The following is a 54,333-nucleotide window of genomic DNA, read 5'->3' as shown; positions in this document are numbered from 1 at the left end:
GCTGAACCCGAGCCGGTGGCCGAGATCGAGGCTGAGACCGAGCCGGAGCCTGCAGCCAAGGCCGAGCCGGAGCCGGTGGCCGAGATCGAGGCTGAGCCCGAGCCGGTGGCCGAGATCGAGGCTGAGCCCGAGCCGGAGCCTGCAGCCAAGGCCGAGCCGGAGCCGGTGGCCGAGGTCGAGACAGCCCCCGAGCCTGAGCCCACCCCCGAGCCCGCGCCCGCCGCCGAGCAGGAACCTGCCGCAGAAGCAGAGGCAGAGGCCGAGCCCGCCGCCAAGGCGGAAGCGGAGCCGGTAGCCGAGGCGGAGCCCGCCCCCGAGCCCGAGCCGGTCACCGAGCCGGAGCCTGCGGCCAAGGCCGAGCCCGAGCCGGTAGCGGAGGTCGAGGCAGCCCCCGAGCCTGAGCCCACCCCCGAGCCCGCGCCCGCCGCAGAAGCAGCGCCCGAGGCGGAGCCGGAGCCGCAGGCCGAGGTGTCCTCGGAACCGGAGTCGGAGACGGACCCGGAGCCGGTCAGTGAACCGGCATCCGAGCCGGTGGCCGCCGAGGCGGACGAGCCCGCGGCCGCCGACGGCGAGGAAGCCCCACAGGGGCCACCCGCACCCGACGACGAAAGCCGCACGGGTGGTGCGGGTGGGAACGAAAAGGCCGAAGGCGAAGCCGAGGCCGCCAAGCCCGCAACCCCCCTCACCCGACTCAAGACCCGCGCCCCCGGCCTGGTCACCGCCTACAAGGCAGCCGCTACCACCCTCAAGAAAACCGACCTCACCGGCACCCGAGCGAAGCTCTACCTCGTCCTCGACCGCTCCGCGAGCATGCGCCCGTACTACAAGGACGGCTCCACCCAGGCCCTGGCCGAACAGACCCTCGCCCTCGCCGCCCACCTCGACCCCGAGGCCACGGTCCCCGTCGTCTTCTTCTCCACAGAAGTGGACGGCACCGGCGAACTCACCCTCCCCGACCACGAGAACAAGATCGACGACCTGCACGCAGGGCTCGGCCGCATGGGCCGCACCAGCTACCACGCAGCCGTCGAAGCCGTACTCGCCCTCCACGAGAAGTCCCCCGACCCCACCGCCCCCGCCCTGGTGGTCTTCCAGACGGACGGCGCCCCCGACGCCAAGACCCCCGCCACCCAGTCCCTCACCGCCGCCGCGAAGAAGCACCCCTCCGTCTTCTTCTCCTTCGTGGCCTTCGGCGAGCACGACAACAAGGCCTTCGACTACCTCCGCAAACTGAAGACCGACAACACGTCCTTCTTCCACGCGGGCCCGACCCCCCGCGAGCTCACCGACACCGAGCTCTACGAGGGCGTACTGGCCACCTGGCGCCCGTAAGCCCCGCCACTCTCCCCCCGGGGGGTGGACCAGCGGCCCCGCGCCGCCGGTCCACCCCCCGAAACGCATGTGAGTCGATCTTCGGCGGCCCAGTAGGATTTCGACTTATGGCGGCCACTGGATCCGAGAAGCAGGGTGGAAAGGCGTACTACGTCTCCACCCCCATCTATTACGTAAACGACGCTCCTCACCTGGGCCACGCCTATACGACCGTCGCAGGCGACGTGCTCACCCGCTGGCACCGTCAGCGCGGCGAGAAGGTGTGGTACCTCACCGGCACGGACGAGCACGGTCAGAAGATCATGCGCACGGCCGACGCGAACGGGGTCACCCCGCAGGCGTGGGCCGACAAGCTCGTCACCGAGGCCTGGAAGCCCCTGTGGGAGCACCTGGAGATCGCGAACGACGACTTCATCCGCACCACGCAGAAGCGGCACACCGACCGCGTCCAGGAGTTCGTACAGGACCTGTACGACAAGGGCGAGATCTACAAGGGCGGCTACGAGGGCCCGTACTGCGTCGGCTGCGAGGAATACAAGCTGCCGGGCGAGCTGCTCGACGGCGAAGGCGAATTCGCAGGTCAGAAGCTCTGCCCCATCCACAAGAAGCCGGTGGAGATCCTCAGCGAGGAGAACTACTTCTTCAAGCTGAGCGAGTACGGCGAGAAGCTCCTCGCCCACTACGAGGCGAACCCCGGCTTCATCCAGCCCGAGTCCGCGCGCAACGAGGTCGTGAACTTCGTCCGCCAGGGCCTTCAGGACCTCTCCATCTCCCGCTCGACCTTCGACTGGGGCATCCCGATCCCCTGGGACGCCAAGCACGTGATCTACGTGTGGGTCGACGCGCTGCTGAACTACGCCACGGCGGTCGGCTACAACGAGAACCAGGAGAAGTTCGAGGCCACCTTCCCGGCCGACGTCCACTTGGTCGGCAAGGACATCCTGCGCTTCCACGCGGTGATCTGGCCCGCCATGCTGATGGCGCAGGGCCTCCCGCTGCCCGGCAAGATCGCCGCCAACGGCTGGCTGATGGTCGGCGGCGAGAAGATGTCGAAGTCGAACCTGACCGGCATCAAGCCGCAGGACCTGACCACCCACTTCGGGGTGGACGCCTACCGCTGGTACTTCCTGCGCGCGATCGCCTTCGGCCAGGACGGCTCCTTCTCCTGGGAGGACTTCTCCGCCCGGTACACGAGCGAGCTGGCGAACGACTACGGCAACCTGGCCTCCCGGGTCGCCGCGATGGTCGGCAAGTACTTCGGCGGCGCTCTCCCCGAGGCCACGGCCGTCGGCGAGGCGGAGAAGGCGGTCCACGAGGGCCTCGCCAAGGCCGTCGCGGAGGCCGACCGGAAGATCGGCGACGAGCTGGACTTCCAGGGCGGCATCCTGGCCGTCTTCGACTTCGTCAAGCAGGTCAACGGCTACCTCACCGAGCAGGAGCCGTGGAAGGTCGCCAAGGACACCTCGGAAGAGGGCCAGGCCCGCCTCGCCACGATCCTCTACACGGCAGCGGAAGCCCTCCGCGCGGTAGCCGTCCTCCTCAACCCGGTCATGCCGGAGACCTCCCAAAAGCTCTGGGACTCCCTCGGCGCGGAAGCCTCCCTCGGCGCCCTGGCGAACCAGAAGGTCCAGAACGCCGGCGAATGGGGCCAGCTCCCGCCCACCTCCACGGTCACCAAGGGCGCGGTCCTCTTCCCCCGTCTGGAGGAGAAGCCGACCACGTAGGGCGTACCCCTTGTGCGCAGAGGCCCGGAAACACTCCGTTTCCGGGCCTCTGCGTGTTCGCAAGCGCCGATCGGGAGGCGTGAACGTTTCCCCCTTACCCGAACGAGTGAACCATTCCCTCCACAGAACACCCGGCGGGGCACTCCGGCCCGACAGACATGGAGAAAGCTGATGAGTTTCAACAACTTCTTCCCCGGCCGGGGCACTCTGCTGGAGGAGACCTACCTGGAAGACCAGGCTGAGGGGGCAGCCAGGGGCGAGGCCAAAGCCATCCTTCGCTTCCTCGAAGTACGCGGCATCTCCGTCCCCAAGGAGGCCCGGGACCGCATCGCCGACTGCACCGACCTCGACCTCCTCAACCGCTGGCTGGACCGGACGCCCCACGCGAAGAGCGTCGACGACCTCTTCGCCGAGGACGCGGGGCCCACCGCGGACCGGACCGAAGCCTGACCCCCGGGGCGATCATGATCGACGATCCGGACGCTTCGCCGGAACTACTCGACCTGCGACTTCCGTGCCGGACTGGAGGACCTGAGACAACAAGGCTCCCTCTCCCTCCGGGACATGGCCCGCATCCGGGCCGAGCAGCGGTGACCGGGCCCCGGGCGGATGCCACGGGGCCCGGATCCGCTAGTTCAGCACCCCGGCACCCGTCGTGGTAGCCAGCGACGTCGGCAGGTTCTTCGCGGACGTCTCCAGGCCGGCGGTGAGCGACGGTGTCCAGTTGACGGTGGTCTTCAGCTTCTTGGAGTTCGCGGCGTTGTAGGCGGCGACGAGGTCGGTGGACGTGCCGTTGACGAGGTTGCCGCCGCCGGTGACGGAGCCGGTGCCGTCGCCGCTGAGGAGCTTGGAGACCTTCTGGCCGGACGGGATCTTCCAGTAGTTGTCCTCGGCGACGACCTGGGCCTTGGCCCGGGAGTTGATGCTGTACTGCAGCACGTAGCCGTTGACGGTCGCGGTGTCGTAGAGGTTGTTGTAGATGTGCACCTGGCCGATCCGGGCCAGCGGCGCGCGCTGCACGATGCCCTTCCACACGTTGTGGTGGATGGAGACGTGCAGCTTGCCGGTGCTGTCGGTGTCGCTGCTGCCGATGAGCATGGTCTTGTCGTGGTTGGTGAACTGGTTGCGCTCGACGGTCACCAGGTCCGAGCCCTTGGTGATGTCGAGGGCGCCGTCGTGGATCTGGTACTCACGCCCGAAGTACTTGGCGTTGGCGGTGTCGAAGTGGGGCGCGTCGGTGAAGGTGTTGTGGTCCGCCCAGACGTGGGTCGCCCCGCGCAGGGTGACGGAGTCGTAGTTGGAGTTCCAGTTGCCGTCGTCGCCGTCGGTCGGGTCCCACTGCGGGAAGCAGTCCTCGGTGGCGGCGAAGGTGAGGTTGCGGACGATGACGTTGTCCACGCTCTGGATCTGGAGCATGCCGCCGGTGATCCCGGCCTTGGTGCCCGGCACGCCGACGAGGGTGGTGTTGGCCGGCACCTTGAAGGTGACGTTCTTGGCCTGCTTGGTCTGGGCGGCGGCCCGGGCCTTCTCCTGGGTGCCGGAGGGCAGCTTGGAGCGGCCGTAGGTGGCGGGGTCGAACGCCTTCAGATAGGCCGAGAGGGAGTAGCCGGTGCCCGACGCGTAGTCGGCGCAGGTCAGCTTCTTGCCGGAGTCGTCCGTGTTGGCGTCGATGGTGCCCTTGACCTTGATGATCCGGGGCGTGGTGTCGGAGGCGGAGCCCAGCGCCTTCACGAGCTGCGCGCGGGTGGAGACGGTGAAGGTGTGCGCCGAGTCGGCCTTCGCCCCACCGGTCGTGCCCGTGCCGGAGGACGCCCAGCCGTCCTTGGCGGCGAGCGTCTGGTGGTACAGGTCGGCCGTCCCGGCGTTCGCGTTCATCACGAGGACACCGGCGCCGACACCGGCGGCCACGACGGCGGCGGAGACGACGAGGGTGCGCCGCTTGCGGAGCGACCGGCGGTGGGAGGCAGAGGCCACGGTGGAATCCTTACGCGGTTGTGGGACACGTGCTGTTCGCGCAGCGCCGGTGAAGGCGCTTACGACTCGTCAGTGGCCGCCGCGCGGGGGAAGGTTGCCGTGGTTCACCGGAAACTTTCCTCGGCTACGGAGATCACGGCCCGCGGTTCGGGAATGTGTCCCCGGTGAACCTCCCGAACCTCACCGAACCCCACCTCCGCCTCCTCGCCGATGTCCTCGACGTGGACGTGCCCGCCCCGCTGGCCCTGGCCGGCGGGTACGCGCTCCAGGCCCACGGCCTGCTGGAGCGACCGCACGCGAACGTCGACCTGGCGACGGAGAGCACCGAGCCGATGGACCGGATCGCGGGCGCCCTCGGCGAGGCGCTGACCGCCCGGGGCCGCGAGGTGACCCTCCGGGACACGGATCCCCTCTCCGCCCACCTGTCCGTGACGGACCCGCAGACCGGCAGCCCGGCCCACGCCTTGGCTCTCGCCCTGCACAAGGAGACCTTCTGGAGTCCGCCCGTCCTGACGCCGTACGGCCCGACGCTCTGTCTGGAGGACGCGGTGGGCACCAAGATCCGCGCCCTGTACGACCGGGGCCTGGCCGTCGACCTGATCGACGCGAGGGCGGCGTCGGCCCGCTTCACCCACCCCGACCTGGAGGAACTGGCCCGACGCCACGCCAGGGACGAATTCGACCTGCTCACCCTTCAGGGCCGCCTGGAGGGCGGTGACTACTACCCGGACGCGGTGTTCACGGCGTACGGCCTGGCCGAGGAGGAGATCGCGGACCTGCGCGGCTGGGCGCTGGAGTGGTCGACGGACATCGCCGAGCGGCTGCTGGAGGAGGGGGCGTCGCCGGACGAGCCGGGGGACTGAGCGGGGTCCGCCGTGAGCCCCAGCGCCGTGCGGGCGGCACGCACATGCCGGAGCCCCTCGCGGGCCGTCCGCGTCGCCTCCTCGTACTCCGCCACCGTGCGCGCCGCGGCCAGCTGGATCCGGGCCGCGCGGTGGCACTCCACCGCCTCCGTCAGCGCGCGCCCCGCGCTCTCGTCCGCGCCCGCCCAGGTCCGCGCGTCCGGCGGGGCGAGGCTTCCGCCCAGCCGTACGAGCCAGTGGTTGGCCTCCGCCTCCGCGTCCAGGTCGGAGGGGGGACGGGTACGGCGCAGCAGTGCCGAGAGCGTGAGCATGAGTCCCATGGCGGTGCTTCCTCCCTTGTCATCTCTCATGACAAGGGAGGTCGCTGTGGGGCACCGTCGGGGTCGCTGTGCGTCTGCGGTGAACCTGCTCGGCGAGGCGGGACCGTCAGCTCGACGACGCCGACGGCGACGCGGATGCCGTGGGCCGTGGGCCGCCCTGGCCGTCGTTGGTCGCGGCCGGGTCGACGCCCAGGGTGAGGTGGGCGCGGACGCCGTGGGCGATGTTCTTCCGGTGGTACTTGAGGTAGAGCAGGCCGCCCGCGTGGCCGTTGTCCGGGTAGATGGTGTCCTCGTCGAGGGTGGTGCGGGTCGCCGTGTTGGTGGAGTACGGCTCCACCGTCTCGGTCAGCAGCACCGACTTCTCGTCGAAGAACAGCTGGCCCGTGTGGCAGGTGTGGCCGCCCTCGTAGCCGGCGTCCGTCCACTCTCCGTCCACGTGGACCTTGACGTGGATGTGGACGCAGCGGCCCTGGTACCAGCCCGGGAAGATGGTCTTGAAGGTGACGTGTCCGTGCCTGTCCGTCCGCCAGGTGCCGCGCAGGTAGCGGTCGTCGTCGGTGGGCTCCTGGTGTCCGCCGCCTCCGCCGGGACCGCCGGTCGGGGGCTCGCCGGTCGGGGTGCCGGAGGGCGGCTCGCCGGTGGGGCCGCCGCCGCCTGAGCCGCTGCCGCTCGACTCGTAGCCCGAGTAGACGCCGACCGCGCTGCAGTGCCAGATGTCGACGGCCGCGTTCCTGAGGGGCTTGCAGGTCTCGGAGTCGATGACCTTGAGGGTGAGGGTCAGGGGGATGCCCTCCTGGTCCTCGGTGACGTCCTGGCGGATCTTGTCGGCGTCGATGTAGTACGGGCCCTCGACCAGCTCCGAGGTGAGCGTGTAGCAGGCGTCCTCGGCCGTGGCGTCCGTGGTCGCCGCGGTCGCCTCGTCGGCCGAGGCGTTCACCGTCAGAGTGCCGGCGATGCCCACCGCGGTCACCGCCGCGCCACCGGCCACCAGGACGGTACGGCGGGCCAGGTTCCGCTTGTCTTCGGGTGCTTGGTTGTCCGTCATGGGCGGCGAAGCTAGGGACGGACCCTGTCAGCGGGCTGAGAAAACGGCACCGATTCGTCATGCGCATGGAGAAGGGCTCGAAACCGACGCCGGTTTCGAGCCCTTCCTGCCCGCCTGTGCCTTACCGCCTCGCGGTGTTACTTCGGCTGCGGCTTGCGCACCTGCAAGTGCAGCTCCTTCAGCCGCGCCTCCTCCAGCTCCGTCGGCGCGCCCATCATCAGGTCCTGGGCGTTGCCGTTGAGCGGGAAGGCGATGGTCTCGCGGATGTTCGGCTCGTCGGCGAGCAGCATCACGATGCGGTCGACGCCGGGGGCGATACCGCCGTGCGGCGGGGCGCCGAAGCGGAAGGCGCGCAGCATGCCGGCGAACTTCTCCTCCACGGTCTCGCGGTCGTAGCCCGCGATCTCGAAGGCCTTGAGCATGATCTCCGGCTCGTGGTTCCGGATCGCGCCGGAGGACAGCTCGACACCGTTGCAGACGATGTCGTACTGCCAGCCCAGGATGTCCAGCGGGTCCTGGGTCTCCAGGGCCTCCAGGCCGCCCTGCGGCATGGAGAAGGGGTTGTGCGAGAAGTCGATCGCGCCGGTCTCCTCGTCCTTCTCGTACATCGGGAAGTCGACGATCCAGCAGAACCGGAAGACGCCCTCCTCGAAGTGCCCGGCGCGCTTGGCGGCCTCGACCCGGACCGCGCCCATGATCTTGGAGACCTCGTCGAACTCGCCCGCGCCGAAGAAGACCGCGTGACCGGCGGCCAGCGACAGGCGCTTGGTCAGCTCGGCGACGTTCTCCTCGGTGAGGAACTTCGCGATCGGGCCGGTCAGCGAACCGTCCTCGGCCACGCGCACCCAGGCCAGGCCCTTGGCGCCCAGCGAGACGGCGAAGTCGCCGAGCTGGTCGAAGAACTTGCGGGGCTGGTCCTGGACGGCCGGGACCGGCAGCGCACGCACGTGCTTGCCCGCGAAGGCCTTGAACTCCGAGCCCTCGAAGACGTCGGTGATGTCGACGAGCTCCAGCTGGGCGCGCAGGTCCGGCTTGTCGGAGCCGTACTTCAGCATCGCCTCGCGGAACGGGATGCGCGGGAACGGGGACGTCACGTGACGGCCGTTGCCGAACTCCTCGAACAGCTCGGTCATCAGCTGCTCGATGGGCCGGAAGACGTCCTCCTGCTCCACGAAGCTCATCTCGACGTCGAGCTGGTAGAACTCGCCCGGCGAGCGGTCCGCGCGGGCGTCCTCGTCACGGAAGCAGGGCGCGATCTGGAAGTAGCGGTCGAAGCCGGAGATCATCAGCAGCTGCTTGAACTGCTGCGGCGCCTGCGGGAGCGCGTAGAACTTGCCCGGGTTCAGCCGGGAGGGGACCACGAAGTCGCGGGCGCCCTCGGGCGAGGTGGCGGACAGGATCGGCGTCGCCATCTCGTTGAAGCCCAGCGCCGTCATCTTGTGCCGGATCGCCGAGATGACCGCCGTACGCAGCATGATGTTGCGGTGCATGCGCTCGCGGCGCAGGTCCAGGAAGCGGTACTCCAGGCGCCGCTCCTCGTTGACCCCGTCCTCGGTGTTGATCGTGAAGGGGAGCGGGGCGGCGGCGCCCAGCAGCTCGACCTCGCCGACCTCGACCTCGATCTCGCCGGTGGGCAGGTCCGGGTTCACGTTGTCGGCGCCGCGGGAGACGACCTTGCCGTCGACGCGGACGGTCGACTCCTTGGAGACCTTGTCCAGGGCCTCGTACGCGGGCGTGCCCGGGCGGGCGACGAGCTGCGTGATGCCGTAGTGGTCGCGCAGATCGATGAAGAGGATGCCGCCCAGGTCGCGCCGATTGTGCAGCCAGCCACTCAGCCGGACGTCGGTGCCGACGTCAGAGGCGCGGAGCTCGCCGCAGGTGTGGGACCTGTACCGATGCATCGTCGTTCATCCAGCCTTCGCGGATCGGGGAGTCGTTTCACGTGAAACTCCCCCCAAGCGTACCGGGCACCCCAAGATCGGCTCTCCGTCATTACGGGGCCGTCGATCAGGGGCGCGCGTGCCGGTGTCTGAGCTCGTGTACGACCCCGGAGACTGCCGCGGTCAGCGGAACCGACAGCAGCATGCCGAGGATCCCGGCGACGGACGCCCCGGCGGTGATCGCCAGCAGCACGGCCGCCGGATGCATCTGGACGGTGCGGCTCTGGATCACCGGCTGGAGCACATGTCCCTCCAGCACCTGCACGGCGAGGACGACGCCCAGCGCCCACAGGGCGATGACGAACCCGCGGTCGGCGAGCGCGACCAGCACGGCCACCGCGCCTGAGATGAAGGCGCCGAGATAGGGGATGTAGGCGCCGACGAAGACGAGCGCGCCGAGGCCGACCGCGCCGGGCACGCTGAGGACGAGCAGTCCGACGGTGATGCAGGTGGCGTCGATGAGCGCGATCAGAGTGGTGCCGCGCATGAACCCCTCGACGGCCTCGTAGGCGCGCCGGGCCATGGCCTCCAGGGTGTCGGCGGTGCCGCCGGGGGCCACGGAGCGCAGGGTCTCGACGGCCCGGTTGGAGTCGCGCAGGGAGAAGAAGACGAGCAGCAGGGCCAGGACGGCCATGGCGAGGCTCTCGGCGACCACGCTGACCCCGCTGATGACGTTGGAGGCGGCCGTCCCGCCGAACTTGCGCAGCAGTTCGCCGGAGTGCGAGGCGAGGTCGTCCAGGGAGGTCCCGGCCGCTCCGAAGTGCCGGGCGACGCTCTTCGCGGCCTGTTTGAGGGAGGAGACGATCTGGCCGCCGTTGTCGATCAGCGCGGCGACGACGATGTACACGGCGCCGCCGACCACGGCCACCACCGCGACGCAGGTGAGCCCGGCCGCCAGCGACCGGTGCACCCCGACCCGGACGAGCCGCCGGTGCAGCGGCCCGAGCAGCGCGGTGCCCAGCAGCGCGAGCAGCACGGGGATCACGGCCGTACGCAGCTCCACGCACAGCCGGATGCCGATCCACACGGCCCCCGAGACCAGCAGGATCACCGCACACCAGGCGGCGAGCCGGCGGACCGGGTCGGGGAGCGGGACCGGCGGCGGAGGCATGCGCTCATGGCACCACGCTCCGGGGAAGGGCGCCCACCGGGGCGCGCCACGGGGGTGACACCCGGCTTCGGGTGTCACCCCCGGTCGCGATGGTCCGCCGGTCAGCCCTGCGGGCCGCTCTCCGTCATGCCGTGCACGGCCGGGATCGTGCCCAGTCGGCCCTTCTGGAAGTCCTCGAAGGCCTGCTGGAGTTCGTCACGGGTGTTCATGACGAACGGGCCGTAGTGCGCCATGGGCTCCCGGATGGGCTGCCCGCCGAGGAGGACGACCTCGAAGTCCGGCGTGTGGGAGTCCTGCTTCTCGTCCGCGCGGACGGTCAGCGAGGAGCCGCTGCCGAAGACCGCGGTCTGGCCCAGGTGGACCGGACGGCGCTCGGCGCCCACCGAGCCCCGGCCCGCGAGGACGTACGCCAGGCCGTTGAAGTCCTCCCGCCAGGGCAGGGTGATCTCCGCGCCCGGCGCCAGCGTCGCGTGGATCATGGTGATCGGCGTGTGCGTGATACCGGGACCGGCGTGGCCGTCCAGTTCACCGGCGATGACGCGGAGCAGGGCGCCGCCGTCGGGGGACGTCAGCAGCTGGACGTTGCCGCCCCGGATGTCCTGGTAGCGCGGGGCCATCATCTTGTCCTTGGCCGGGAGGTTCACCCACAGCTGCAGCCCGTGGAAGAGGCCGCCGGACATGACGAGGGACTCCGGCGGGGCCTCGATGTGCAGCAGGCCCGAGCCCGCGGTCATCCACTGGGTGTCGCCGTTGGTGATGGTGCCGCCGCCGCCGTGGCTGTCCTGGTGGTCGAAGGTCCCGTCGATGATGTAGGTGACGGTCTCGAAGCCGCGGTGCGGGTGCCAGGGGGTGCCCTTCGGCTCTCCCGGCGCGTAGTCCACCTCGCCCATCTGGTCCATCATGATGAACGGGTCGAGGTGGCGGTAGTTGATCCCGGCGAACGCCCGGCGCACCGGGAAGCCCTCACCCTCGAAACCGCTCGGCGCGGTCGTGACGGCCAGCACGGGACGTGCCACCGCCTCTGCGGGCGCGGTCACACGGGGCAGCGTCAGCGGGTTCTCGACGGTCACTGCAGGCATGTCGGTACCTCCTTGTGCGGCCAGTTTAGTTGAGCATTGAACTTTCTGCCACCAGTAACAGAGAAAGCCCGGAGGGAATTCCCCTCCGGGCCGTCCCAGGTGGCCGGTCACCGGAACAGGGCCGCCACCGCCACCCCCACGAACGCCAGGCCGGCCAGCAGCCCCGGGATCCCGAGCAGCAGGAAGAACAGCACGCCCCCGACCAGCTGTCCCCTCGTACCGCGGCCGATCTTGACCGTCCCCTCCGGGTCCTCGGGGTCGTACAGGATCTCGACCTGCCTCGCACCGCCCTCCGGCCCCGTGCGCTCGCGCGACTCACCGCGCGCGTCGACGTAGGAGTACACGTGGTACGTCACCGCGTCCTCGCCGCGGCCCCTTGTGTACGAGCGCCGCAGACGCCCCTGCACCACTGTCCCCCGGCGGCGCAGCACGAGCGCGTCACGCGCCCACCGCCGGCCGCCCAGCAGGCCCATCAGCCCGCAGCCGAGCGCCAGGGGACTCAGCAGCCAGAGATGGAAGGCCAGGTCGTCCGCGCCGCGAACCGCCAGCGCGAGGGCCATCAGCGCGTATACGGTCACCGCGGCCCACCACAGTCGGCGGTCCCGGTCCGGCCGGCGGGATTGCGCCGGCTCCACGGAGACCAGCGCCGCGCCGTCCGGGCGCGGCTCGTCCGCGTCGCGCACCGGCAGCGCCCGCCGCACCGCCTCGGCGAACTCGCGTACGGCCGGGGCACTTCGGGATCTGACGGCGTACGTCACGGGGCCCGGCTCGGCGCCGGTCAGGACGAGCGTCAGCTCGCGCCCCTTGCGGCCGCCCGCCTCCACCCGTTCGATCGCCGACACGGGTATCCGGCGGCGCACTCCCGCCGTGTCCAGCAGCACCGCGCCGGACTGCAGACGGGCACTCGCCCGGCCCCGCCCGCGCAGGACCGGCGGCGAACCGTCACCCATACATGCGGCGCATCGCGAACTCCACCATCTGCTCGACCGCCTTCGCGTCGAAGACCATGCGGTGCTCGCCCTCCATGTCGAGGACGAAGCCGTAGCCGGTCGGCAGCAGGTCGATCACCTCGGAGCCGGTGATGACGAAGTACTTGGACTCCTTGCCCGCGTACCGGCGCAGCTCCTTGAGGGAGGTGAACATCGGGATCACCGGCTGCTGGGTGTTGTGCAGGGCGAGGAAGCCCGGGTTGTCGCCGCGCGGGCAGTACACCTTGGAGGTGGCGAAGACCTGCTGGAAGTCCTCGGCGGCCAGCTGCCCGGTGGTGAAGGCGCGCACCGCGTCCGCGAGCGAGGGCGGGGACGGCTCCGGGTAGAGCGGCGGCTGCTGGCCGTATCCGCCGACACCGCCGGGCTGCTGCGGCGGGGCGTACTGCTGCTGAGCGGCGCCACCGTCCATGGGCTGGCCGTATCCATACATGAGCGCAAGCGTACCGAGACACCCCGCCCGGCATCAGGGCCGTCAAGGGTTCTCGAGCTGTTTCCGAGCGCGGGTACGTAGACCCTTCTCACACTTGACCGGCAGGGGTTGCTTGTTATTACCGACGGGTAGCATCATCGTAGCTACTTGTTGGTACGTGAACCAGATGCGAGGAGACAGTGCCTCGCCGAGTCCTATACGGAGTACGGAGCCGTCACCATGGGGCACTACAAGTCGAACCTCCGCGACATCGAGTTCAACCTCTTCGAAGTACTCGGCCGGGACAAGCTCTACGGCACCGGGCCGTTCGAGGAGATGGACACGGACACCGCCAAGAGCGTTCTCGAGGAGCTGACCCGCCTCGCGGAGAACGAGCTGGCCGAGTCCTTCGCGGACGCCGACCGCAACCCGCCGGTCTTCGACCCGGAGACCAACACCGCGCCGGTCCCGGCCTCCTTCAAGAAGAGCTACAAAGCCTTCATGGACTCGGAGTACTGGCGCCTGGGCCTGCCCGAGGGGATCGGCGGCACGACGGCTCCCCCGTCCCTGATCTGGTCGTACGCGGAGCTGATCCTCGGCTCGAACCCGGCCGTGTGGATGTACTCCTCCGGCCCGGCGTTCGCCGGGATCCTCTACGACGAGGGCAACGACGTCCAGAAGAAGATCGCGCAGATCGCCGTGGAGCGGACCTGGGGCTCCACCATGGTGCTCACCGAGCCCGACGCGGGCTCCGACGTGGGCGCCGGCCGCACCAAGGCGATCCAGCAGGAGGACGGCTCCTGGCACATCGAGGGCGTCAAGCGCTTCATCACCTCCGGTGAGCACGACATGGAGGAGAACATCCTCCACTACGTGCTGGCGCGCCCCGAGGGTGCCGGCCCCGGCACCAAGGGCCTGTCCCTCTTCCTCGTCCCGAAGTACCTGTTCGACTTCGAGACCGGCGAGCTGGGCGAGCGCAACGGCGTCTACGCCACCAACGTCGAGCACAAGATGGGCCTGAAGGCCTCCAACACCTGCGAGATGACCTTCGGCGACCGCCACCCGGCCAAGGGCTGGCTGATCGGCGACAAGCACGACGGCATCCGCCAGATGTTCCGCATCATCGAGTTCGCGCGGATGATGGTCGGCACGAAGGCGATCTCGACGCTGTCGACGGGCTACCTCAACGCGCTGGAGTACGCCAAGGAGCGCGTCCAGGGTCCCGACCTGGCGAACTTCATGGACAAGACCGCGCCCAAGGTCACCATCACCCACCACCCGGACGTGCGCCGCTCCCTGATCACCCAGAAGGCGTACGCCGAGGGCATGCGCGCCCTCGTCCTCTACACCGCCTCGGTCCAGGACGCGATAGCCGTCAAGGAGGCGGCCGGCGAGGACGCCTCCACCGAGCACGCCCTCAACGACCTGCTCCTGCCGATCGTCAAGGGCTACGGCTCCGAGAAGGGCTACGAGCAGCTCGCCCAGTCGCTGCAGACCTTCGGCGGCTCCGGCTTCCTGCAGGAGTACCCGATCGAGCAGTACATCCGCGACGCCAAGATCGACACCCTGTACGAGGGCACCACCGCGATCCAGGGCCAGGACTTCTTCTTCCGGAAGATCGTCCGCAACCAGGGCGCGGCGCTCAACTCCCTCGCCGAGGACATCAAGAAGTTCCTGGCGCTCGGCACCGGCGGCGAGGGGCTGGCGGGCGCCCGCGAGCACCTCGCCAAGGCCGCCGTCGAGCTGGAGGCCATCGTCGGCCTCATGCTCACCGACCTCGCGGCCACCGAGCAGGACGTCAAGAACATCTACAAGGTGGGCCTGAACACCACCCGCCTGCTGCTGGCCTCCGGTGACGTCATCGTCGGCTACCTGCTGCTCAAGGGTGCCGCGATCGCCGCCGAGAAGCTGGAGACGGCGTCGGCCAAGGACCAGGCCTTCTACACCGGCAAGATCGCGGCGGCGAAGTTCTTCGCGGCCAACGTCCTGCCGGGCGTCACCCTGGCCCGCAAGGTGGCCGAGGGCGTCGACCTGGACCTGATGGAGCTGGACGAGGCCGCGTTCTGATCCGGTCGCACCACCTCTGACGAGTCGCACGAGGGCCCGCTCCCGGTAAGGGGGAGCGGGCCCTCGTACGTCGTTAAAGTGAAGACATGAGCGCAGCAGCCCGCTTCGACCGCGGCCACACCGACGACCTGATGTCCTTCCTCGCGGCGAGCCCGTCGCCGTACCACGCCGTGGCGAACGCCGCCGAGCGGCTGGAGAAGGCCGGTTTCAGGCAGGTCTCGGAGACGGAGGCCTGGGACGCGGAGTCGTCAGCGGCTTCCGCCACGGGGAGCGGCGGCAAGTACGTGCTGCGCGGCGGCGCGATCGTGGCCTGGTACGTCCCTGAGGGCGCCGCCACCCACACGCCGTTCCGGATCATCGGCGCGCACACCGACTCGCCCAACCTGCGCGTCAAGCCGCAGCCGGACAGCGGGGCGCACGGCTGGCGCCAGGTCGCCGTGGAGATCTACGGCGGGCCGCTGCTGAACTCCTGGCTCGACCGCGACCTGGGGCTGGCCGGACGGCTGACGCTGCGGGACGGCTCGTCCCGCCTGGTGAACATCGACCGGCCGCTGCTGCGGGTGCCCCAACTGGCCATCCACCTCGACCGGTCGGTGACCGCCGAGGGGCTCAAGCTGGACAAGCAGCGGCATCTGCAGCCGGTCTGGGGCCTGGGCAACGACGTGCGCGACGGCGACCTGATCGCCTTCCTGGAGGAGGAGTGCGGGCTGCCGGCGGGCGAGGTGGCCGGCTGGGACCTGATGACGCACTCGGTGGAGCGGCCCGCCTACCTCGGCCGCGACCGGGAGCTGATGGCGGGGCCGCGCATGGACAACCTGCTGTCCGTGCACGCGGGCGTGGCGGCCCTGGCCGCCGTCGCCGCCTCCGGAGAGCCGCTGCCGAGCATCCCGGTGCTGGCCGCCTTCGACCACGAGGAGAACGGCTCCCAGTCGGACACCGGCGCGGACGGCCCGCTGCTCGGCACCGTGCTGGAGCGCTCGGTGTTCGCGCGCGGCGGCTCCTACGAGGACCGGGCACGCGCCTTCGCCGGCACCGTCTGTCTCTCCTCCGACACCGGCCACGCCGTCCACCCCAACTACGCGGAGCGGCACGACCCGACGCACCACCCGCGCGTCAACGGCGGCCCCATCCTCAAGGTCAACGTCAACAACCGGTACGCGACGGACGGTTCGGGCCGCGCCGTGTGGGCCGCCGCCTGCGAGAAGGCGGGCGTGCCCTTCCAGTCCTTCGTCTCCAACAACTCCATGCCCTGCGGCACCACGATCGGCCCGATCACCGCGGCCCGCCACGGCATCCGCACCGTCGACATCGGCGTGGCGATCCTGTCGATGCACAGCGCACGGGAACTGTGCGGCGCGGACGACCCGCATCTGCTGGCGAACTCGCTGGTGGCGTTCCTGGAGGGGTAGTCCACGGCCGGCGCACCCCCGGCGGAACGTCCCTTCACCGCATAGGGGTTGACAGCGGGGGTACCCGCAGTCTCGGACCGGAACGGCCGGTCCGGACAGGAGGCGACACTCATGGGCCTCGGCGGGTGCATCATCCTCATCGCCGTGGGAGCCATCCTCACGTTCGCGACCGACTGGCAGATGGACGGGGTCAACGTCCACCTGGTCGGGTTCATCCTGATGATCGTCGGGCTGATCGGCGTCGCGACGTTCAGCAGCATCGCGCGGCGCAGGCGGGTCGTGGTGCCGCCCACGACGACCACGGTCGTCGAAGAGGAGCGGCACCACCATCACAACCCCGGCGGCTACAGCGACGGTTACGGCGTCTGACCCTCGGCCGGCTCGTCCATCCCTGCCAGCACCAGCGGCAGGCGGTCCGCCCCGCCCTCGGTGAGGCGGACCGGGACGCCCCAGTCCTGCTGGTGGACGTGGCAGGCGGGATATTCGTTGTCCGGCGCGTCATCGCACGACGCCGCCATCGCTGAGATGTGCAGGACGCCTTCCGGCACCGCGGGGTCGAGCTCCAGGGTGCGGGTCAGATCCGTGTCCGCGCCCTCTCCCTTCAGCAGCAGCCCGGGCGGGGTGGAGGAGACCAGCAGGCGGGTCGACGGGCCGTACCGCGTGTCGAGCTTCTGGCCCGTCGGCGCCTGGAAGATGACGTCGAGGCGGAGCTCGCCGGGGGCGACCTCCGTCGCGGCGCGCTGGGTGCGGTGGGCGACGGACTCCACCCGTACCGCCTCCTCGGGCAGCCGCAGCCGGGTCAGCCGGTGCCGGGCCGACTCCACGACCACGATGTCCTCGCCGACCAGCACGGCGTCACTGGGCTCGCGCAGATCGGTGGCGAGGGTGGTCACCTCGCCGGTCGCCGGGTCGTAGCGGCGCAGGGCGTGGTTGTAGGTGTCGCTGACCGCTACCGAGCCGTCGGGGAGGGCGGTCACGCCCAGCGGGTGCTGGAGCAGGGCCTGTCCGGCGGCGCCGTCGCGGTGCCCGAAGTCGAACAGACCGGTGCCGACGGCGGTGTGCACGGCGCCGTCGAGATCCACCCAGCGCAGCGCGGAGGTCTCTGAGTCGGCCAGCCACAGCCGCTCGGCGGTGGCCGCGAGACCGGACGGCTGCGCGAACCAGGCCTGGTCGCCCGGCCCGTCCACGAGGCCCTCGTTGGTCGTACCGGCCGCGACGGCGACGGTGCCCGCCTCCGGGTCGTACACCCACAGCTGGTGCACGCCCGCCATCGCGATCCACACCCGGCCGCCGAAGACCGCCACGTCCCAGGGGGAGGAGAGATCGACCTCGCGGGCCGGCCCCGAGGCCGGGGAGCCCTGCCACCACTGCTTTCCGGTACCGGCGAGGGTCGTGACCTCACCGGTGGCGAGGTCCAGGCGGCGCAGGGCGTGGTTCACGGTGTCCGCGACCACCACCGAACCGTCCGCCAGCAGCGCGAGCCCCTGCGGCTCGCTGAAGGACGCCTCCTCGGCGCTCCCGTCGGCGAACCCGCGCACACCGGAACCGATACGCCGTACGACGGTCTCGGCGTCCTCCGCCAGCTCCACCAGCTGGTGCCGGGTGGTGTCGCTCACCAGGAAGGTCCCGGCGGGCAGCAGCAGCGCCTTGCCCGGGAAGCGCAGGTCCGTCGGCTCCGGCTCCGGTGCCACGTACGGCCCGTCCCCGCGCCGCAGCGTGCCCTTCGCCTCGTGCTCCGCCTCCAGCTCCGCCACCAGCCGCTCGATGGCGTGCGCGTGCCCCTCACCGGCGTGCTGCGCGACGACGTACCCCTCCGGGTCGATCACCACGAGCGTCGGCCAGGCCCGCACCGCGTACTGCTTCCACGTCGCGAGCTCCGGGTCGTCCAGCACCGGATGCTCGACCCCGTACCGCTCCACGGCATCGACGACCGCCTGATGCTCGGCCTCGTGCACGAACTTCGGCGAGTGCACCCCGATGACGACGACGGTGTCCCGGTGCTTCTCCTCCAGCTCGCGGAGCTCGTCGAGGACGTGCAGACAGTTCACGCAACAAAATGTCCAGAAATCAACAATTACGATGCGTCCTCGCAGCTCAGCGAGGCCGAGTTCCTTGTCACCGGTGTTGATCCAGCCGCCCTTGCCGGTGAGCTCGGGGGCGCGGACGCGTGCACGCTTTGCCATGCTGCAAGCCAACCACAGCACCGGCCTCCGCTATTCCGCGCGCTCGAGCCAGGCCTTCGGCACGCTCTTCGGGATCCTGGCGGTCAGGCCGCCCTCCTTGGTGAAGGCGAGCCCCTGGCTGTAGGCGCCGCCGCCGCAGCCGTCGGACTGGAAGGTGAGCCGCACATCGGTGGCGGCGTCGATGACGGGGCGGGTGCCGCCCTCGCGGGTGACCCGGAAGCGGACCGGACCGGAGTCCGGGTCCACGTCGTCCGGCAGCGGGACTACCAGGTGGGTGATGCCTTCCTGCCGCAGTTCGCCCTTCGCGCACTCGCCCCGCGCGCACAGTTCGAAGGAGGCGCCCGCCAGGTCGCCGTACCCCTCGTGCACGAAGAACACCCCGACCTCGGAGACCACGCCGACCCCGGCGCACGGCTGGGCACCCGCGCACCCGGACACGGCCGCGAGCAGCACGGACACGCCGAGCAGCACACCTGGTCGCGCCGTGCGTCCCGCCATGTCCCGCCCCTTTCGCAAAGTAGCGGTGATCATCCCATCGGACGAGCGCCCGCGTCCCGTGCCGCTGCCCGGGGAAGCCGTAACGGCATGAGATTCCTCGTACGCGACCGGCTCCTCGGCATCGGTGACGACTACTGGATCGAGGACGAGCACGGCGCCAGGGCGTTCCTCGTCGACGGCAAGGCGATGCGGCTGCGGGACACCTTCGAACTGAAGGACACCCAGGGGCGGGTACTCATCGACATCCGCCAGAAGATGTTCGCCCTGCGGGACACGATGGCGATCGAGCGTGCCGGGGAGCCCCTGGCGACCATCCGGCGCAAGCGGCTGTCCCTGCTGCGCAACCACTACCGGGTGTCCCTGGTGGACGGCACGGAACTGGACGTCAGCGGCAAGATCCTCGACCGCGAGTTCGCCGTCGAGTACGACGGCGAACTGCTGGCGGTGATCTCGCGCCGCTGGCTGCACGTCCGGGAGACGTACGGTGTCGACGTCGTACGGGAGGACGCCGACCCGGCGCTGCTGATCGCGGTGGCGGTGTGCGTGATCCACCTGGCGGAGAAGGAGCGGGAGGGCGACTAGGGGCCGCCCAGGCTAGGGGCGGCGCGGCGGGGCCAGGCCCAGGGTGCGGTCCTTCAGCGCCGGGAACTGCTCCCTCGTCGCGGCCACCTTGGCGGGGTCGAACTCCACCGTGAGGACCTCCTCGCCGGCGCCCGCCTCGGCCAGTACCTCGCCCCACGGATCCACCACGATCGAGTGACCCGCCTGCGGAACTCCGGCGTGCGTCCCGGCCGTTCCACATGCGAGCACGAACGCCTGGTTCTCGACCGCCCGCGCCTGAGCCAGCAGCGTCCAGTGCGCGCGGCGGCGCTCGGGCCAGCCCGCCGGGATCACCAGGGTCTCGGCGCCGGCGTCGACGAGAGCGCGGAAGAGTTCGGGGAAACGGAGGTCGTAGCAGGTGGCCACGCCGAGGGTGGTGCCGGGCAGAGGGACCGTCACCAGGTCGCGCCCGGCGCCCATCAGCACGACCTCGCCCTTGTCGAAGCCGAAGCGATGGATCTTGCGGTAGACCGCGACCAGATCACCGGAGGGGGAGAAGATGAGAGAGGTGTTGTAAAGGGTCCCGTCCGGGGCCCGTTCGGGGATCGAGCCCGCGTGCAGCCATACGCCCGCGTCGCTCGCCGCCTTCGCCATCGCCTCGTACGTGGGGCCTTCGAGAGGTTCGGCCTCCCGTCCGAACTCCTCGAACGCGAAGGCGCCCGTCGTCCACAGTTCGGGCAGGACCACCAGGTCGGCCCCGGTCTGTTCGCGGACCAGCGCGGCCGTCCGCCGCCGCCGGTCTTCAACCGATTCGCCCTCGTTCACGGCGATCTGGATCAACGAGGCGCGCACACTACCACCGTCCTGGCATTCGAGCCGTCCATACCGGGCCTACGATCGTCACACGAAAGCACTGCCGGGGTGCCTCACAGCAGCGTAACTTAGCGTTCCAAGACACCCGCCGACAGCTACGTCCCGCTGGCAACGCCGCCACAACCTGCCCGTGTACCGACCGCCGAGGGGTCCCGTTCCGTGAGTCTGCATCCCACCCTCCAGCCCTACGCCGACGCTTGGACCCACTCCGTCGAATCGATATCCGAGCTGGTGCAGCCGCTTGTCGAGGGCGAGTGGAACCGGCGCACCCCCTGCCCGGGCTGGTCGGTCCGTGACGTGGTCTCCCACGTCATCGGCCTGGACTGCGAGATGCTCGGCGACCCGCGCCCCATCCACACGCTGCCCCGCGACCTGTTCCACGTCACGAACGAACACCAGCGCTACATGGAGATGCAGGTCGACGTCCGCCGGCACCACACGGCGCCGGAGATGACCTCCGAGCTGGAGTACACGATCATCCGCCGCAACCGCCAGCTGCGGAACGAGTCCCGCGACCCCGGACACAAGGTGCGCGGCCCGCTCGGCACCGAGATCACCCTCGAAGAGGCCATGCGCGCCCGCGCCTTCGACGTGTGGGTGCACGAGCAGGACCTGCGCGCGGCGCTGGGGCGGCCGGGCAACCTCGACTCGCCGGGCGCGTACGTCGCCCGGGACGTGCTGCTGGAGTCGCTGCCCCGGGTCGTGGCGAAGGACGCCGACGCTCCGCGCAGTTCGGCGGTCATCTTCGACGTGCACGGCCCCGTGGAGTTCCTGCGCACCATCCGCGTCGACATCCAGGGCCGCGGCACGCTGGAGGCCACCCCGGCCCTCGGCCCGGCCGCCATCCTCACCCTCGACTGGGAGACCTACGTCCGGCTGGCCTGCGGCCGCGTCTCGCCGGACGGCGTCGCCGACCGGGTGAAGGCGGAGGGGGACCCGGATCTGGCGGAGGCGATCCTGCGGAACTTCGCGGTGACGCGGTAACGCGGAAACGGCCCCCTGGGGGAGGCGCTCGGATATTCGGTGTCGGTGGGGTGCCGCCGGAAAATAACGTGTCGTCATGACCTTTGACACCGCGCCCGCCCCGACCACCGACGCCGTCCCCACCGACGCCGACGCTCCTCCGTCCCGTCTCACCCGGCTCACCTTCCACGGCCCCCTCTCCGAGGCCCGTGCGGCGGCGATGGTCCGGCGGCTCGCCGGCCCGCGGCCCGCGAGCGTGCTGGACATCGGCTGCGGCTGGGGCGAGTTGCTGCTCCGGGTCCTGGAGGCCGTACCGGAGGCCCGGGGGACCGGGGTGGACGTCAACGGCGAGGATCTGGCGCGGGGGCGGCGCAACGCCGAGGCGCGGGGGCTGGCCGGCCGGGTGGAGTTCGTCGAGGAGTCCGCCGCGGGGAGCGGGCGCGGGCCCGTCGACCTGGTGCTGTGCCTCGGTGCCAGCCACGCGCTGAGCGCGGCCGAGCCGCCCGGGTACACCGTCGAAGCGCTGCGCGAGCTGCGCCGGCTGGTCGCCGACGGCGGGCGGGTGGTGCTCGGGGAGGGGTTCTGGGAGCGCACCCCGACCGCGGAGGAGTTGTCCCGGATGTGGCCGGGCGCCTCCGGCGAGGAGCACTACGGCCTCGCGCACCTCGTCGAGCTGGCCGTGGAGGCCGGATTCCGGCCGGAGTGGATCGAGACGGCGAGCCTTGCGGAGTGGGAGGAGTTCGAGTCGGCGTACCAGGCGGAGACCGAGGTGTGGCTCGCGGGGCACCCGGAGCACCCGCTGGCGGCCGAGACCCGCGAGCGCCTCGACCGGCACCGGGCCCAGTGGCTGGCCTACCGGGGCGTCCTGGGCCTGGTGTACCTCACCCTCGTACCGGTGGTCCGTTGAGTCACGCGGGGACGTGCACCGTCTCCACGCGGCTGGCGACCAGCCGTTCCCGCTCCCGACGGGCCGCCCGTACACGCAGGCGCAGGATCTGGCTCACGCCCAGCGCCTGGAGCACGAACACCGCGGAGAAGGCGATCTTGTAGTTGTCGCCGGTGGCGTCCAGCAGGACACCGACCGCGAACAGGGTCGTCATGGAGGCGACGAAGCCGCCCATGTTGGTGATGCCGGAGGCGGTGCCCTGACGTTCCGGCGGGTTGGCGGGGCGGGCGAAGTCGAAGCCGAGCATCGACGCCGGGCCGCACGCGCCCAGGACCGAGCACAGCACCACCAGCAGCCACATGGGCGCGCGCTCGGCGGGGTAGAGCAGGGTCGCCGCCCACAGCGCCGCCGTCCCCGCGACCGTGCCCAGCGCCAGCGGCAGCCGGGCCGCGTGGTGCCGGGCGACGATCTGGCCGTAGACCAGGCCGATCACCATGTTCGACAGGACGACCAGGGTGAGCAGTTCACCGGCCGTGGCACGGCTGAGGCCCTGTGCCTGGACGAGGAACGGCAGGCCCCACAGGAGGAGGAAGACCATCGCGGGGAACTGGGTGGTGAAGTGCACCCAGAGGCCGAGCCGGGTCCCGGGTTCGCGCCAGGAGGCGGCGATCTGCCGCCGTACGTAGGCCGCGCCGCGGTGCGGGAAGGGCTCCGGCTCGTGGCCCTCGGGGTGGTCCTTCAGAAAGAGCAGGACGAGGACCAGGACGACCGCGCCGGCGAGCGCGCTGCCCGCGAACGCCGGGGTCCAGCCGACGCCGTGCAGCAGCCGGGCCAGCACCAGCGTGGAGACCAGGTTGCCGGCCATCCCGGCCAGACCCGCGAACTGCGCGACCAGCGGCCCGCGCCGGGCCGGGAACCAGCGGGTGCCCAGCCGCAGCACGCTGATGAAGGTCATCGCGTCACCGCAGCCGAGCAGCGCGCGGGAGGCGAGCGCCGTGCCGTACGACGGGGAGAACGCGAAGCCCAGCTGGCCCACCGTGAACAGCACGGCGCCGATGCTCAGCACCTTCTTCGTGCCGAGCCGGTCGACCAGCAGGCCCACGGGTATCTGCATGCCCGCGTACACCAGCAGCTGGAGGATCGAGAAGGTGGACAGCGCCGAGGCGCCCACCTGGAAGCGGTCGGCCGCGTCGAGGCCGGCCACGCCCAGGGACGTACGGAAGATGACGGCGACGAAGTAGACCGCGACGCCGATGGACCACACCGCGACGGCGCGCCGGCCGCCCGGCGGGTCCCCTGGGAGGGTGGTGTGGGCGCTCGTCGCGCTCATCGGACCTCACCCCGGGCGAGGTGCGAGAACCAGCTCACATGCCGGTGCACGACGCCCACCGCCGCCTCCGCGTCCCCCGAGCGCAGCGCGTCGAGGATCTCCTGGTGCTCGGCGAGGGTCTTGGCGATCCGGTCGGGGTGGGAGTGCATGACGGCGACGCCCATCCGCAGTTGGCGGTCGCGGAGCTGGTCGTAGAGGCGGGAGAGGATCTCGTTGCCGCCGCTGCGCACGATCTCGGCGTGGAAGCAGCGGTCGGTGACCGCCGCCGCGGCCAGGTCACCGGCGGCGGCCTGCGTCCTCTGCCTCTCCAGCAGTTCCCCGAGCCGTTCGAGCAGCCCGGGCGGGGCGGGTACGGCCTTGCGTGCCGCGTGCTCCTCCACCAGCAGCCGGGTCTCCACCACGTCGGCGATCTCCTGCGCGGAGACGGGCAGCACCAGGGCGCCCTTCTTCGGGTAGAGCTTGATCAGCCCCTCCGCCTCCAGGCGCAGCAGCGCCTCGCGCACCGGTGTGCGCGAGACCCCGACGGCCTCGGCCAGCTCGCCCTCGGTCAGCAGGGCCCCGCCCTCGTAACGGCGGTCCAGGACACCTTGCTTGACGTGGGTGTAGACGCGGTCGGCGGCGGGGGGCTGCTTGAGGGGCGCGGGAGGGGCGGCGGACGGCGCTGAAGGCATGCGCACATCATAGATACAAGGCGTACGCATGGTCCGGAGCCGTCCATCATGCGGACCCGGCGCGTTTCACCCGTAGCCGATCTCACAGCGGGAATCCGGAATTCCCCGGGGATGCCGCACAACCTTCTGTGCTACTCAGGTGTCACACACTTGCGGCCTTACTCGCTTGCCCTTCAACTCGGCCGCATATCACGGGCATTCGACACAATCGAGGTATTTACTTGATTACCGGCATTAAGGGCATCCGTATCCGCCGAGCCGCCGCCGTCGCCGTGACGAGCGGCGCGATGCTCGCGACCGGAGCCCTCACCGCGGCGCCCGCGCAGGCCGTGACGACGCCCTCGATCGTGGCCAAGGGCGGCTACGTCATGAACAACGCCAACGCCAAGACCTTGTACACCAAGGCCGCGGACACCAAGCGCTCCACCGGCTCGACCACGAAGATCATGACCGCGAAGGTCGTGCTCGCGCAGTCGAACCTGAACCTGGACGCCAAGGTCACGTTCCAGAAGGCGTACAGCGACTACATCGTCGACAACAACTACGCCTCCTCGGCCCACTTCATCGTCGGTGACAAGATCACCGTCCGTCAGCTTCTGTACGGGCTGATGCTGCCGTCGGGCTGCGACGCCGCCTACGCGCTCGCGGACAAGTTCGGCACGGGCTCGACGCGGGCCAAGCGCGTGGCGAACTTCATCGGCAAGATGAACACCACCGCCAAGAACCTCGGCCTGACGAACACGCACTTCGACTCGTTCGACGGCATCGGCCACGGCGCCAACTACTCCACGCCGCGCGACCTGACGAAGCTCGCCAGCAGCGCGATGAAGAGCTCCACGTTCCGCACGGTCGTCAAGACCAAGTCGTACACGGCCAAGACGATCACCAAGACCGGCGGCACCCGCACGATGAGCCCGTGGACCAACACCAACGGGCTCCTCAGCAGCTACAGCGGCACCATCGGTGTGAAGACCGGCTCCGGCCCCGAGGCCAAGTACTGCCTGGTCTTCGCCGCGACCCGGAACGGCAAGACGGTCATCGGCACCGTCCTGGCCTCCACCGGCATCCCCGAGCGGGAGTCGGACGCGAAGAAGCTCCTCAACTACGGCTTCGCCAAGCTCGGCTGACGCCCTCCGAGGTGCGAGGGCCCGTCGCGGTACGCGGCGGGCCCTTCGTGTGCGCGGGCGCGGCTCATCCCAGTCCGGGCAGCTTCCGCAGTTCGCCGATCTTCAGCAGCCGTCCGAGTACGACGTACACGACCGCCAGGACGAGCGTCCCCGCGACGGTGGCGAGCGCCGTCGGTACGGTGCCGTCGCCCAGGTGGGCGCCGCAGGCGCGGGCGGTCGCCCAGCCCGCCGCCGCCGCGCAGCCGGCCGCGGCCAGCAGTCTGGCGTAGATGGTCCGCAGGGTTCCGTCGTCGAGCCGGCCGCCGGTCTTCCGGGCCAGCAGGCGTGCGGTGAGGGCGAGTCCGGCCAGGTAGGAGAGGGTGTAGGCGCCGGCCATGCCGGTCACGGCCCAGCGGGCGGGCAGCAGCAGATGGCAGGCGGTGGCGAGGGCGATGTTCACCGCCCCGATCCACACCGCCATCAGGAACGGCGTACGGGTGTCCTCGAAGGCGTAGAAGCCGCGCAGCAGCAGGTACTGGGCGGAGAAGGGGATCAGCCCGAGCCCGAACGCCTGGAGCATGTGCCCGAGCGGCTCGGCGGAGGCGGCGTCGGCGGCGCCGTGGGCGAACAGCAGCGTGGCGATCCACGGGCCGAGGGCGAGGAAGAGGAACCCGGCGGGGACGATGACGACACCGCTGATCCGCAGGGCCCGGGACAGGTCCGCGCGCAGATCGGCGACGCGTCCCTCGGCGACGGCCCGGCTCATGCGCGGCAGCAGGGCGGTGACCAGGGAGACGGTGACGATGGACTGGGGCAGCAGCCAGATGGTCTGCGCGTAGCTGTACGCGGTGTAGCCCACGCCGGCCTTCGGCAGCTTCTGGTCGGCGGCGTTGGCGTAGTTGGTGACCACGGTGAGCGCGACCTGGTTGGCCAGCACGAACAGCAGCGTCCACTTGGCCGCGTGCACCCCGGAGCCCAGGCCGGTGCCGCGCCAGTCGAAGCGGGGCCGGAAGCGGAATCCGGCGGCGCGGGCGAAGGGGATCAGCGCGAGGGCCTGGAGGGCTATCCCGGCGGTGGTGCCGATGCCGAGCCAGCGCACCTGGGCGTCGGTGACGTCGGCGACCGTGCGGGGGACGGTCATCAGGCCCAGGTAGGCGCCGAACATGCCGACCAGGACGACGTTGTTGAGGACGGGCGTCCACATCATCGCGCCGAACTTCTCGCGGGCGTTGAGCACCTGGCCGAGGATGCCGAACACACCGTAGAAGAAGATCTGCGGCAGCAGGAACCGGGCGAAGACGACCGTGAGCCGGAACGCCTCGTGCCGGTCGGGGGTGTCCCGCATGTACAGGCCGACGATCTGCGGAGCCGCCCACACCGCCAGCGCGGTTCCGACGGCCAGCACGCAGACGACCAGGGTGACCAGCCGCTGCTCGTAGGCCCGCCCGCCGTCGGGCTGGGTGGCGCGGGCGCGCACCAGCTGCGGCACCAGTACGGCGTTGAGCGCGCCGCCGATCAGCAGGGTGTAGAGGCTGGTCGGCACGGTGTTCGCGGTGTTGTACGTGCTGGCCAGCAGCCCGGTGCCCAGCGCCGCCGCCTGCAGCACCTGCCGGATCAGGCCGGTCGCCCGGGACACGACGGTGCCCACCGCCATGAGCATGGAGGACCGGGCGAGCCCGCCCCGGTCGGCTGTCGTCTTCGTCCGGGCATGCCGGGCCCTGCTCTTCTCCCCCGTCACCATGGGCACAACTTACGCCAGTTGATGATCACATGTGATCAACGGCGGTCGCGGGGAGGAGAGTCGGGAAACGCCGTCGGCGGTCACCAGCGGGACGCGCACCCGCTGTGACCGCCGACGGCACCGGCTCTTACGCCCAGGTGATCAGCCGCTTCGGCTGCTCCAGGATCGCCGCCACGTCCGCGAGGACCTTGGAGCCCAGCTCCCCGTCGACCAGGCGGTGGTCGAAGCTCAGCGCCAGGGTGGTGACCTGGCGGGGCTTCACCTTGCCCTTGTGGACCCACGGCTGGAGCTTGATCGCGCCGACCGCGAGGATCGCGGACTCACCGGGGTTGAGGATCGGCGTGCCGGTGTCGACGCCGAAGACGCCGACGTTGGTGATGGTGACCGTGCCGCCCTGCATGGCCGCGGGGGAGGTCTTGCCCTCGCGGGCGGTGGAGACCAGCTCGCCGAGCGCCTCGGCCAGCTGCGGCAGGGTCTTGGCGTGCGCGTCCTTGACGTTCGGGACGATCAGGCCGCGCGGGGTGGCGGCCGCGATGCCCAGGTTGACGTAGTGCTTCACCACGATCTCCTGGTTGGCCTCGTCCCAGGACGCGTTGATCTCCGGATGGCGCTTGATGGCGACCAGCAGGGCCTTGGCGATCAGCAGCAGCGGGTTCACCCGCAGCCCCTGCATCTCCTTGTCCTGCTTGAGCTCCTCGACCAGCTTCAGGGTGCGGGTCACGTCGACCGTCACGAACTCGGTGACGTGCGGCGCCGTGAACGCCGAGCCGACCATGGCCTGGGCGGTGGCCTTGCGGACCCCCTTGACCGGGACACGGGTCTCGCGGGCGGCGTCGTAGGCCGCCACCGGCGCCGGGGGCGTCACGGCGGCGGGCGCCTGCGGCACCGGCGGGGCGGCGGGGGCCGGGGCAGGGGCGGCCTGCGTCTGGGCCACCGCCGCGTGCACGTCTTCGCGGGTGATGACGCCGTCCGGGCCGGACGGGATGACCGCGGCCAGGTCGACGCCCAGGTCCTTGGCCAGCTTGCGCACCGGGGGCTTCGCCAGCGGGCGGGCCTTCGCGGTCGCGTTCCCGTGGCCGTTCAGCTCCTGCTGGATGGCCGCCGAGGCCTGCCGGACCTGGACCTCCGGGCCCTTGCGGGGGCGCCGCTTGGTCGAGGACGCGGCGACGCCGTACCCGACCAGTACCGGCTGGCGCTTCGGCTCCTCCTTCGTCCCTTGCTCGGGCCGCTCCGCCTGCTGCGGCTGCTGCGGCTCAGCGGCGGGAGCGGGGGCCGGCGCCTCGGCGGGCGCCCCGCCCGCCACGTCCACCGCGATGATGGACGTGCCCACGTCCACCGTGGTGCCCTCGGGGAAGCGCAGCTCGCGGACCACGCCGTCGTACGGGATGGGCAGTTCGACGGCCGCCTTGGCGGTCTCGACCTCGCACACCACCTGGCCGTCGGTGACCGTGTCGCCCGGCTGGACGTACCACTTGAGGATCTCGGCCTCGGTGAGTCCCTCGCCCACGTCGGGCATCTTGAACTCGCGTACGGACGCTTCCGTCATCGTCGTCACGACCCTCTCCTCAGTACGCCAGGGCGCGGTCGACGGCGTCGAGCACCCGGTCCAGGCCCGGCAGGTACTCCTCCTCCAGACGCGCCGGCGGGTACGGGGCGTGGTAGCCGCCGACCCTCAGCACCGGGGCCTCCAGGTGGTAGAAGCAGCGCTCGGTGATCCGGGCGGCGATCTCCGCGCCCGAACCGAAGAACACCGGTGCCTCGTGGACCACGACCAGGCGGCGGGTCTTCTCCACCGAGGCCTGGATGGAGTCGAAGTCGAGCGGGGAGACCGAGCGCAGGTCCAGGACCTCCAGGTTCTTGCCCTCCTCGGCGGCCGCGTCGGCGACCTCCTGGCAGAGCTTGACCATCGGGCCGTAGGCGGCGAGGGTCAGGTCGGTGCCCTCGCGGACCACGCGCGCCTTGTGCAGCGGACCGGGGATCGCCTCGGTGCTGACCTCGGCCTTGTCCCAGTAGCGGCGCTTCGGCTCGAAGTAGATCACCGGGTCGTCGCTCTGGATGGCCTGCTGCATCATCCAGTAGGCGTCCGACGCGTTGGACGGGGAAACGATCTTCAGACCGGCGACGTGCGCGAACAGCGCCTCCGGGGACTCGGAGTGGTGCTCGACCGCGCCGATGCCGCCGCCGTAGGGGATGCGCACGACGACCGGGAGCTTGACCTTGCCCAGCGAGCGGGCGTGCATCTTCGCGAGCTGGGTGACGATCTGGTCGTACGCCGGGAAGACGAAGCCGTCGAACTGGATCTCCACCACCGGGCGGTAGCCGCGCAGGGCCAGGCCGATGGCTGTGCCGACGATGCCCGACTCTGCGAGCGGGGTGTCGATGACGCGGCTCTCGCCGAAGTCCTTCTGCAGCCCGTCCGTCACCCGGAAGACGCCGCCGAGCTTGCCGACGTCCTCACCCATGATGACGACCTTGGGGTCCGCCTCCAGGGCGCGGCGCAGCGACTCGTTGATCGCCTTGGCCAAGGGCAGGTTCTTCACCGTCTCCGCCATGATCAGACCCCCTCTACGTCCGAGAACGACGCCTGGTAGGCGGCGAACTGGGCGCGCTCCTCGTCGACGAGCGCGTGCCCGTCCGCGTACACGTTCTCGAAGATGGCGAAGTGGTCCGGGTCCGGCATGGCACGGACCGCTTCGCGTACTCGTCTGCCCAACGCCTCGCTCTCGGTCTCCAGTTCCGCGAAGAATCCCTCGTCCGCGTGGTTTGAGGCCTCCAGGTACCGGCGAAGGCGCAGGATCGGGTCCTTCGCCTCCCAGGCCTCGCGCTCCTCGTCGGCCCGGTACTTGGTCGGGTCGTCGGAGGTGGTGTGGGCGCCCATGCGGTACGTGTACGCCTCGACCAGGGTGGGGCCCTCGCCGCTGCGGGCGCGCTCCAGCGCCCACTTGGTGACCGCGAGGCAGGCCAGTACGTCGTTGCCGTCGACGCGGACGCCGGGGAAGCCGAACCCTTGCGCGCGCTGGTAGAGCGGGACGCGGGTCTGCTTCTCGGTCGGCTCGGAGATCGCCCACTGGTTGTTCTGGCAGAAGAACACGACCGGGGCGTTGTAGACCGCGGAGAAGGTGAACGATTCGGCGACGTCGCCCTGGCTGGAGGCGCCGTCTCCGAAGTAGGCGATGACCGCCGAGTCCGCGCCGTCCTTGGCGATGCCCATCGCGTAGCCGGTGGCGTGCAGCGTCTGGGAGCCGATGACGATCGTGTACAGGTGGAAGTTGTTGCCGGTGGGGTCCCAGCCGCCGTTGTTCACGCCCCGGAACATGCCGAGGAGGTTGGTCGGGTCGACGCCGCGGCACCAGGCGACGCCGTGCTCGCGGTAGGTCGGGAAGACGTAGTCGTCCTCGCGGGTGGCCCGGCCGGAGCCGATCTGGGCGGCCTCCTGGCCGAGCAGCGAGGCCCACAGGCCCAGCTCGCCCTGGCGCTGCAGGGCGGTGGCCTCGGCGTCGAAGCGGCGGGTGAGCACCATGTCGCGGTACAGGCCGCGCAGCTCGTCGGGGGTGATGCCGGCGACGTACTTGTCGTACTCGGCGTTCTTGACGCGCTTGCCCTCGGGGGTCAGCAGCTGCACGAGCGCCGGGTCGGCGCCCTTCTGGGCGGTGGTGCGGGTGGTGCGCTTGGTGCCGGTGGTGCCGGCCTTGTTTCCGGCGCTGCGTCGCGGCTTGGGCGCGGCAGTGCTGTCCACGGTCACGTGTGCTCCTCCGTCGGTCCGGCCCCCGGGGTTGCCGGTGGGCCAGTGCGGCTCACCTGTTTTCGACCACCGGGCACGGGGTGGGTGCCACTCGGCCGGGAACAGGCGTGACAGGTGCCCCGGCGAGCGCCCTGCAACGTTCACGTTACCCAGTACGCCACATTTCTGTGAAACCCCTCCTGACCTGCGATTTTGCTTGGATTTCCAAGTAAATCGACGCGGACCGGAAGGGCGCTGGTCACAGCCTTGCAGGAGGCCGGAGCAACGGCACGTTATCCCGCGCACCCAGTTGACGGGAAGAGTTCGAGTCGGGCATCGGAGTGGTCGACGTGACCGAAAGCGACCGCCCGCGACTGCCTGTGACAAGGCCCAGCTCACGGGGTCCGGGGTTGCCCTACCATCTGGCGCGTGCCGCGCTCATGTGTACCACCCCTTGTACCCCATGCGCCCCCTTTGGGCGCCTTGCTCCGCCTGTACGCCGCCGGTTCCGCCGTCGCCTGCGAGCCCGTGGACCAGGGCCTGCTCAACCGCGGCTACCGGCTGTGCACCACCCGCGGCCGCTACTTCCTCAAGCACCACTTCGATCCGGACACCGCCGACCCCGTCGCCATCGAACGCAGGCACCGGGCCACCCAGCGCCTGGCCGACCTCGGCGTCCCGGTCGCCCCGCCCCTCGCCCACCGGGACGGACGCACGGTGGCCGTCGTCGGCGGCAACGCCTACGCCCTGCACCCCTGGATCGACGGCAGGCACCGCCACGGCGGCCAGCTCACCCCCGGGCAGTGCGCCCGGCTCGGGGCGCTGCTGGGCGCCGTGCACGCCTGTCTGGAGCGCGTGATGCCGCCCAAGGGGCGCACCCGCCCCGCCACGAGTCCCCATCCGGTGGAGAGCGCCGACCCCGCCGACACCTTCGCGCTCATCGACGACCTGCTCGCCCACGTCCGCCGCCACCGCCCGCTGGGCGCCTTCGACGAACTGGCCCGCCACCGGCTGCTGGAACGCCGCGCGCTCCTGGAGCAGCACGCCGACCGGCGCCCCCCGCGCGGCGGGCCGGTGGGCTGGGTGCACGGCGACTTCCACCCCTTCAACCTGCTCTACAAGGGCGACGCCCCCGCCGCGATCGTCGACTGGGACCGGCTCGGGGTGCAGCCCCGCGCGGAGGAGGCCGTCCGCGCCGCCGCGATCTTCTTCGTACGGCCCGCGGGAGCCCTGGACCTGCCGAAAGTACGGGCGTTCGCGCGCGCGTACCGGCGCGCCGCCGGGGCCACGCCCTCGGAACTGGCGGCGGCCGTGCACCGCGTGTGGTGGGAGCGGCTCAACGACTTCTGGATGCTGCGCTGGCACTACGAACGCGGCGACACCCGCGCCGACCCCCAGTTCCCGGCGGCCTCGGCGCTCGCCGTGTGGTGGACGCGGGAGTACGACACGGTGTGCGACGCGTTCGTGGCGTGACCGCCTCGGCCGGTCTCAGTACACGGCCGAAGGCGCATCAGTCGGTGTGGGTGTCCTTCAAGGGCCTTCCCCGGCGCCCTCCGTGGCGCCCCCGTCCGTGCCGCCGCCCGTGGGCGTCGCCGGGTCCGAAGGCTGCGACTGGGACTCGGTGCCCGGATCCGTCGGCTCCTCCGAGGTCCCCGGGTCCGACGGCTCGTCGGTGGGATCGCTGGTGGCCGGGTCGGACTGGGTGTACGACGGGGTGGGCGACGACGGCGACCAGTTGTCGTCGTTGCCGGGGTAGGACCCGTCGTCCGTCTCGGTGTCCGTCGGCTGCTCGTTGGACTCGGTCGGGCTCGCGGAGGGCTGCTCGTCCTTGGTGGAGTGCGTGCTGGTCGGCTTCTTCGTGGTGCCCGGGTCACCGCTGCCGTCGCCCTTGTGCTGCAGCGCCAGCGCCACGCCCGCCGCGATGGCGATCACCGCGAGCACGGCGAGGACCCACAGCTTGCCGCGGCCACTGCCCTTGTTGCCGTGCCCCTCGAAGCCGCCGTCGTCACCGCTGCCGTACCCGGTGGGCAGGATCGGCTGCGGGATCTGCGTGGTGCCCGAGGCGTCCACGGGGTGCGGCATGACGGTCGTCCCGGCGAAGCCGCCCGCCGGGGTGTGCCGGCCGTCGTGCGCCGCCACGAAGCCGGTGTTCCAGGTGCCGGTGTGGCCGCCCTGCTCGTACAGCATCTGCAGGCCGTACTGGACCAGCCCGCGCATCTCCTCCGCCGTCTGGAAGCGGTCGTCCGGCTCCTTGGCGAGGGAGCGCATGACGAGGCCGTCGAGCTCCGGCGGGCAGGTCCCGTCCGAGGTCTGCGACGGCGGCACCGGCATGTCCTGGACGTGCTGGTAGACCACCGACAGCGGGGTCTCACCGGTGAAGGGGGGCCTGAGCGCGAGGAGTTCGTAGAGCAGGCAGCCCGTCGCGTACAGGTCGGAGCGGTGGTCGACGGCCTTGCCGAGCGCCTGCTCCGGGGAGAGGTACTGCGGGGTGCCCATGACCATGCCGGTCTGCGTCATCGTCGTGGACGCCCCGTGCAGGGCGCGGGCGATGCCGAAGTCCATCACCTTGACCGCGCCGTTGTCGGTGATGATGACGTTGGCGGGCTTGATGTCGCGGTGCACGATGCCGTGCTGGTGCGAGTAGGCGAGCGCCTCCAGGACACCGGAGACGATGATCAGGGCCTGCTCGGGGCCCGGCGCCTCCGCGTTCAGCAGCAGGTCGCGGATGGTGCGGCCCTCGACCAGCTCCATCACGATGTACGGCACGGACTGGCCGCCCACGAAGTCCTCGCCGGAGTCGTACACGGCGACGATGGCATGGTGGTTGAGCCCGGCCACCGACTGTGCCTCGCGGGTGAAGCGGGCCTTGGAGACCGGGTCCTCGGCCAGGTCCGCGCGCAGCAGCTTCACGGCGACCGTCCGGCCCAGGCGGACGTCCTCGGCCGCGAACACCTCGGCCATGCCGCCCCGTCCGAGCCGATGGGTCAGCCGGTACCGGCCGTCGCCGACGAGCCCGCCGTTGCCCCACATCTCCGGCGTGTCTGACATGCCGCCGCCAGTCGCCTCGGGGTCGGACGGGCCCTGGGCGCTGTGCGTCTGTGCCATCGGTCCTCGCCGTCGTTTCTGCCCGCGGTGCGCGCGGTGTTGTTACGGTCTCCGTCGGCCACGCTACAGCCTCCGCGCAACCCTCCGGTCCGGGATGGGAAGTGGGACCGACCCGAGACGGACCGGCCATGAAACCCCTAGCACGCGCTGTCGTGCAAATTCTGTGTACCGGGCGTACGCCCGCTGTAACGCTTGCGCGACGCTTCTTTCGCGTACGGTCACGGAACGGGCACCGCGCTTGACGTGTCAGTGCCCTGGGGCAGACTTGGCCGGGAATAGCACATTGGATCACCGGACATGAGGTCACCGGCTTCCGGTCACCGGCGCCGCGCCTATGGGGGACGCAGAACATGAGCCAGGACGGCGCACAGGGCCGGTACACGGGGCGGTCCCTCGCCGGTGGCCGCTACCAGCTGCGCGACTTGCTCGGCGAAGGCGGCATGGCCTCGGTGCACCTGGCCTACGACGCCGTGCTGGACCGTCAGGTCGCCATCAAGACGCTGCACACCGAGCTGGGCCGGGAACAAGCCTTCCGCGAGCGCTTCCGCCGCGAGGCCCAGGCAGTGGCCAAGCTCACGCACACCAACATCGTCTCGGTCTTCGACACCGGCGAGGACTCCCTGGACGGGATGACCACGCCGTACATCGTCATGGAGTACGTCGAGGGCCGCCCGCTGGGCTCGCTCCTCGACGAGGACATCCGGCAGTACGGCGCGGTGCCCGCCGACAAGGCGCTGAAGATCACCGCCGATGTGCTGGCCGCGCTGGAGATCAGCCACGAGATGGGCCTGGTCCACCGGGACATCAAGCCGGGCAACGTGATGATGACCAAGCGCGGTGTGGTCAAGGTCATGGACTTCGGCATCGCCCGCGCCATGCAGTCCGGCGTCACCTCGATGACCCAGACCGGCATGGTCGTCGGCACCCCGCAGTACCTGTCGCCGGAGCAGGCTCTCGGCCGGGGCGTCGACGCCCGCTCCGACCTGTACTCGGTCGGCATCATGCTGTTCCAGCTGGTCACCGGGCGGCTGCCGTTCGACGCGGACTCGCCTCTGGCGATCGCGTACGCGCATGTGCAGGAGGAGCCGGTGGCGCCCTCCTCGATCAACCGTTCGCTGCCGCCCGCGGTGGACGCGCTGGTCGCCCGCGCGCTGAAGAAGAACCCGAACGAGCGCTTCCCGACCGCCGAGTCCATGCGCGACGAGTGCCTGCGGGTCGCCGCCTCCCTCCAGGCGGCGGCGCCGAGCATCGTGCCGGGCGCCGGCCCGACGCAGAGCGGCTCGGGCGTCGGCTCCGCGGTGTTCCCGCCGGTCGACCAGGTGACGCCGGCGCCCGCCGGGCCCGTGCAGACGCCTTATCAGCCGACCGGGCCGACCACGCCGCAGCACCCGTACGGCACCCCGGTGCCCACCGGCCCCACCCCGGCGTACGGCTATCCGCAGCAGGCCGGGTACCAGACACCGCCCCCGCCCGGGTACGCGCAGCAGGCACCCGGCACCCCGCCGCCGTACAACCTCACGCCCCAGACCGCGGTCCAGCCCTCCGGCTCGCGCGGCGGCAAGGGCAACCGGCCGGTGATCATCGGCTCGATCGCGGTGTCCCTGGTCGCGGTGGTCGGGCTGATCGTCGCGCTGGTCGTCGTGAACGGCGGCAGCGACGACGACGTCAAGGGCGGAGGGTCGAGCACCTCGGCCTCACCGGCCCACGCCGACGGCTACCGCGCACCGGACACGACCAAGACGGTCGAGACCAGCGAGTGCACGGAGCCGCAGGAGTCGTACGACGACCCGGACAAGATCCAGATCCCGGACTTCCGCTTCAAGTACTACAAGTCGGTGCAGGCCTGCGCCCAGGCCGCCGGATGGCACCTGACCCGCAAGGACGTCGACGAGAACACCTACGGCGACGGCGCGGTCATCACCCAGTTCCCCGCCGCCGGCTCGGACGTCGACCCCAAGGACGTCGACATCCAGCTCAACGTGTCGACGGGGAACCCGCCGGGCAACTGATACCCGCCACAGGAAAAGGGCCCGGCGGGATGCCGGGCCCTTCGTGCTTGCTGCGGACGTCTACAGGTACGGTCCGCCCGAGCGGCCTCCGGTACGCGGGTCGTCACCGCCCTCGTGGCCACCCACGCCCGGCGGAAGCGCGCGGCGCATCTGCTCCAGCTGGGCCCGCGCGGCCATCTGCTGGGCGAACAGGGTCGTCTGGATCCCGTGGAAGAGACCCTCCAGCCAGCCGACCAACTGGGCCTGCGCGATCCGCAGTTCCGCGTCGGTCGGGGTCGCGTCGTCGGTGAACGGCAGCGACAGCCGCTCCAGCTCCTCCACGAGCTCCGGTGCCAGACCGTCCTCCAGTTCCTTCACGGAACTGGCGTGGATCTCCTTGAGCCGGACCCGGCTGGCCTCGTCGAGAGGGGCCACGCGGACCTCCTCCAGCAGCTGCTTGATCATGCTGCCGATCCGCATGACCTTGGCGGGCTGCTCCACCTGCTCCGTCACCGGGATCTCGCGGGAGTCGCCGTCCCCGACGCCACCACCGAGCGCCATACCGTCCTGGCCCACGACCAGGATCTGGGGGTTCTCCGACGACCTATCGTTCCTCGGCATCTCCATGCCGCCATTCTCTCGCACCCGTATACCTCACCACCGTGGTGCCCCCCATGGGGTGTGATCCACCGTTTAGACCCGTCGGCGGAATCCAGAATGCCGGGATGGCGGGCAAATGTGAGGCTTATTCGCGACGGTCTTGCCGACAGGGCTCCGGGAGGTCACCGACGTGACTCCATGGCTGCGCTTCACACTCCGCGTGGCACCACTGCCGCTGCTCCTCGCCGCGGTCGTACTGCCGTACGGCGCGGGCGCGTCCTACGGCGCCCAGCCCGCGCCCTCGGGCTCCCCCGTGCGCTCCTCCGGCTCCCCCGCTCCCTCGGCCTCCACCAGTCCGTCCCGGGCCGGGAGCCGGGCGGGCGAGGGGCGCCGGCGGCCGGGGCGGCCGGACGGGCTCGCCGCACAGGTCGAGGGCGAGGACGACCCCGCTTCCTCCACCGACGACACCACCCCCGCTCCGGAGGACATGGACCCGGCGGACACCGATCCACGGGAGGCGGTGGCGGGGGAGGCGCAGGAACCCGGTGAGGTACAGGAGCCGGGGGAAGCGCAGGAGCCGGGGGACGACGGCGGGGAGACCCCCGCCGCCTCCGACCCGCCCGGCCGGACCGGTCTGGTCCCCTCCGCGCCCCCGGCCCGCACCGTCGCCCACGGCGGCGAGGACGCCGCCGAACCCTTCGTACGGATCCTGCCGCTGGGCAGCGGCCTGGTCCTCATCGGGCTGGGGCTGGGCCTCGCGTTCGTGGGACTGCGGGTACGGCGCGGTTAGGGCCTGTCCTGGCCGCGTCCGGGCACCACGAGGAGCACCTTGCCGATGTGGCCGCTCGCCTCCACCAGCCGGTGGGCCTCGGGCGCCTCGGGCATCGGCAGTTCGCGGTCGACGACCGGGCGGACATGACCGGCGGCGAGCAGCGGCCAGACATGCTCGCGTACGGCCGCCACGATGGCCGCCTTCTCCCCGAGCGGGCGGGCGCGCAGCGAGGTCGCGCTGATCGCGGCCCGCTTGGTGAGCAGCGCGCCGAGGTTCAGCTCGCCCTTGGCACCGCCCTGGAGGCCGATGACGGCGAGCCGGCCGTTGACGGCGAGGGCCTTGACGTTGCGGTCCAGGTACTTGGCGCCCATGTTGTCGAGGATGACGTCGGCGCCCGCACCGCCCGTGGCCTGCTTGACCTCGGCGACGAAGTCCTGCTCCCGGTAGTTGACCAGGATGTCGGCGCCGAGCTCGGCGCAGAAGTCCAGCTTCTCCTTGGTGCCCGCCGTGACGGCGACCTTCGCGCCGACCGCCTTGGCGAGCTGGACCGCCATCGTGCCGATGCCGCTGGAACCGCCGTGGACGAGCAGTGTCTCGCCGGGGCGCAGGTGGGCGATCATGAAGACGTTCGACCAGACCGTGCAGGCCACCTCGGGCAGTGCCGCCGCCCGCTTCAGGTCGACGCCCTGGGGCACGGGCAGCAGTTGCCCGGCGGGGACGACGACCTTCTCGGCGTAACCGCCGCCCGCGAGCAGCGCGCACACCTCGTCGCCGACCGACCAGCCGGAGACGCCTGGCCCCAGCGCGGCGATCCGCCCGGAGCACTCCAGGCCCGGGTAGGGGGAGGCGCCGGGAGGCGGGTCGTAGTGGCCCTGTCGTTGCAGGATGTCGGCGCGGTTGACGGCGCTGGCCACCACGTCGACCAGGACCTCTCCCTCGCCGGGCACGGGATCGGGGACCTCGTCCCACACCAGCGCCTCGGGTCCACCGGGTTCGGGAATCGTGATCGCATGCATGACCGCGACGCTACTCCTCGCCCCGGGCGCCCGTTCCGGCACCCGCTCGTCTCGCTCGTCCCGCTCAGTCCGTCGGCAGTCGCCGGGTGTCGGGCGTGATCTGCGCGCCCGGGGTCGCCCGGACGATCACGATCAGACGGTCCGTCAACTGCAGTGCGCCGACGGCGGGGTCGTCGTAGCCGAGCACCCGGTGGCCGCGTACGACGCTCACCACGAGGTCGTCCGTCTCGCGCGGGTTCCTGCCCACCTCGGCCTTGACGACGGGGCGTTCGACGATGTCGAGGCCGCTGCCCTGCTGGATGAGGTCCTCCATGACCATGCCGGCGGCGGGGCTGAGCACGGACAGCCCGAGCAGCCGGCCGGCCGCACTGGCGCTGGTGATGACGGCGTCGGCACCGGACTGCTTCAGCAGCGGCGCGTTCTCCTCCTCGCGCACCGCGGCCACGATCTTGGCACCACGGTTGAGCTGCCGGGCCGTCAGCGTGACCAGCACCGCCGTGTCGTCGCGCTGCGTCGCGATGATGATCTGCCGTGCCCGGTGCAGCTCGGCGCGCTTCAGCACATCGCTGCGGGTCGCGTCCCCGACCACGCCGACGTAGCCCTCGGCGGTCGCCGCGTCGACCGCCTTGCTACTGGGGTCGACCACGACGACCTGTTCCTTGCGCAGCCCCGTGGCGCAGACGGTCTGGATCGCCGACCGCCCCTTGGTGCCGAAGCCGATGACGACGGTGTGGTCGCGCAAGGTGGACCTCCAGCGGTTCAGGCGCCATTCCTCCCGGGTGCGCTCGGTGAGGACCTCGAGGGTCGTGCCGACCAGGATGATCAGGAAGAGCACACGCAGGGGCGTGATGACGAAGATGTTGGTGAGCCGGGCGCCGTCGCCGACGGGGGTGATGTCGCCGTATCCGGTGGTGGAGAGGGTGACGGTGGCGTAGTAGAAGGAGTCGAGGAGACTGACCTTGTCGTCGGCGTTGTCGTGGTAGCCGTCGTGGTCGACGTAGACGATCAGCGCGGTCGCGACCAGCACCAGCAGGGCCAGGGACAGCCGTTGGGCGACCTGGCGGAGCGGGTGTTCCACCACTTTCCTCGGGAGTTTCACCCGATGGGTCACCAGGCGTTCGTCCGCCTGGCGGGCTATCGCGTCATGGCCCGAAAGTTTCACGTGAAACACACCCCGATTCCGGCGGCGGCCCACGGCAGGTCGAGAAGCTCCGTCTCCTGGCCCTGCCGGGCGCCGCCTGGCGGTACGACGGCGAGCGCGTCGGCGACGGCGACGCCCCTCAGCATCGCCGGGCCGTTGTAGTGCAGCGGCACGGCGTGGTCGCCGCGCAGCACGACGGGGATCAGCCGGGTGTCGTGCGGATGCCCGTGCACCGTCTCCCGCAGCGGCAGCGTGTACGGCTCGGGGGCCGGGCGGGCGGCCAGGGTGCGCAGCAGCGGCTCGGCGAGCGTGAGCAGGCCGGAGACGGCGGCGAGGGGGTTGCCGGGCAGGCCGACGAGGTGCTGGCCGTCCTTGGTGCGGGCCAGCAGCATCGGGTGGCCGGGGCGGACCTGGACGCCGTCGACGAGGAGTTCGGCGCCGATGCGGCGCAGGGTGGGGTGGACGTGGTCGACGGGGCCGGAGGCGGTGCCGCCGGTGGTGACGATGAGATCGGCGTCGGAGGAGGTGAGGGCCTTGCGCAGGGCCCTGGCGTCGTCGCCGAGCCGGCGCACCGCGATGACCTCGGCGCCCAGGGCCCGCAGCCAGGGCGGGAGCATGGGCCCGAGCGCGTCGCGGATCAGCCCGTCGCGCGGGAGGCCCTCGGTGAGCAACTCGTCGCCGAGGACCAGGACTTCGACGCGGGGGCGGGGGACGGCGGTGACCGTGTCGTATCCGGCGGCTGCCGCGAGGCCGAGGACGGCCGGGGTGACCAGGGTGCCGACGGGCAGCAGTTGGTCGCCGGTGCGGCACTCCTGGCCGCGGGGGCGGATGTCCTGGCCGTGGCCCATGTCGCGGGTGGGGTGCAGCCGGCCCTTGGTGTCGGTGCGGCCGTGCTCGCTGCGCAGGACGGCGGTGGTGTCCGGCGGGATGCGGGCGCCGGTGGCGATCCGTACCGCTTCTCCGTCCGTCAGCCGCTCGGGCAGTCCGTGCCCGGCCAGGACACCCTCCTCGCGGACGTCCCAGGGTCCGGGGCCGGCGACGGCCCAGCCGTCCATCGCGGAGGTGTCGAAGGAGGGGAGGTCGGTGAGGGCGGTGACGGGGGCGGCGAGGACCAGGCCGAGAGCCTCCGGGAGGGGGACGGAGACCGGGACGCGACGGGCGCCCGTGCGGGCGGCGCGGGCGGCGGTCTCGCGGGCCTCGGGCCAGGCGGTGGCCTTGTGGTGGCGGTCGCCGGAGGCGGGGCCGCCCGAGGTGTGGCCGCCCGTGGTGTCGCCGCCCGTGGTGTCGCCGCCCGTGGTGTCGCCGTTGTCTTCCCGGGGTTCCCTCACGAGGGCGAGCGCCTCCTCGACGTCGAGGTCGTCGGTGTCCTCGGCCCGCTCGCCGGTCCGGGCGGCGCGGGCGGTCATCCGGCGTCCGGGTCGGGGGCGGGTCGGGCGGGGGTGTTCTCCTGCTCCCAGCGCAGGGCCAGTGCCACGGCCTTGCGGGCGGCCTCGGCGACCGCCTCGGGGCCTCCCTCGCCCTGCGCCGCGGCATAGCCGACGAGGAAGGTGGTCAGTGGTGCGGCGGGCCGGGCCACGCCGTGGGCGGCGTCGCGGGCGAGGTCGAGCAGGACGCCGGTGTCGACGTCGAGGTCGATGCCCAGTTCGTCCTTGACTGCGGTGATCCATTCATCCAACACGTGCCCATGCTCCCTGATCCGTGCCCTGGCGGCGGCGATGTCGTCCCAGGTGTCGCAGTCGAAGGAGGCGACCGGGTCCGGGACGCGGGTGAGGTTCAGCGCGCCGGTCAGCCGGCGCAGGGGCAGCCCGGTGAGGCCGCCGTGCGCGTGGGTGAGCGCCGTCAGCTCGCGGCGCAGCGCCGCCGTGCGGTACGCGGCCACCAGCGGCTGGTCGCGTCCGTCCGCGTCGGTGAGCAGAGCGCCCTCGGCGGCGGTGCCGCACAGGGCGTCCAGCAGCCGCCGCACCGTGGCCGCTTCGAGGAACGGCAGGTCGGCGGAGAGCACCACGAGGTGCTCCGCCGTGGAGTGCCGCAGCCCGGCGTCGAGTGCGGCGACCGGCCCGGCGCCGGGTGGCTCCTCGCGTGCCCACCGCACCGGCCGGGTGGTGGGGCGGGGGTCGGCCACGACGACGGTCGTGCCCGCGCCGGCGCAGGCCGCGAGCACCCGGTCGAGCAGCGGGCGTCCGCCGACGCGCACCCCGGGCTTGTCCGCCCCGCCGAGACGCCGCGCGGCACCACCGGCGAGCACGACGGCGTCGTACGGCGTCCCCGGGGCGGGGGCGGCTTGCTGGTGGGCGGTCACCCTCCGAGTATGCGTGCCGCCCTGATCGCGGGGAACCGCGGCCCGGACAACCAGGGCCCGGGCAACCGTGTCACAGCGTCCGCAGCAGTACCGCCGGCTGTTCCACGCAGTCCGCCACGTACCGCAGGAAGCCGCCCGCCGTGCCGCCGTCGCACACCCGGTGGTCGAAGGTGAGCGAGAGCTGGACGACCTGCCGCACCGCCAGTTCGCCCTCGTGCACCCAGGGCTTGGGGACGATGCGGCCGACGCCGAGCATGGCCGCCTCGGGGTGGTTGATGATCGGCGTGGAGCCGTCGACGCCGAACACCCCGTAGTTGTTCAACGTGAAGGTGCCGCCGGTGAGTTCCCCGGGCGTCAGCGTCCCGGTCCGGGCCGCCTCGGTCAGCCGGGCGAACTCCGCGGTGAGCGACTCGGCGTTGCGCGCGTGCGCGTCCCGGACGACGGGCACCACCAGTCCGCGCTCGGTCTGCGCGGCGAAGCCCAGGTGGACGTGGTCCAGCCGGACGATCTCCCGGGCCTCGGTGTCCACGGTGGAGTTGAGCTCGGGGAACCGGGCGAGGGCGGCGGTGCAGATCCGGGCGAGGAGCGCGAGGAGGGAGATCTTCGAACCTCCCGACGCGTTCACGGCGGCCCGCGCGCGCATCAGCTCCGTCGCGTCGGCGTCGACCCAGCAGGTCGCGTCGGGGATCTCGCGGCGGCTGCGGGAGAGCTTGTCGGCGACGGCACCGCGGATGCCCTTGAGGGGAACGCGGGCGCCTGCCGTCTCGGTGGCCGGAGCCGCGGCGGCGGGGGCGGGGGTGGCCGTCGCCTCCGCCGTGCGGCCCTGTGCCGCGGTGGCCCGCAGCGCGTTCTCGACGTCGGCCCGCAGGATCAGCCCGTCGGGTCCGGAACCCGCCAGCCGGCGCAGGTCCAGGCCGTTGTCGCGGGCCAGGCGGCGGACCAGGGGGGAGATGACGGGGACGGGGCCCTCGCCCTGCGTCGTCCCCACGCGCGCGGGGGTGGCGCCGACGGGTGCGGGCTCCTCGCCCGCCCTGTCGCCGACGGCCGTTCCGTTTGCGGTGACCGGCGTCGGCCGTACCCTTCGCCGTCGCGCCGGTGCTTCCGACGTGCCGTATCCGACCAGCACGTTGCCCGATGCCTCGGTCGCGGTCCCCTCTCCGGGCGTCCGGGGTCCCACCGCCACCGTCAGCAGCGGCGCCCCCACGGGAAGCTCCGTGCCCTCCTCGCCGAAGCGGGCGGTGACCACGCCGCCGTACGGGCAGGGGACCTCGACCATCGCCTTGGCCGTCTCGACCTCGACCACCGGCTGGTCGACGGCGACGACGTCGCCGACCTGGACCAGCCAGCGGACGATCTCCGCCTCGGTCAGTCCCTCCCCGAGGTCGGGGAGCTTGAACTCCAGCACCTGTGCCATCAGCCCTCGGCCTCCCACTGCAGACGCGCCACGGCGTCCAGGATCCGGTCCACGCCCGGCAGATGGTGCCGCTCCAGCATCGGCGGCGGGTAGGGGATGTCGAACCCGGCCACCCGCAGCACCGGCGCCTCCAGGTGGTGGAAGCAGCGCTCGGTGACCCGGGCCGCGATCTCCCCGCCGGGGCCGCCGAAGCCGCCCGACTCGTGTACGACGACCGCGCGCCCGGTCCGCCGCACCGACGCGGTGACCGTCTCGTCGTCGAACGGCACCAGGGAGCGCAGGTCGACGACTTCGAGGTCCCAGCCCTCGGCCCGGGCCGCCTCGGCGGCTTCGAGGCAGACGGGGACGGACGGCCCGTAGGTGATGAGCGTGGCGCTGCGGCCCGGGCGCCGCACCACGGCGCGGCCTATCGGGTCGACGGCCTGCGGGTCCTGGGGGTTCCAGGAGTCCTTCGACCAGTACAGCCGCTTCGGTTCGAGGAAGACGACCGGGTCGTCGGAGGCGATGGCCGCGCGCAGCAGCCCGTAGGCGTCGGCGACGGTGGCGGGCGTGACGACATGGAGCCCCGGAGTCGCCATGTAGTACGCCTCGGAGGAGTCGCTGTGGTGCTCGACGCCGCCGATGCCGCCGCCGTACGGCACCCGGATGGTGATCGGCAGGGGCATCCTGCCGCGGGTGCGGTTGCGCATCCGGGAGACGTGGCTGATCAGCTGCTCGAAGGCGGGGTAGGCGAAGGCGTCGAACTGCATCTCCACGACCGGCCGCAGCCCGTACATGGCCATGCCGACGGCCGTGCCGAGGATGCCCGCCTCGGCCAGCGGGGTGTCCGTGCAGCGGTCCTCGCCGAACTCCTTGGCGAGCCCGTCGGTGACCCGGAAGACGCCGCCGAGGGTGCCGACGTCCTCGCCCATGACGTGCACGGCGGGGTCGGCGGCCATCGCGTCGCGCAGCGCGCGCGTGAGGGCCTGCGCCATGGTGGCGGGCTTGACGGCGACGGTGGTCATCGGTGACCGCCTTCCTGCTCGGCCTCGAGCTCCGCCCGCAGCAGCGCGCGCTGTTCCCGCAACTGCGGCGTGGGCTGCGCGTACACGTGGCCGAAGAGGTCCATGGGGTCGAGTTCCGGGTCCCGGTTCATGCGTTCGCGCAGGTCGGCGGCCATCGCCTCGGCGTCCTCGCGCGCGGCCCGGATGCCGTCCTCGTCGAGCAGACCGCGCTCGGTCAGCTCCCGTTCCAGCAGCTGTACCGGGTCGTGCGCGCGCCAGGCCTCGACCTCGTCGTCGCCGCGGTAGCGGGTGGCGTCGTCGGCGTTGGTGTGGGCGTCGACGCGGTACGTGACCGCCTCCACCAGGGTCGGGCCGCCTCCCGCGCGCGCGAGCCGTATGGCGTCGCCGAGGACCTCGTGAACGGCGGCGGCGTCGTTGCCGTCGACCAGGCGGCCCGGCATGCCGTACCCGACGGCCTTGTGGGCCAGGGAGGGCGCGGCGGTCTGCTTGTCGAGCGGGACGGAGATGGCGTAGCCGTTGTTCTGGACCAGGAAGACGACCGGGGCCCGCCAGACGGCGGCGAAGTTCAGCGCCTCGTGGAAGTCGCCCTCGCTGGTGCCGCCGTCACCGACCAGGGCGAGCGCGACCACGTCGTCGCCCTTGAGGCGGGCGGCGTGGGCGAGGCCGACGGCGTGCGGGAGCTGGGTGGCCAGCGGGGTGGACAGGGGGGCCACCCGGTGCGCGTGGGGGTCGTAGCCGCTGTGCCAGTCGCCGCGCAGCAGGGTGAGCGCCTCGACGGGGTCGACGCCGCGCGCCACGGCGGCGAGCGTGTCGCGGTAGCTGGGGAAGAGCCAGTCCTGTTCCCGCAGGGCCAGGGCGGCGGCGACCTCGCAGGCCTCCTGGCCGGTGCTGGAGGGGTAGACGGCGAGGCGGCCCTGCTTGGTCAGGGCGGTGGCCTGCGTGTTGTACCGGCGGCCGAGCACCAGCTGGGCGTAGAGCCTGCGCAGCAGCTCCGGGTCGGCCTTGGCGGCCGTCTCGGTGCCGAGCACGCGGTACGGCTCGGGGTCGGGCAGCAGCGGCGCGGGGTCGGTACGGGGCTGCCAAGCGGGCGGCGGCGATGGCCGGTACGCGCCTCGCTGCTCCATGACCGTCATGACGGCACCTCCTCGTGGGAGCGGCTACGGGAGGCGCGCCGGCTGTGACCCGCCTCACCTACCGATTGTTCGGTCGACGGCACATTTTGGCTACAGCGCCCCCGAGGCTGTGGACAAACGGTTCTCCACAGCCTGCAATGAACGCAGGACGTCCACGGCGGGAAGGCGGGGGGACATGACACCTGAACAAATGGTCGAGGGCGCGACGATCGGCGCCCTTCCACCGCCCCCGCGACCGCTGGACGCCATCGACGAGGACATCCTGCGGATCCTCCAGGCGGACGGCCGCGCCTCGATACGGTCCGTCGCCGACCGCGTCCACGTCTCGCGCGCGAACGCCTACGCGCGCATCAACCGGCTCATCGAGGACGGTGTCATCCGGGGCTTCGGCGCCCGCGTCGACCATGAGCGGGCGGGCCAGGGCACGTCGGCGTACATCACGCTGAAGATCGTGCAGAACACCTGGCGCACGGTGCGCGAGCAGCTCAGACAGCTGCCGGGCGCCTCGCACATCGCCCTGGTGGGCGGCGACTTCGACGTCCTGCTGCTGGTGCACACGCCCGACAACAAAGCGCTGCGTGAGCTGGTGCTGACCCGGCTCCAGGCGATCCCGGAGGTGCTCAGCACACGCACGCTGCTGGTGTTCGAGGAGGAGGACCTGGAGCCGGAGGGCTGACTCAGCCTTCCCTGCGCAGGCCCCCGAAGACCAGCTGCACGACCGCGTCCGCCACCTCGCGCTCGCTCATGCCGCGCCCGTCGGGCCGGTACCACTCCACGATCGAGTTGATCATTCCGAAGACCAGCCGCGTGGCCAGCCGTACCTCCACGTCGCCGCGCACGTCACCGTCGGCCGCCGCCGCCTTCAGCAGCTCCGCCACCCGGTGGTCGAAGTCGCGCCGCCGCTCCAGGGCCCAGCGCTCGGTGGCGGTGTTGCCGCGCACCCGCAGCAGCAGCGTCACGTACGGCAGCTCGGCTATGAGGACCTCGACCATGCGCCGGACGACGTACTCCAGGCGGTCCGCGGCCCGCCCCACGCGCGCGTGCTCCTCGTCGAGGATCCCGAAGAGGCCGTCCAGCGCCCGGCTGACGGCGCGGCGCAGCAGCTCCTCCTTGCCCGTCACATGGTGGTAGATCGAGGACTTGGAGATGCCGGCCGCCTTGGACAGGTGCTCCATGGAGGTGCCGTCGTAGCCGCGCTCGTTGAAGACCCGCACGGCGACCGAGAGCAGTGTCTCGGGGGTGTACGTGTCGCGCTTGGCGGTGGTCATCGGGCGCCCTCCCGCTTGTCGGTGGCGTGCGCGTGCCGGTAGAGCGCGAGGGACGGGGCGTAGCGTCCCGAGGGGTCGCGCAGGTGCAGGTCGTCCAGGAGGTCGTAGGCCCAGCCGCGGCCGAGCCTGCGGCTCCACTCGAAGGGGCCGAGGGGGTAGTTGACGCCCAGGCGCATCGCGGTGTCGATGTCCTCCTCGGTGGCCACGCCCTTGGCGACGGCGTCGTGCGCGAGGTCGACGATCCGGGCGACCGTGCGGGCGACGATCATGCCGGGGACGTCGCCGATGACGCTGACGTCCTTGCCGAGCGCCTGGAAGAGGCCGGTGGCCTCGGCGAGGGTCTGCGGCGAGGTGTCCTGGGAGGCGGACAGGGCGACGCGGGTGGCCCGGCGGTAGTCGAGGGCGAGGTCGAAGTAGACGACGTCGCGGAACTCCACGGAGGTCTGGCCGTCGGCGAGCACCAGCTGGCCGCCGCTGGGCAGCACCAGGCGGGTGCCGTGGTCCTCTTCCTCCTCGCGGACCTGGATGCCTGCCTCGCGGATCAGCGCGAGCAGTTCGGCCGCCGGACCCAGGTCGCCCTCCGCGACGACGTGGGCGGGCGCCTGCGCCTTCTCGGCGGTGTGCGGTTCGGGGCGGTCGGCGTCGTCGGCGTGGTCGTACCAGCCGTGGCCGGTCTTGCGGCCCAGGCGGCCGGACTCGACCAGGCGGCGCTGGGCGAGCGACGGCGTGAACCGCACGTCCTGGAAGAACGACTGCCACACGGAGTGCGTGACGGACTCGTTGACGTCCTGCCCGATGAGGTCGGTCAGCTCGAAGGCGCCCATCCGGAAGCCGCCGGACTCGCGCAGCACCGCGTCGATGGTGGCCGGGTCGGCGCCCTGGGCCTCGTACACGGCGAAGGCCTCGGCGTAGAAGGGCCGGGCGATGCGGTTGACGATGAAGCCCGGGGTGTCGGCGCAGGCGACCGGGGTCTTGCCCCAGGAGCGGGCGGTCTCGTACGCGCGCGTGGCCGAGGTGACGTCGGTGGCGAACCCGGAGACCACCTCCACCAGCGGCAGCAGCGGGGCGGGGTTGAAGAAGTGCAGGCCCACGAAGCGGCCGGGGTTGCGCAGGGCGCCGCCGATGGCCGTCACCGAGAGGGAGGAGGTGTTGGTGGCGAGCAGGCAGTCGTCGGCGACGACGTCCTCCAGCTCGCGCAAGAGCTCCTGCTTGACGTCCAGCCGCTCCAGGACGGCTTCGACGACCAGCGCGCAGTCGGCGAGCTCGGCGAGGCTCCCGGCGGGCTGGAGCCGGGCGCGGGCGGCGTCCCGTTCGGTGCCGGTGAGCCGGTCCTTCGCCACGAGCCGGTCGAGGCGGGCGCCGATCGCGTCGGCCGCCTCCCGGGCGCGCCCGGGGACGGCGTCGTAGAGCCGCACCGGATGGCCCGCGACCAGCGCGACCTGGGCGATGCCCTGGCCCATGGTGCCGGTGCCGACGACGGCCACGGGGCTGCTGAGGTCGAGTGCTGTCATGTGCGCGATCCTCCCGCACGGGGTTTTCCACAGATGCGGCGGACCCCCTTGTCCCGACCGATCGTTCGGTTACTCTAACCCTGTCCGGCTGTTCCTGCCCATGGTTTCGCTGTTTCCGCCCAGGTCATGAGCTCGACGAAGAGCTCCTGAGACGAGGAGTTGGTCCCGCATGGCCGCCGAACTCACCGCGCACGAACTGATCGCCAAGCACCGGCCCACCCTCGACCAGGCGCTGGAGGCCATCCGCACACGCGCGTACTGGTCCCCCCACCCCGAGCATCCGAAGGCCTACGGGGAGAACGGCAGTCTGGACGCCGCCGCGGGCAAGGCCGCCTTCGACGCCCTTCTGGGCACCCGCCTCGACCTCGGCCAGCCCGGCACGGACGACTGGGTGGGCGGCGAGGTCTCCCCGTACGGCATCGACCTGGGTGTGACCTACCCGCACGCGGACGTCGACACCCTGCTGCCGGCCATGCGGGCCGGGCAGCGCGCGTGGCGTGAGGCGGGCGCGGAGACCCGGGCCGTGGTCTGCCTGGAGATCCTCAAGCGGATCAGCGACCGGACGCACGAGTTCGCGCACGCGGTCATGCACACCTCCGGCCAGGCGTTCATGATGGCTTTCCAGGCGGGCGGCCCGCACGCCCAGGACCGCGGCCTGGAAGCGGTGGCGTACGCGTACGTGGAGCAGGTCCGCACCCCCGACACGGCGGAGTGGACCAAGCCCCAGGGCAAGCGCGACCCGCTCGCGCTCACCAAGCACTTCACGCCGGTCCCGCGCGGCATCGCACTGCTGATCGGCTGCAACACCTTCCCGACCTGGAACGGCTACCCGGGTCTGTTCGCCTCCCTGGCCACCGGCAACGCGGTCCTGGTCAAGCCCCACCCGCGCGCGGTGCTGCCCCTCGCGCTCACCGTGCAGGTGGCCCGCCAGGTGCTCGCCGAGGCGGGCTTCGACCCGAACCTGGTCGCCCTGGCCGCCGAGCGCCCCGGCGAGGGCATCGCCAAAACGCTCGCCACCCGGCCCGAGATCAGGATCATCGACTACACGGGCTCCACCGCGTTCGGCGACTGGCTGGAGGCCAACGCCCGCCAGGCACAGGTCTACACGGAGAAGGCCGGCGTCAACACGGTGATCGTGGAGTCGACCGGCGACTACAAGGGCATGCTCTCCAACCTGGCCTTCTCGCTGTCCCTGTACAGCGGCCAGATGTGCACCACCCCGCAGAACGTACTCGTCCCGCGCGACGGCATCCGCACCGACGAGGGCCCCAAGTCCTACGACGAGGTGGTAGCCGACCTCGCCCGCTCCGTCGACGGCCTCCTCGGGGACGACGCGCGCGCCAACGCCCTGCTCGGCGCGATCGTCAACCCGGACGTCAAGGCCCGCCTGGAGGCCGCGGCCGGGCTGGGCGAGGTCGCCCTCGCCTCCCGCGAGGTCGCCAACCCGGACTTCCCGGGGGCGGTCGTGCGTACGCCGGTGATCGTCAAGCTGGACGGTGCGCGGAAGTACTGGGAGGGGGCCGACGACGAGGCCGCCTACATGAGCGAGTGCTTCGGCCCCGTCTCCTTCGCCGTCGCCGTCGACTCGGCCGCCGACGCGGTGGATCTGCTGCGGCGCACGGTCCGTGAGAAGGGCGCGATGACGGTCGGCGCGTACACCACCGACGAGCGGGTCGAGCAGGCGATCCAGGAGGTCTGCCTGGAGGAGGCCGCCCAGTTGTCGCTCAACCTCACCGGCGGGGTGTACGTCAACCAGACCGCCGCCTTCTCCGACTTCCACGGATCCGGCGGCAACCCGGCGGCCAACGCGGCCCTGTGCGACGGCGCGTTCGTGGCGAACCGCTTCCGGGTGGTGGAGGTCCGCCGGAAGGCGTAGGCCGGACAGGCCCCTAAGCGAGTGCGCCCCCGGTCGCGCTCCAGTGGTACAGCGTCATGGCCACACTGGTCGCGAGGTTGTAGCTGGAGACCTGGGGGCGCATCGGCAGGGAGACCAGGTGGTCGGTGCGGGCGCGCAGCTCGGCCGACAGGCCGCTGCGCTCGGAGCCGAAGGCGAGTACCGCGTCGTCCGGCAGCTTCATGCCCCGGATGTCCTCGCCCTCCGGGTCGAGGGCGAACAGCGGGCCCGGCGGCAGCTCGGCCACGGTCAGCCGCTCCACGGCGGTGGCGAAGTGCAGCCCGGCCCCGCCGCGCACCACCGTGGGGTGCCAGGGGTCGAGCGTGCCCGTGGTGACCACACCGGTGGCCCCGAAGCCGGCGGCCAGCCGGATCACCGCCCCCGCGTTGCCCAGGTTGCGCGGATTGTCGAGGACCACGACGGGCGCGCTGCGCGCGGGGTGCGCCAGCTTTTCCAGGTTGGCCGTGCGCGACGGCCGTACGGCCAGGGCGGCCACGGCGGTGGGGTGCGGTCGCGGCACCAGGGACGCGTACGTCGCCTCCGGCACCTCGGCCAGGAGCGCCTCCAGCGCGCCTTGGACGTCCGGGGCCAGTTCACCGGCGAGGGCGAGCGCCGCAGGCCGGTCGGCGGCGACCGCCACCGGGATCTCGGCCCCGAAGCGCACCGCGTGCTTGAGGGCGTGGAAGCCGTCCAGCAGCACGCAGGTGCCGGCGCGCTCGCGCCAGCGGGTCACGGGGTCGGTCATGCCCCGAAGCCTACGCGGGCGCTCTCACTGTCCTGCGCGGAGTGCGGCGGGGGCAGGTCGTGGCCGCCGCGCCGCGTCAGCCGCCCACGCGCGCGTGCCGCCCAGCCGCCGAGCAGCAGCAGGAAGGACGTCGGCAGGAACACCGCGTCGGTGGCGATCATCGCGAGCGAGAAGAAGGGCAGCCCGAGGACGACCGCGATCACGGCGTGTTCGGTCATCATCGCGGCCAGCAGTACGTTCTTGACCCGCCGGTTGAAGAGGGTGAACGGGAAGGCGACCTGCACGACGACCGTCCCGTACGTCGCGAGCATCACCAGGGTGCCGTTGGCCGACAGCAGGTCCGCGAGGGCGGGCCAGGGCGAGAAGTAGTCCAGGTGCAGCGGGTAGTAGACCGCGGTGCCGTCCTGCCAGCGCGAGCCCTGGATCTTGTACCAGCCGGCCGTGGCGTAGATCAGACACGCCTCGGCCATGATCACGAACAGGGCGCCGTTGTGCACGATGTTGGCGACCACGTCCAGCAGGATCCGGGGTTCGTCCGACCGCTTGCGGCGCCCCGCCGCCCACCACAGGCCCTGCGCCAGCCACACCGTCCACAGCAGCGCGGGCACGAGCAGGGCGCTGTCCAGGCGGCCCGCCAGGGTCACCCCGGCCAGCACGAGACCGAGCACGCCCCACAGGAGCGGGCCGACCCGGTCGGCGACCCGCTCGCCACGCGCGCGTGCCGCCGCCGCGCGCCGCTCCCGCCGGGCGTCCAGGGACCACACCCGGCCGCAGCGGGTGAAGACCAGGTAGACCGACATCAGATGCAGGACGTTGTCGCCGCCGTCGCCCACGAAGATGCTGCGGTTCTGCAGGGAGAGCACGCCGACCATGAACAGCACGGACGCCGTGCGGGTGCGCCAGCCCAGCAGGAGCAGCACGCTCGCGAGGAGGGCGAGCGCGTAGAACGCCTCGAACCAGACCTGCCCGTCCGTCCATATCAGGGCCGTGAAGGCGCCGTTGTCCGAGGTCAGCTGCCGGGCGAGGGACCAGCTCCACGGGCCGTCGGGGCCGTAGAGCTGCTCGCGGTGGGTGAACTCGCGCAGCAGGAACAGCAGCCACGTCCCGGCGAAGCCGATGCGTATCACGGCGGACTGGTAGGGGCCGAGGGCCGACTCGGTGACCCGGGCGATACCGCGGGAGACCGACAGCACGAGGCGGTTCACCGCACCCCTCCCGCGGCCTCGTCCGGCGTCACGGTCCACCAGGGCAGCAGCCGGTACACCGGCTTGTCGGAGACCTGCTCGTCGCTCCACGCGGGCGGCGGCACGCTGGTCGTACGGGAGCGGACCTGTACGCGCCGGACGGCGCCCTCCCGGCCGGTGCCGTCCTCGGCGTACAGGCGCATCACCACGATCCGGCGCATGTACTGCTCGGAGAGGGTGCCGCGCAGGCCCACCGGGCGGTTGTCGGCGCCGTGCGTGCCGACGAAGAAGTCCCAGGCCCGGCGCAGCTCGTTCTGCTCGGTGTGGCTGGGCAGCAGGCTGCCGTCGATGGCCTTGCCGTCCTCGGCGGACAGATCGCTCCAGCCGGTGGTCGTGAGGGTGCCGTCCGAGGTCAGCACCTCGGCCCGGGCCTGCACCGCGATGTTCTGCTGCAGCGGGTTGGGCGCGAACAGCTTCCAGTTCTGCTCGAACTCCGGGTAGATCCATTCGTCGATCGCCTTGCCGTGCTGCTTGGTCACCGTGTTCGCCGGCGCGACGTGCAGGAACACCATGCCCAGATGCACACAGGCGGCCACCGCGACCACCGCGAGCGCCAGGGCGGCGCCGACCTGGTAACGGGGGGAGAGCGCGGCCACACCGGTGCGGGGGGCGTCCGTACGGTCGGGCGCCGCGGCGCGGCCCTCGGCGGGGCCGACCGTGGCGTCCGGCCCTCGCGGGACCTGCGAGTCCTCGTCGTGCGCGTCCATCCCGCCCCGTTTCCCGATCACCGCCGTATGGCCGACGAGCGTCCCTGTCTCCTCGGCGCTCGCACGGAACGGTACTCAGCCCCACCCGTTCGGCGCAGCCCGGAGGGAAGACCAATGCGAGCGGAACGACGGTGGAGGAGGCGACGACCAAGGTTATCCACAGGCTGTGGCCACGGTTGTCCACAGCGGTTGACACCTCGCGGCGGCTCGCCCCACCATTGAATCGCACGGACCGAACGATCGGTCGGGACAGTGTTCCCGCAGAACCCGAAGGTCAGGGGGACCGCATGGCCACAGCAGCCGCGCACCGAACGGCCCGAACCGGGGCGGACGGCGCCCAGGACACCGCCGCCACGGCGGCGTACGAGCGCGCCTTCGACGCCGCCGTGGCCGCGGACGAGCGCATCGAACCTCGCGACTGGATGCCCGACGCCTACCGCGCCACCCTGGTCAGGCAGATAGCCCAGCACGCCCACTCCGAGATCATCGGCATGCAGCCGGAGGCCAACTGGATCACGCGCGCGCCCTCGCTGCGCCGCAAGGCCATCCTCATGGCCAAGGTCCAGGACGAGGCGGGCCACGGCCTGTACCTCTACAGCGCCGCCGAAACCCTGGGCACCGGCCGCGACGAACTCCTCGACAAGCTGCACACCGGCCGCCAGAAGTACTCCTCGATCTTCAACTACCCCACGCTGACCTGGGCCGACGTAGGCGCGATCGGCTGGCTGGTGGACGGCGCCGCCATCACCAACCAGGTGCCCCTGTGCCGCTGCTCGTACGGCCCGTACGCGCGCGCGATGGTCCGCATCTGCAAGGAGGAGTCCTTCCACCAGCGCCAGGGGTACGAGCTGCTGCTCGCCCTCAGCCGCGGCACCCCGGAGCAGCACGCGATGGCGCAGGACGCGGTGGACCGCTGGTGGTGGCCGTCCCTGATGATGTTCGGCCCGCCCGACGACGCCTCGCGGCACTCCGCGCAGTCGATGGCCTGGAAGATCAAGCGCCACTCCAACGACGAGCTGCGCCAGCGCTTCGTCGACATCTGCGTCCCGCAGGCCGAGTCCCTGGGCCTGACCCTCCCCGACCCGGACCTGAAGTGGAACGAGGAGCTCGGGCACCACGACTTCGGCGCCATCGACTGGACGGAGTTCGCAGAGGTCCTCAAGGGCAACGGCCCGTGCAACGAACAGCGGATCACCCAGCGCCGACGGGCACACGACGAGGGCGCGTGGGTACGGGAGGCGGCCGCGGCGTACGCGGCCAAGCACACCGGTGAGACAGGAGCGAGCCGAGCATGACCCCTACCGACTGGCCTCTGTGGGAGGTCTTCGTGCGCTCCCGCCGCGGACTCTCCCACACCCACGCCGGCAGCCTGCACGCCCCGGACGCGGAGCTGGCCCTGCGCAACGCCCGCGACCTGTACACCCGGCGCGGCGAGGGCGTCTCGATCTGGGTCGTCCCCGCCTCCGCGATCACGGCGTCCTCGCCCGACGAGAAGGACCCCTTCTTCGAACCGGCCGCCGACAAGCCCTACCGCCACCCGACCTTCTACGACATCCCGGAGGGGGTGAAGCACCTGTGACCGCCACCACCGTGCCCACGGCAGCCGCCCTCGCCCTCGGCGACGACGCCCTGGTGCTCTCCCACCGCCTGGGCGAGTGGGCGGGCCACGCGCCCGTCCTGGAGGAGGAGGTCGCCCTCGCCAACATCGCGCTGGACCT

At 71.6% G+C, this 54,333-nt stretch carries 49 protein-coding genes (1 of these 49 running past the window's edge); 19 read left to right on the top strand and 30 right to left on the bottom strand.

Annotated features, from left to right (window positions below; translation table 11 throughout):
* The 3 genes from ACZ7L0_RS15845 to ACZ7L0_RS15835 form a co-directional block, all read left to right on the top strand.
* Positions 1-1,332: VWA domain-containing protein (locus tag ACZ7L0_RS15845; RefSeq protein WP_471243028.1), on the top strand; the 1,332-nt coding region annotated here is incomplete at its 5' end.
* 107 nt (positions 1,333-1,439) lie between these two features.
* Positions 1,440-3,056, top strand: coding sequence for a methionine--tRNA ligase (metG, locus tag ACZ7L0_RS15840; RefSeq protein WP_471243027.1), 1,617 nt, complete (start codon positions 1,440-1,442; stop codon positions 3,054-3,056).
* A 171-nt stretch (positions 3,057-3,227) separates the two neighbouring features.
* On the top strand, positions 3,228-3,506 hold the full coding sequence (locus ACZ7L0_RS15835; RefSeq protein WP_471243026.1) for a hypothetical protein: 279 nt from the start codon (positions 3,228-3,230) through the stop codon (positions 3,504-3,506).
* A 180-nt stretch (positions 3,507-3,686) separates the two neighbouring features.
* Here the strand turns inward: ACZ7L0_RS15835 and ACZ7L0_RS15830 are convergent, their stop codons facing one another.
* A complete protein-coding gene (locus ACZ7L0_RS15830) occupies positions 3,687-5,030 on the bottom strand; it encodes a pectate lyase family protein (RefSeq protein ID WP_471243025.1) in 1,344 nt (447 codons plus the stop codon).
* A 164-nt stretch (positions 5,031-5,194) separates the two neighbouring features.
* On the opposite strand from ACZ7L0_RS15830, the gene ACZ7L0_RS15825 reads away from it, so the two are divergent.
* Positions 5,195-5,893, top strand: a complete 699-nt coding sequence (locus ACZ7L0_RS15825) for a nucleotidyl transferase AbiEii/AbiGii toxin family protein (protein ID WP_471243024.1) — start codon at positions 5,195-5,197, stop codon at positions 5,891-5,893.
* Positions 5,894-6,319: 426 nt separating this feature from the next.
* Here the strand turns inward: ACZ7L0_RS15825 and ACZ7L0_RS15820 are convergent, their stop codons facing one another.
* The 6 genes from ACZ7L0_RS15820 to ACZ7L0_RS15795 all read right to left on the bottom strand — a co-directional run bounded on the left by ACZ7L0_RS15820 (position 6,320) and on the right by ACZ7L0_RS15795 (position 12,807).
* Positions 6,320-7,258, bottom strand: coding sequence for an intradiol ring-cleavage dioxygenase (locus ACZ7L0_RS15820; protein WP_471243023.1), 939 nt, complete (start codon positions 7,256-7,258; stop codon positions 6,320-6,322).
* A gap of 137 nt (positions 7,259-7,395) precedes the next feature.
* Entirely contained in the window at positions 7,396-9,159 is a 1,764-nt protein-coding gene (gene aspS, locus ACZ7L0_RS15815) for an aspartate--tRNA ligase (protein WP_471243022.1), read from the bottom strand.
* Positions 9,160-9,265: 106 nt separating this feature from the next.
* The gene (locus ACZ7L0_RS15810; RefSeq protein ID WP_471243021.1) at positions 9,266-10,309 is read right to left on the bottom strand and encodes an AI-2E family transporter; all 1,044 of its coding nucleotides are present in this window, start codon (positions 10,307-10,309) and stop codon (positions 9,266-9,268) included.
* Positions 10,310-10,410: 101 nt separating this feature from the next.
* The gene (locus ACZ7L0_RS15805) at positions 10,411-11,388 is read right to left on the bottom strand and encodes a pirin family protein (RefSeq protein WP_471243020.1); all 978 of its coding nucleotides are present in this window, start codon (positions 11,386-11,388) and stop codon (positions 10,411-10,413) included.
* A 107-nt stretch (positions 11,389-11,495) separates the two neighbouring features.
* Entirely contained in the window at positions 11,496-12,338 is an 843-nt protein-coding gene (locus tag ACZ7L0_RS15800) for a hypothetical protein (protein ID WP_471243019.1), read from the bottom strand.
* The gene (locus ACZ7L0_RS15795) at positions 12,331-12,807 is read right to left on the bottom strand and encodes an SseB family protein (RefSeq protein ID WP_471243018.1); all 477 of its coding nucleotides are present in this window, start codon (positions 12,805-12,807) and stop codon (positions 12,331-12,333) included. Before ACZ7L0_RS15795 ends, ACZ7L0_RS15800 begins: the two co-directional genes overlap by 8 nt.
* A gap of 219 nt (positions 12,808-13,026) precedes the next feature.
* Here ACZ7L0_RS15795 and ACZ7L0_RS15790 point away from each other — a divergent pair, with 219 nt between their 5' ends.
* The 3 genes from ACZ7L0_RS15790 to ACZ7L0_RS15780 all read left to right on the top strand — a co-directional run bounded on the left by ACZ7L0_RS15790 (position 13,027) and on the right by ACZ7L0_RS15780 (position 16,631).
* Positions 13,027-14,853 (top strand): acyl-CoA dehydrogenase, encoded by a 1,827-nt coding sequence (locus tag ACZ7L0_RS15790; protein ID WP_471243017.1) that lies wholly within the window; start codon positions 13,027-13,029, stop codon positions 14,851-14,853.
* An 86-nt stretch (positions 14,854-14,939) separates the two neighbouring features.
* Complete coding sequence (locus ACZ7L0_RS15785) at positions 14,940-16,262, top strand: M18 family aminopeptidase (protein WP_471243016.1); 1,323 nt, start codon at positions 14,940-14,942, stop codon at positions 16,260-16,262.
* A gap of 111 nt (positions 16,263-16,373) precedes the next feature.
* A complete protein-coding gene (locus tag ACZ7L0_RS15780; protein ID WP_471243015.1) occupies positions 16,374-16,631 on the top strand; it encodes a DUF6458 family protein in 258 nt (85 codons plus the stop codon).
* Here the strand turns inward: ACZ7L0_RS15780 and ACZ7L0_RS15775 are convergent.
* A complete protein-coding gene (locus tag ACZ7L0_RS15775; protein ID WP_471243014.1) occupies positions 16,619-18,445 on the bottom strand; it encodes an NHL domain-containing thioredoxin family protein in 1,827 nt (608 codons plus the stop codon). The two genes, ACZ7L0_RS15780 and ACZ7L0_RS15775, sit on opposite strands and share 13 nt — an antisense overlap.
* Before the next feature lie 30 nt (positions 18,446-18,475).
* Positions 18,476-18,943 carry a hypothetical protein gene (locus ACZ7L0_RS15770; protein ID WP_471243013.1) on the bottom strand — a complete coding sequence of 156 codons (468 nt, stop codon included), beginning with the start codon at positions 18,941-18,943 and terminating at the stop codon, positions 18,476-18,478.
* An 87-nt stretch (positions 18,944-19,030) separates the two neighbouring features.
* On the opposite strand from ACZ7L0_RS15770, the gene ACZ7L0_RS15765 reads away from it, so the two are divergent.
* On the top strand, positions 19,031-19,525 hold the full coding sequence (locus tag ACZ7L0_RS15765; RefSeq protein WP_471243012.1) for an LURP-one-related/scramblase family protein: 495 nt from the start codon (positions 19,031-19,033) through the stop codon (positions 19,523-19,525).
* A 12-nt stretch (positions 19,526-19,537) separates the two neighbouring features.
* On the opposite strand, the gene ACZ7L0_RS15760 is transcribed toward ACZ7L0_RS15765, so the two are convergent.
* The gene (locus ACZ7L0_RS15760; protein ID WP_471243011.1) at positions 19,538-20,335 is read right to left on the bottom strand and encodes a carbon-nitrogen family hydrolase; all 798 of its coding nucleotides are present in this window, start codon (positions 20,333-20,335) and stop codon (positions 19,538-19,540) included.
* Between the two features lie 180 nt (positions 20,336-20,515).
* On the opposite strand from ACZ7L0_RS15760, the gene ACZ7L0_RS15755 reads away from it, so the two are divergent.
* Both ACZ7L0_RS15755 and ACZ7L0_RS15750 read left to right on the top strand, forming a co-directional pair.
* A complete protein-coding gene (locus tag ACZ7L0_RS15755) occupies positions 20,516-21,340 on the top strand; it encodes a maleylpyruvate isomerase family mycothiol-dependent enzyme (protein ID WP_471243010.1) in 825 nt (274 codons plus the stop codon).
* Positions 21,341-21,416: 76 nt separating this feature from the next.
* On the top strand, positions 21,417-22,226 hold the full coding sequence (locus ACZ7L0_RS15750; RefSeq protein ID WP_471243009.1) for an SAM-dependent methyltransferase: 810 nt from the start codon (positions 21,417-21,419) through the stop codon (positions 22,224-22,226).
* A gap of 1 nt (position 22,227) precedes the next feature.
* Here ACZ7L0_RS15750 and ACZ7L0_RS15745 read toward each other — a convergent pair whose 3' ends face one another.
* Together ACZ7L0_RS15745 and ACZ7L0_RS15740 are read right to left on the bottom strand one after the other, a co-directional pair.
* The gene (locus ACZ7L0_RS15745) at positions 22,228-23,535 is read right to left on the bottom strand and encodes an MFS transporter (RefSeq protein WP_471243008.1); all 1,308 of its coding nucleotides are present in this window, start codon (positions 23,533-23,535) and stop codon (positions 22,228-22,230) included.
* On the bottom strand, positions 23,532-24,206 hold the full coding sequence (locus ACZ7L0_RS15740; RefSeq protein WP_471243007.1) for a GntR family transcriptional regulator: 675 nt from the start codon (positions 24,204-24,206) through the stop codon (positions 23,532-23,534). Before ACZ7L0_RS15740 ends, ACZ7L0_RS15745 begins: the two co-directional genes overlap by 4 nt.
* Positions 24,207-24,427: 221 nt before the next feature.
* Between ACZ7L0_RS15740 and ACZ7L0_RS15735 the strand changes: the two genes are divergently transcribed.
* Positions 24,428-25,333 (top strand): D-alanyl-D-alanine carboxypeptidase family protein, encoded by a 906-nt coding sequence (locus ACZ7L0_RS15735; RefSeq protein ID WP_471243006.1) that lies wholly within the window; start codon positions 24,428-24,430, stop codon positions 25,331-25,333.
* 64 nt (positions 25,334-25,397) lie between these two features.
* On the opposite strand, the gene murJ is transcribed toward ACZ7L0_RS15735, so the two are convergent.
* The 4 genes from murJ to pdhA (ACZ7L0_RS15715) all read right to left on the bottom strand — a co-directional run bounded on the left by murJ (position 25,398) and on the right by pdhA (ACZ7L0_RS15715) (position 30,795).
* Entirely contained in the window at positions 25,398-27,053 is a 1,656-nt protein-coding gene (gene murJ / locus ACZ7L0_RS15730) for a murein biosynthesis integral membrane protein MurJ (RefSeq protein WP_471243005.1), read from the bottom strand.
* A 127-nt stretch (positions 27,054-27,180) separates the two neighbouring features.
* Complete coding sequence (locus ACZ7L0_RS15725) at positions 27,181-28,608, bottom strand: dihydrolipoamide acetyltransferase family protein (RefSeq protein ID WP_471243004.1); 1,428 nt, start codon at positions 28,606-28,608, stop codon at positions 27,181-27,183.
* A gap of 10 nt (positions 28,609-28,618) precedes the next feature.
* Positions 28,619-29,605, bottom strand: coding sequence for an alpha-ketoacid dehydrogenase subunit beta (locus ACZ7L0_RS15720; protein ID WP_471243003.1), 987 nt, complete (start codon positions 29,603-29,605; stop codon positions 28,619-28,621).
* A 2-nt stretch (positions 29,606-29,607) separates the two neighbouring features.
* Positions 29,608-30,795: a pyruvate dehydrogenase (acetyl-transferring) E1 component subunit alpha gene (gene pdhA / locus ACZ7L0_RS15715; RefSeq protein WP_471243002.1), complete on the bottom strand. Its 1,188-nt coding sequence runs from the start codon at positions 30,793-30,795 to the stop codon at positions 29,608-29,610.
* Between the two features lie 453 nt (positions 30,796-31,248).
* Here pdhA (ACZ7L0_RS15715) and ACZ7L0_RS15710 point away from each other — a divergent pair, with 453 nt between their 5' ends.
* Positions 31,249-32,247, top strand: a complete 999-nt coding sequence (locus ACZ7L0_RS15710) for a phosphotransferase (protein ID WP_471243001.1) — start codon at positions 31,249-31,251, stop codon at positions 32,245-32,247.
* 57 nt (positions 32,248-32,304) lie between these two features.
* Here the strand turns inward: ACZ7L0_RS15710 and ACZ7L0_RS15705 are convergent, their stop codons facing one another.
* Positions 32,305-33,879, bottom strand: coding sequence for a protein kinase domain-containing protein (locus tag ACZ7L0_RS15705; RefSeq protein WP_471243000.1), 1,575 nt, complete (start codon positions 33,877-33,879; stop codon positions 32,305-32,307).
* 350 nt (positions 33,880-34,229) lie between these two features.
* On the opposite strand from ACZ7L0_RS15705, the gene ACZ7L0_RS15700 reads away from it, so the two are divergent.
* Positions 34,230-35,888 (top strand): protein kinase domain-containing protein, encoded by a 1,659-nt coding sequence (locus ACZ7L0_RS15700; RefSeq protein ID WP_471242999.1) that lies wholly within the window; start codon positions 34,230-34,232, stop codon positions 35,886-35,888.
* 60 nt (positions 35,889-35,948) lie between these two features.
* Here the strand turns inward: ACZ7L0_RS15700 and ACZ7L0_RS15695 are convergent, their stop codons facing one another.
* Positions 35,949-36,494 carry a bacterial proteasome activator family protein gene (locus ACZ7L0_RS15695; protein ID WP_471242998.1) on the bottom strand — a complete coding sequence of 182 codons (546 nt, stop codon included), beginning with the start codon at positions 36,492-36,494 and terminating at the stop codon, positions 35,949-35,951.
* A gap of 163 nt (positions 36,495-36,657) precedes the next feature.
* Between ACZ7L0_RS15695 and ACZ7L0_RS15690 the strand changes: the two genes are divergently transcribed.
* Positions 36,658-37,257 carry a hypothetical protein gene (locus ACZ7L0_RS15690; RefSeq protein ID WP_471242997.1) on the top strand — a complete coding sequence of 200 codons (600 nt, stop codon included), beginning with the start codon at positions 36,658-36,660 and terminating at the stop codon, positions 37,255-37,257.
* Here the strand turns inward: ACZ7L0_RS15690 and ACZ7L0_RS15685 are convergent.
* The 7 genes from ACZ7L0_RS15685 to pdhA (ACZ7L0_RS15655) form a co-directional block, all read right to left on the bottom strand.
* Positions 37,254-38,255: an NAD(P)H-quinone oxidoreductase gene (locus ACZ7L0_RS15685; RefSeq protein WP_471242996.1), complete on the bottom strand. Its 1,002-nt coding sequence runs from the start codon at positions 38,253-38,255 to the stop codon at positions 37,254-37,256. The genes ACZ7L0_RS15690 and ACZ7L0_RS15685 overlap by 4 nt on opposite strands.
* A 64-nt stretch (positions 38,256-38,319) precedes the next feature.
* Positions 38,320-39,426: a potassium channel family protein gene (locus ACZ7L0_RS15680; protein WP_471242995.1), complete on the bottom strand. Its 1,107-nt coding sequence runs from the start codon at positions 39,424-39,426 to the stop codon at positions 38,320-38,322.
* The gene (locus ACZ7L0_RS15675) at positions 39,414-40,802 is read right to left on the bottom strand and encodes a molybdopterin molybdotransferase MoeA (RefSeq protein WP_471242994.1); all 1,389 of its coding nucleotides are present in this window, start codon (positions 40,800-40,802) and stop codon (positions 39,414-39,416) included. Before ACZ7L0_RS15675 ends, ACZ7L0_RS15680 begins: the two co-directional genes overlap by 13 nt.
* Positions 40,799-41,695 carry an NTP transferase domain-containing protein gene (locus tag ACZ7L0_RS15670; RefSeq protein ID WP_471242993.1) on the bottom strand — a complete coding sequence of 299 codons (897 nt, stop codon included), beginning with the start codon at positions 41,693-41,695 and terminating at the stop codon, positions 40,799-40,801. The genes ACZ7L0_RS15675 and ACZ7L0_RS15670 overlap by 4 nt, the downstream gene beginning before the upstream one ends.
* Positions 41,696-41,765: 70 nt before the next feature.
* Positions 41,766-43,109 carry a dihydrolipoamide acetyltransferase family protein gene (locus ACZ7L0_RS15665; protein WP_471242992.1) on the bottom strand — a complete coding sequence of 448 codons (1,344 nt, stop codon included), beginning with the start codon at positions 43,107-43,109 and terminating at the stop codon, positions 41,766-41,768.
* Positions 43,109-44,113 carry an alpha-ketoacid dehydrogenase subunit beta gene (locus ACZ7L0_RS15660; RefSeq protein ID WP_471242991.1) on the bottom strand — a complete coding sequence of 335 codons (1,005 nt, stop codon included), beginning with the start codon at positions 44,111-44,113 and terminating at the stop codon, positions 43,109-43,111. Before ACZ7L0_RS15660 ends, ACZ7L0_RS15665 begins: the two co-directional genes overlap by 1 nt.
* Positions 44,110-45,246, bottom strand: a complete 1,137-nt coding sequence (gene pdhA, locus ACZ7L0_RS15655; RefSeq protein ID WP_471242990.1) for a pyruvate dehydrogenase (acetyl-transferring) E1 component subunit alpha — start codon at positions 45,244-45,246, stop codon at positions 44,110-44,112. The genes ACZ7L0_RS15660 and pdhA (ACZ7L0_RS15655) overlap by 4 nt, the downstream gene beginning before the upstream one ends.
* Before the next feature lie 175 nt (positions 45,247-45,421).
* Here pdhA (ACZ7L0_RS15655) and ACZ7L0_RS15650 point away from each other — a divergent pair, with 175 nt between their 5' ends.
* Positions 45,422-45,922 carry an Lrp/AsnC family transcriptional regulator gene (locus ACZ7L0_RS15650; RefSeq protein WP_471242989.1) on the top strand — a complete coding sequence of 167 codons (501 nt, stop codon included), beginning with the start codon at positions 45,422-45,424 and terminating at the stop codon, positions 45,920-45,922.
* Between the two features lies 1 nt (position 45,923).
* On the opposite strand, the gene ACZ7L0_RS15645 is transcribed toward ACZ7L0_RS15650, so the two are convergent.
* Both ACZ7L0_RS15645 and ACZ7L0_RS15640 read right to left on the bottom strand, forming a co-directional pair.
* Positions 45,924-46,514, bottom strand: a complete 591-nt coding sequence (locus ACZ7L0_RS15645; RefSeq protein ID WP_471242988.1) for a TetR/AcrR family transcriptional regulator — start codon at positions 46,512-46,514, stop codon at positions 45,924-45,926.
* The gene (locus tag ACZ7L0_RS15640; RefSeq protein ID WP_471242987.1) at positions 46,511-48,025 is read right to left on the bottom strand and encodes a 3-hydroxyacyl-CoA dehydrogenase; all 1,515 of its coding nucleotides are present in this window, start codon (positions 48,023-48,025) and stop codon (positions 46,511-46,513) included. The genes ACZ7L0_RS15645 and ACZ7L0_RS15640 overlap by 4 nt, the downstream gene beginning before the upstream one ends.
* 169 nt (positions 48,026-48,194) lie before the next feature.
* Between ACZ7L0_RS15640 and paaN the strand changes: the two genes are divergently transcribed.
* Complete coding sequence (gene paaN, locus ACZ7L0_RS15635; RefSeq protein ID WP_471242986.1) at positions 48,195-49,901, top strand: phenylacetic acid degradation protein PaaN; 1,707 nt, start codon at positions 48,195-48,197, stop codon at positions 49,899-49,901.
* A 13-nt stretch (positions 49,902-49,914) separates the two neighbouring features.
* Here the strand turns inward: paaN and ACZ7L0_RS15630 are convergent, their stop codons facing one another.
* The 3 genes from ACZ7L0_RS15630 to ACZ7L0_RS15620 are packed head-to-tail and all read right to left on the bottom strand — an operon-like array spanning position 49,915 to position 52,615.
* Entirely contained in the window at positions 49,915-50,664 is a 750-nt protein-coding gene (locus ACZ7L0_RS15630; RefSeq protein WP_471242985.1) for a TrmH family RNA methyltransferase, read from the bottom strand.
* Complete coding sequence (locus ACZ7L0_RS15625) at positions 50,661-51,869, bottom strand: HTTM domain-containing protein (RefSeq protein WP_471242984.1); 1,209 nt, start codon at positions 51,867-51,869, stop codon at positions 50,661-50,663. The genes ACZ7L0_RS15630 and ACZ7L0_RS15625 overlap by 4 nt, the downstream gene beginning before the upstream one ends.
* Positions 51,866-52,615 carry a DUF5819 family protein gene (locus ACZ7L0_RS15620; protein WP_471242983.1) on the bottom strand — a complete coding sequence of 250 codons (750 nt, stop codon included), beginning with the start codon at positions 52,613-52,615 and terminating at the stop codon, positions 51,866-51,868. The genes ACZ7L0_RS15625 and ACZ7L0_RS15620 overlap by 4 nt, the downstream gene beginning before the upstream one ends.
* A gap of 287 nt (positions 52,616-52,902) precedes the next feature.
* Here ACZ7L0_RS15620 and paaA point away from each other — a divergent pair, with 287 nt between their 5' ends.
* The 3 genes in view from paaA to paaC are tightly spaced (each overlapping or abutting the next) and all read left to right on the top strand, a layout consistent with a single transcriptional unit that may run on beyond the window.
* On the top strand, positions 52,903-53,910 hold the full coding sequence (gene paaA, locus ACZ7L0_RS15615; protein WP_471242982.1) for a 1,2-phenylacetyl-CoA epoxidase subunit PaaA: 1,008 nt from the start codon (positions 52,903-52,905) through the stop codon (positions 53,908-53,910).
* The gene (gene paaB, locus ACZ7L0_RS15610; RefSeq protein ID WP_471242981.1) at positions 53,907-54,194 is read left to right on the top strand and encodes a 1,2-phenylacetyl-CoA epoxidase subunit PaaB; all 288 of its coding nucleotides are present in this window, start codon (positions 53,907-53,909) and stop codon (positions 54,192-54,194) included. Before paaA ends, paaB begins: the two co-directional genes overlap by 4 nt.
* Positions 54,191-54,333, top strand: the beginning of a protein-coding gene (gene paaC / locus ACZ7L0_RS15605) for a 1,2-phenylacetyl-CoA epoxidase subunit PaaC (protein WP_471242980.1). The gene runs 580 nt beyond the window's last position; 143 of the gene's 723 nt are visible here — the first part of the coding sequence; the start codon lies at positions 54,191-54,193; the stop codon falls past the right edge of the window. The genes paaB and paaC overlap by 4 nt, the downstream gene beginning before the upstream one ends.

The organism is Streptomyces sp. NPDC039424 (assembly GCF_055639495.1).
Note: the sequence above shows the minus strand (reverse complement) of the source record. Positions and strands in the feature narration are given on the sequence as shown.

What these genes read in the sequence shown, in the direction of transcription:
- metG (WP_471243027.1), top strand. Translation starts at nt 1,440, where the DNA reads ATGGCGGCCACTGGATCCGAGAAGCAGGGTGGAAAGGCGTACTACGTC.
- ACZ7L0_RS15835 (WP_471243026.1), top strand. Translation starts at nt 3,228, where the DNA reads ATGAGTTTCAACAACTTCTTCCCCGGCCGGGGCACTCTGCTGGAGGAG.
- ACZ7L0_RS15820 (WP_471243023.1), bottom strand. Translation starts at nt 7,258, where the DNA reads ATGACGGACAACCAAGCACCCGAAGACAAGCGGAACCTGGCCCGCCGT.
- aspS (WP_471243022.1), bottom strand. Translation starts at nt 9,159, where the DNA reads ATGCATCGGTACAGGTCCCACACCTGCGGCGAGCTCCGCGCCTCTGAC.
- ACZ7L0_RS15810 (WP_471243021.1), bottom strand. Translation starts at nt 10,309, where the DNA reads ATGCCTCCGCCGCCGGTCCCGCTCCCCGACCCGGTCCGCCGGCTCGCC.
- ACZ7L0_RS15805 (WP_471243020.1), bottom strand. Translation starts at nt 11,388, where the DNA reads ATGCCTGCAGTGACCGTCGAGAACCCGCTGACGCTGCCCCGTGTGACC.
- ACZ7L0_RS15800 (WP_471243019.1), bottom strand. Translation starts at nt 12,338, where the DNA reads ATGGGTGACGGTTCGCCGCCGGTCCTGCGCGGGCGGGGCCGGGCGAGT.
- ACZ7L0_RS15795 (WP_471243018.1), bottom strand. Translation starts at nt 12,807, where the DNA reads ATGTATGGATACGGCCAGCCCATGGACGGTGGCGCCGCTCAGCAGCAG.
- ACZ7L0_RS15790 (WP_471243017.1), top strand. Translation starts at nt 13,027, where the DNA reads ATGGGGCACTACAAGTCGAACCTCCGCGACATCGAGTTCAACCTCTTC.
- ACZ7L0_RS15785 (WP_471243016.1), top strand. Translation starts at nt 14,940, where the DNA reads ATGAGCGCAGCAGCCCGCTTCGACCGCGGCCACACCGACGACCTGATG.
- ACZ7L0_RS15780 (WP_471243015.1), top strand. Translation starts at nt 16,374, where the DNA reads ATGGGCCTCGGCGGGTGCATCATCCTCATCGCCGTGGGAGCCATCCTC.
- ACZ7L0_RS15775 (WP_471243014.1), bottom strand. Translation starts at nt 18,445, where the DNA reads ATGGCAAAGCGTGCACGCGTCCGCGCCCCCGAGCTCACCGGCAAGGGC.
- ACZ7L0_RS15770 (WP_471243013.1), bottom strand. Translation starts at nt 18,943, where the DNA reads ATGGCGGGACGCACGGCGCGACCAGGTGTGCTGCTCGGCGTGTCCGTG.
- ACZ7L0_RS15765 (WP_471243012.1), top strand. Translation starts at nt 19,031, where the DNA reads ATGAGATTCCTCGTACGCGACCGGCTCCTCGGCATCGGTGACGACTAC.
- ACZ7L0_RS15750 (WP_471243009.1), top strand. Translation starts at nt 21,417, where the DNA reads ATGACCTTTGACACCGCGCCCGCCCCGACCACCGACGCCGTCCCCACC.
- ACZ7L0_RS15745 (WP_471243008.1), bottom strand. Translation starts at nt 23,535, where the DNA reads ATGAGCGCGACGAGCGCCCACACCACCCTCCCAGGGGACCCGCCGGGC.
- ACZ7L0_RS15740 (WP_471243007.1), bottom strand. Translation starts at nt 24,206, where the DNA reads ATGCCTTCAGCGCCGTCCGCCGCCCCTCCCGCGCCCCTCAAGCAGCCC.
- murJ (WP_471243005.1), bottom strand. Translation starts at nt 27,053, where the DNA reads ATGGTGACGGGGGAGAAGAGCAGGGCCCGGCATGCCCGGACGAAGACG.
- ACZ7L0_RS15720 (WP_471243003.1), bottom strand. Translation starts at nt 29,605, where the DNA reads ATGGCGGAGACGGTGAAGAACCTGCCCTTGGCCAAGGCGATCAACGAG.
- ACZ7L0_RS15705 (WP_471243000.1), bottom strand. Translation starts at nt 33,879, where the DNA reads ATGGCACAGACGCACAGCGCCCAGGGCCCGTCCGACCCCGAGGCGACT.
- ACZ7L0_RS15700 (WP_471242999.1), top strand. Translation starts at nt 34,230, where the DNA reads ATGAGCCAGGACGGCGCACAGGGCCGGTACACGGGGCGGTCCCTCGCC.
- ACZ7L0_RS15695 (WP_471242998.1), bottom strand. Translation starts at nt 36,494, where the DNA reads ATGGAGATGCCGAGGAACGATAGGTCGTCGGAGAACCCCCAGATCCTG.
- ACZ7L0_RS15685 (WP_471242996.1), bottom strand. Translation starts at nt 38,255, where the DNA reads ATGCATGCGATCACGATTCCCGAACCCGGTGGACCCGAGGCGCTGGTG.
- ACZ7L0_RS15675 (WP_471242994.1), bottom strand. Translation starts at nt 40,802, where the DNA reads ATGACCGCCCGCGCCGCCCGGACCGGCGAGCGGGCCGAGGACACCGAC.
- ACZ7L0_RS15665 (WP_471242992.1), bottom strand. Translation starts at nt 43,109, where the DNA reads ATGGCACAGGTGCTGGAGTTCAAGCTCCCCGACCTCGGGGAGGGACTG.
- ACZ7L0_RS15660 (WP_471242991.1), bottom strand. Translation starts at nt 44,113, where the DNA reads ATGACCACCGTCGCCGTCAAGCCCGCCACCATGGCGCAGGCCCTCACG.
- pdhA (WP_471242990.1), bottom strand. Translation starts at nt 45,246, where the DNA reads ATGACGGTCATGGAGCAGCGAGGCGCGTACCGGCCATCGCCGCCGCCC.
- ACZ7L0_RS15650 (WP_471242989.1), top strand. Translation starts at nt 45,422, where the DNA reads ATGACACCTGAACAAATGGTCGAGGGCGCGACGATCGGCGCCCTTCCA.
- ACZ7L0_RS15645 (WP_471242988.1), bottom strand. Translation starts at nt 46,514, where the DNA reads ATGACCACCGCCAAGCGCGACACGTACACCCCCGAGACACTGCTCTCG.
- ACZ7L0_RS15640 (WP_471242987.1), bottom strand. Translation starts at nt 48,025, where the DNA reads ATGACAGCACTCGACCTCAGCAGCCCCGTGGCCGTCGTCGGCACCGGC.
- paaN (WP_471242986.1), top strand. Translation starts at nt 48,195, where the DNA reads ATGGCCGCCGAACTCACCGCGCACGAACTGATCGCCAAGCACCGGCCC.
- ACZ7L0_RS15630 (WP_471242985.1), bottom strand. Translation starts at nt 50,664, where the DNA reads ATGACCGACCCCGTGACCCGCTGGCGCGAGCGCGCCGGCACCTGCGTG.
- ACZ7L0_RS15620 (WP_471242983.1), bottom strand. Translation starts at nt 52,615, where the DNA reads ATGGACGCGCACGACGAGGACTCGCAGGTCCCGCGAGGGCCGGACGCC.
- paaA (WP_471242982.1), top strand. Translation starts at nt 52,903, where the DNA reads ATGGCCACAGCAGCCGCGCACCGAACGGCCCGAACCGGGGCGGACGGC.
- paaB (WP_471242981.1), top strand. Translation starts at nt 53,907, where the DNA reads ATGACCCCTACCGACTGGCCTCTGTGGGAGGTCTTCGTGCGCTCCCGC.